The sequence below is a fragment of the Paraburkholderia edwinii genome, assembly GCF_019428685.1.
Lineage (GTDB): Bacteria > Pseudomonadota > Gammaproteobacteria > Burkholderiales > Burkholderiaceae > Paraburkholderia > Paraburkholderia edwinii.
Genome location: NZ_CP080096.1, coordinates 2,417,897 through 2,475,567 on the forward strand (window position 1 = coordinate 2,417,897; position 57,671 = coordinate 2,475,567).

The 57,671-nt window shown below is 64.0% G+C and carries 36 protein-coding genes and 1 pseudogene (2 of these 37 running past the window's edge); 11 read left to right on the forward strand and 26 right to left on the reverse strand.

Annotation, left to right across the window (positions count from 1 at the left end; genetic code table 11):
• Window positions 1-1,237, forward strand: the 3' portion of a protein-coding gene (locus tag KZJ38_RS32385) for a S53 family peptidase (protein ID WP_219801123.1). 326 nt of this gene lie to the left of the window's left edge; 1,237 of the gene's 1,563 nt are visible here — the last part of the coding sequence; the start codon falls outside the window, past its left edge; the stop codon is at window positions 1,235-1,237.
• Between the two features lie 88 nt (window positions 1,238-1,325).
• Here the strand turns inward: KZJ38_RS32385 and KZJ38_RS32390 are convergent, their stop codons facing one another.
• Together KZJ38_RS32390 and KZJ38_RS32395 are read right to left on the reverse strand one after the other, a co-directional pair.
• The gene (locus tag KZJ38_RS32390; protein ID WP_246641875.1) at window positions 1,326-2,210 is read right to left on the reverse strand and encodes a DUF2950 domain-containing protein; all 885 of its coding nucleotides are present in this window, start codon (window positions 2,208-2,210) and stop codon (window positions 1,326-1,328) included.
• A 146-nt stretch (window positions 2,211-2,356) separates the two neighbouring features.
• On the reverse strand, window positions 2,357-3,664 hold the full coding sequence (locus tag KZJ38_RS32395) for a DUF3300 domain-containing protein (RefSeq protein WP_219801125.1): 1,308 nt from the start codon (window positions 3,662-3,664) through the stop codon (window positions 2,357-2,359).
• Between the two features lie 222 nt (window positions 3,665-3,886).
• Between KZJ38_RS32395 and KZJ38_RS32400 the strand changes: the two genes are divergently transcribed.
• Window positions 3,887-4,474, forward strand: coding sequence for a BPSL1445 family SYLF domain-containing lipoprotein (locus KZJ38_RS32400; RefSeq protein ID WP_219801126.1), 588 nt, complete (start codon window positions 3,887-3,889; stop codon window positions 4,472-4,474).
• A 63-nt stretch (window positions 4,475-4,537) separates the two neighbouring features.
• Here KZJ38_RS32400 and KZJ38_RS32405 read toward each other — a convergent pair whose 3' ends face one another.
• The 17 genes and pseudogenes from KZJ38_RS32405 to KZJ38_RS32485 all read right to left on the reverse strand — a co-directional run bounded on the left by KZJ38_RS32405 (window position 4,538) and on the right by KZJ38_RS32485 (window position 29,896).
• Entirely contained in the window at window positions 4,538-5,980 is a 1,443-nt protein-coding gene (locus KZJ38_RS32405) for a TolC family protein (RefSeq protein ID WP_219801127.1), read from the reverse strand.
• Window positions 5,977-7,131 (reverse strand): HlyD family secretion protein, encoded by a 1,155-nt coding sequence (locus tag KZJ38_RS32410; RefSeq protein ID WP_219801128.1) that lies wholly within the window; start codon window positions 7,129-7,131, stop codon window positions 5,977-5,979. Before KZJ38_RS32410 ends, KZJ38_RS32405 begins: the two co-directional genes overlap by 4 nt.
• Window positions 7,132-7,143: 12 nt before the next feature.
• Window positions 7,144-7,518, reverse strand: coding sequence for a DUF3302 domain-containing protein (locus tag KZJ38_RS32415; RefSeq protein WP_219801129.1), 375 nt, complete (start codon window positions 7,516-7,518; stop codon window positions 7,144-7,146).
• A gap of 198 nt (window positions 7,519-7,716) precedes the next feature.
• A complete protein-coding gene (gene cydB / locus KZJ38_RS32420) occupies window positions 7,717-8,724 on the reverse strand; it encodes a cytochrome d ubiquinol oxidase subunit II (RefSeq protein WP_219801130.1) in 1,008 nt (335 codons plus the stop codon).
• Window positions 8,721-10,160 carry a cytochrome ubiquinol oxidase subunit I gene (locus tag KZJ38_RS32425; RefSeq protein WP_246641876.1) on the reverse strand — a complete coding sequence of 480 codons (1,440 nt, stop codon included), beginning with the start codon at window positions 10,158-10,160 and terminating at the stop codon, window positions 8,721-8,723. Before KZJ38_RS32425 ends, cydB begins: the two co-directional genes overlap by 4 nt.
• A gap of 221 nt (window positions 10,161-10,381) precedes the next feature.
• Window positions 10,382-11,380: a hypothetical protein gene (locus KZJ38_RS36785; protein ID WP_246641877.1), complete on the reverse strand. Its 999-nt coding sequence runs from the start codon at window positions 11,378-11,380 to the stop codon at window positions 10,382-10,384.
• On the reverse strand, window positions 11,380-11,772 hold the full coding sequence (locus KZJ38_RS32435; protein WP_219801131.1) for a type II secretion system protein: 393 nt from the start codon (window positions 11,770-11,772) through the stop codon (window positions 11,380-11,382). Before KZJ38_RS32435 ends, KZJ38_RS36785 begins: the two co-directional genes overlap by 1 nt.
• A 5-nt stretch (window positions 11,773-11,777) precedes the next feature.
• Window positions 11,778-12,245, reverse strand: a pseudogene (locus tag KZJ38_RS32440) (type II secretion system protein); the annotation flags it as partial.
• 230 nt (window positions 12,246-12,475) lie between these two features.
• Window positions 12,476-15,124: a secretin N-terminal domain-containing protein gene (locus KZJ38_RS32445; protein ID WP_246641878.1), complete on the reverse strand. Its 2,649-nt coding sequence runs from the start codon at window positions 15,122-15,124 to the stop codon at window positions 12,476-12,478.
• A 37-nt stretch (window positions 15,125-15,161) separates the two neighbouring features.
• Entirely contained in the window at window positions 15,162-15,719 is a 558-nt protein-coding gene (locus KZJ38_RS32450) for a hypothetical protein (RefSeq protein ID WP_219801132.1), read from the reverse strand.
• Window positions 15,716-16,333 (reverse strand): hypothetical protein, encoded by a 618-nt coding sequence (locus tag KZJ38_RS32455; protein ID WP_219801133.1) that lies wholly within the window; start codon window positions 16,331-16,333, stop codon window positions 15,716-15,718. The genes KZJ38_RS32450 and KZJ38_RS32455 overlap by 4 nt, the downstream gene beginning before the upstream one ends.
• Complete coding sequence (locus tag KZJ38_RS32460; protein ID WP_219801134.1) at window positions 16,330-16,881, reverse strand: PilN domain-containing protein; 552 nt, start codon at window positions 16,879-16,881, stop codon at window positions 16,330-16,332. The genes KZJ38_RS32455 and KZJ38_RS32460 overlap by 4 nt, the downstream gene beginning before the upstream one ends.
• A complete protein-coding gene (locus tag KZJ38_RS32465; protein ID WP_219801135.1) occupies window positions 16,878-17,930 on the reverse strand; it encodes a hypothetical protein in 1,053 nt (350 codons plus the stop codon). The genes KZJ38_RS32460 and KZJ38_RS32465 overlap by 4 nt, the downstream gene beginning before the upstream one ends.
• Window positions 17,923-19,575 carry a GspE/PulE family protein gene (locus KZJ38_RS32470; protein ID WP_219803760.1) on the reverse strand — a complete coding sequence of 551 codons (1,653 nt, stop codon included), beginning with the start codon at window positions 19,573-19,575 and terminating at the stop codon, window positions 17,923-17,925. The genes KZJ38_RS32465 and KZJ38_RS32470 overlap by 8 nt, the downstream gene beginning before the upstream one ends.
• Before the next feature lie 179 nt (window positions 19,576-19,754).
• Window positions 19,755-20,942 carry a type II secretion system F family protein gene (locus KZJ38_RS32475; protein WP_219801136.1) on the reverse strand — a complete coding sequence of 396 codons (1,188 nt, stop codon included), beginning with the start codon at window positions 20,940-20,942 and terminating at the stop codon, window positions 19,755-19,757.
• A 113-nt stretch (window positions 20,943-21,055) separates the two neighbouring features.
• Window positions 21,056-21,472, reverse strand: a complete 417-nt coding sequence (gene gspG / locus KZJ38_RS32480; RefSeq protein ID WP_219803761.1) for a type II secretion system major pseudopilin GspG — start codon at window positions 21,470-21,472, stop codon at window positions 21,056-21,058.
• 153 nt (window positions 21,473-21,625) lie between these two features.
• The gene (locus KZJ38_RS32485; RefSeq protein WP_219801137.1) at window positions 21,626-29,896 is read right to left on the reverse strand and encodes a discoidin domain-containing protein; all 8,271 of its coding nucleotides are present in this window, start codon (window positions 29,894-29,896) and stop codon (window positions 21,626-21,628) included.
• An 839-nt stretch (window positions 29,897-30,735) separates the two neighbouring features.
• Here KZJ38_RS32485 and KZJ38_RS32490 point away from each other — a divergent pair.
• On the forward strand, window positions 30,736-32,403 hold the full coding sequence (locus tag KZJ38_RS32490) for a M85 family metallopeptidase (protein ID WP_219801138.1): 1,668 nt from the start codon (window positions 30,736-30,738) through the stop codon (window positions 32,401-32,403).
• On the opposite strand, the gene KZJ38_RS32495 is transcribed toward KZJ38_RS32490, so the two are convergent.
• Complete coding sequence (locus KZJ38_RS32495) at window positions 32,404-42,462, reverse strand: autotransporter-associated beta strand repeat-containing protein (protein ID WP_219801139.1); 10,059 nt, start codon at window positions 42,460-42,462, stop codon at window positions 32,404-32,406.
• Window positions 42,463-43,027: 565 nt separating this feature from the next.
• On the opposite strand from KZJ38_RS32495, the gene KZJ38_RS32500 reads away from it, so the two are divergent.
• On the forward strand, window positions 43,028-43,357 hold the full coding sequence (locus KZJ38_RS32500) for a hypothetical protein (RefSeq protein ID WP_219801140.1): 330 nt from the start codon (window positions 43,028-43,030) through the stop codon (window positions 43,355-43,357).
• A 42-nt stretch (window positions 43,358-43,399) separates the two neighbouring features.
• Here the strand turns inward: KZJ38_RS32500 and KZJ38_RS32505 are convergent, their stop codons facing one another.
• The 4 genes from KZJ38_RS32505 to KZJ38_RS32520 all read right to left on the reverse strand — a co-directional run bounded on the left by KZJ38_RS32505 (window position 43,400) and on the right by KZJ38_RS32520 (window position 48,254).
• A complete protein-coding gene (locus KZJ38_RS32505; protein WP_219801141.1) occupies window positions 43,400-44,362 on the reverse strand; it encodes a Csu type fimbrial protein in 963 nt (320 codons plus the stop codon).
• Window positions 44,359-46,872, reverse strand: a complete 2,514-nt coding sequence (locus KZJ38_RS32510) for a fimbria/pilus outer membrane usher protein (protein ID WP_425518430.1) — start codon at window positions 46,870-46,872, stop codon at window positions 44,359-44,361. Before KZJ38_RS32510 ends, KZJ38_RS32505 begins: the two co-directional genes overlap by 4 nt.
• Before the next feature lie 124 nt (window positions 46,873-46,996).
• Entirely contained in the window at window positions 46,997-47,722 is a 726-nt protein-coding gene (locus tag KZJ38_RS32515) for a fimbrial biogenesis chaperone (protein ID WP_246641880.1), read from the reverse strand.
• 1 nt (window position 47,723) lies between these two features.
• Window positions 47,724-48,254: a Csu type fimbrial protein gene (locus KZJ38_RS32520; protein WP_219803764.1), complete on the reverse strand. Its 531-nt coding sequence runs from the start codon at window positions 48,252-48,254 to the stop codon at window positions 47,724-47,726.
• A gap of 525 nt (window positions 48,255-48,779) precedes the next feature.
• Here KZJ38_RS32520 and KZJ38_RS32525 point away from each other — a divergent pair.
• The 7 genes from KZJ38_RS32525 (at window position 48,780) to KZJ38_RS32555 (ending at window position 55,943) form a co-directional block, all read left to right on the forward strand.
• Entirely contained in the window at window positions 48,780-49,667 is an 888-nt protein-coding gene (locus tag KZJ38_RS32525) for an IclR family transcriptional regulator (protein WP_219801142.1), read from the forward strand.
• Window positions 49,668-49,669: 2 nt separating this feature from the next.
• Entirely contained in the window at window positions 49,670-50,983 is a 1,314-nt protein-coding gene (locus KZJ38_RS32530) for an MFS transporter (protein WP_246641881.1), read from the forward strand.
• Between the two features lie 36 nt (window positions 50,984-51,019).
• Window positions 51,020-52,045 carry an amidohydrolase family protein gene (locus KZJ38_RS32535; RefSeq protein ID WP_219801143.1) on the forward strand — a complete coding sequence of 342 codons (1,026 nt, stop codon included), beginning with the start codon at window positions 51,020-51,022 and terminating at the stop codon, window positions 52,043-52,045.
• 14 nt (window positions 52,046-52,059) lie between these two features.
• Entirely contained in the window at window positions 52,060-52,743 is a 684-nt protein-coding gene (ligK, locus tag KZJ38_RS32540) for a 4-carboxy-4-hydroxy-2-oxoadipate aldolase/oxaloacetate decarboxylase (RefSeq protein ID WP_219801144.1), read from the forward strand.
• A gap of 109 nt (window positions 52,744-52,852) precedes the next feature.
• Window positions 52,853-53,644, forward strand: coding sequence for a 2OG-Fe(II) oxygenase (locus tag KZJ38_RS32545; protein WP_246641882.1), 792 nt, complete (start codon window positions 52,853-52,855; stop codon window positions 53,642-53,644).
• A 257-nt stretch (window positions 53,645-53,901) separates the two neighbouring features.
• Complete coding sequence (locus KZJ38_RS32550) at window positions 53,902-55,143, forward strand: MFS transporter (protein WP_219801145.1); 1,242 nt, start codon at window positions 53,902-53,904, stop codon at window positions 55,141-55,143.
• A gap of 215 nt (window positions 55,144-55,358) precedes the next feature.
• The gene (locus KZJ38_RS32555; protein WP_219801146.1) at window positions 55,359-55,943 is read left to right on the forward strand and encodes a CGNR zinc finger domain-containing protein; all 585 of its coding nucleotides are present in this window, start codon (window positions 55,359-55,361) and stop codon (window positions 55,941-55,943) included.
• 67 nt (window positions 55,944-56,010) lie between these two features.
• On the opposite strand, the gene KZJ38_RS32560 is transcribed toward KZJ38_RS32555, so the two are convergent.
• Both KZJ38_RS32560 and KZJ38_RS32565 read right to left on the reverse strand, forming a co-directional pair.
• A complete protein-coding gene (locus KZJ38_RS32560) occupies window positions 56,011-56,604 on the reverse strand; it encodes a CGNR zinc finger domain-containing protein (protein ID WP_219801147.1) in 594 nt (197 codons plus the stop codon).
• Between the two features lie 828 nt (window positions 56,605-57,432).
• On the reverse strand, window positions 57,433-57,671 hold the 3' portion of the coding sequence (locus KZJ38_RS32565) for an SDR family oxidoreductase (protein WP_219801148.1). It continues 532 nt past the right edge of the window; 239 of the gene's 771 nt are visible here — the last part of the coding sequence; the start codon falls outside the window, past its right edge — the gene reads right to left on this strand; the stop codon is at window positions 57,433-57,435.

The window sequence follows — 57,671 nt, forward strand, 5'->3', positions numbered from 1 at the left end:
GAAGGCCTTCGACGTCAAGCTCGACGTCTACACGCATCCGAAATACGGCAGATATCGCGGGCGCACCGGTCCCGTGCATGTTCCCGACGAACTCGAAGGCATCGTGACGGCTGTGCTCGGTCTCGACAATCGTCCGCAGGCACGCCCTCACTTTCATGTGCGGGACGAGAAAGACGCGACGGGCGACGAGCCGCAGCCGATTGCATTCAACCCGTTGCAGCTCGCCTCTCACTACAAGTTTCCGCGCGGCGACGGCCGCGGGCAATGCATCGGCATTCTTGAACTGGGCGGCGGCTATCGCGAGAAGGACCTGCAGGCGTATTTCAGCCTGCTCGGCGTGCCGATGCCCGAAGTCGTAGCGGTCAGCGTCGGCGGCGCAACGAACGATCCGGACCATGACCCGCAAGGCGCCGACGTCGAAGTCGCGCTCGATATCGAGGTATGCGGCGCAGTCGCGCCCGCCGCGAAAATCGCGGTGTATTTCGCCAAAAACACCGATGCCGACTTTATCGAGGCGCTGACCACGGCGATCCACGACGACGTCAACCAGCCGAGCGTCATCTCCATTAGCTGGGGCGAAGCCGAAGCCGGCTCGACGCATCAGTTCACGACGCGCTTCAACGAGGCGCTGCAGATGGCCGCGTTGCTCGGCATCACGGTATTCGCCTCGGCTGGCGACGCCGGCTCGCACGATGCGGGACCCGACAAGCCCGACACGGTCGACTTTCCCGCATCGAGCCCGTTCGCGCTTGCCTGCGGCGGCACACGCATCGACGAACACGACGACGGCGCCGAAGCCGAGGTGGTGTGGAACGACGGCGCCAAGGGCGGCGCAACAGGCGGCGGCATCAGCACGCGCTTCGAGCGGCCCGTGTGGCAGGACGGGCTGTCCGTGTCCCGCACGAAGGGCGACGCGATCGCGCTAACCCATCGCGGCGTGCCCGATGTGGCCGGCGACGCATCGCCCGCTTCGGGCTACTTCGTCATCGTGGGCGGCCGCGTCGGTGTAGTCGGCGGCACGAGTGCGGTTGCGCCGCTCTGGGCAGGCCTCGTTGCGCGCATCAATGGCATCAAGGGCGCGCCGCTCGGCTTCGTCACGCCGCGGCTCTATCGGCAGGCGGGCGTCTGCAAGGACATCCGTCACGGCAATAACGGCGGCTTCGCGAGCGGCAAGGGCTGGGACGCGTGCACGGGTATCGGCGTGCCGAATGGCGATGCCATTGCGCGAGCGCTATAGCGTTCTGCGATCGCGGTCGCTCTTCGTCATCGCGTGATCGCCGTATCGGGCGTGGGCACCGTATCGCGCGGCGATATTGCATCGATCGTCAAGGCTGAACCGGCGACCACGAAGGATCCGGGTCGAACGACTTCAACGCAAGTGCCGTGCGCCCGGTGTTCGGACCGAGATCCTTCTGATACAGCTGCCCGTCCTGGTTGACGATAAACGTCATGACGCCCGTTGCTCCGTATTGCACTGGCCATGCAACCAGCGCGCAGCCTTTCTTCATCACGCCGTCCTGTACGTAGTTCTCCGCCCCGCCCTTCGCGTGCGAACCTTGACGCGTGAGAATCCGGTAGTGATAGCCGTAGTACCCGTTAGCGGAAATCGCCGACGTGCTTTGCTGCATCGCTGCGACGAGCGGACCCAGCGGGCTCTGCGGGCCGCCCGGCTGCGCGGGCCAATACAGACCGTCGCGCTGACCGGGCTCGCTAAGCAGACGCTGCGCGTAGTGCCCGGTCAGGTTGCGATAGTCATTCTGTGCACCGAGATAGGCGAGCGACGTCGACATCGCGGCGCGTTCGTTGCGGCCAACGCGGCGGATAGCGATCTCGCTTCGCGCCGCGGCAGGATCGAAGCGCCAGCCATGCGCGGTTTTCAGGAGCGGGATCGGCAGCGTCCAGCCGCTCGTGCCCACGGCGAGATGCGCGGTTTGCCGGCGCGCGCCTGATTTGCCCGATCCACCGGATTTGCCCGATGCGCCCGGCTCGGGATCCATCACGATCTGATGGCCTCGAGACCACGCGCCGAGAAAATCGTAGACATCGCCTTCACCGGTATCCTGCGCGGGAATGAGCCGCTGATAGTCGCGGCCGAGCACATGCTCGATCGCGGCGTGGCCACCGCCCGCGAGGGCATCCACCAGCGCCTGGGCTGCCGCTTCCGGTGTCGGATACACGGCTTGTGCGCATGCGCCCTGCATACCGGACATCAAGACGCCTGCCGCAAAAAGCGAGGCTGCGGCACGCAGCGCATGATGGCGTCGTATGCTTCGCGCGCGCGCGACGCTCAGCGCAGGGTGTTTGCGAATTCCGATCATTGAAGACACCTCCCCACGGTTCGTCCACCGTTCGTGCGCTATCGACGAAAGCGACCGCCCCCACCACCGAAACCTCCCCCGCCAAACCCTCCGCCGCCTCTGTCGAAGCCTCCTCCACCGCCTCGGTCGAAACCCCCGCCACCGCCGAACCGGTCGCCACCGAACCCTCCGCCGCCCGATCTGTCGTCGCCGCCGAACCCGTGACTTCCAAAGTTATCGGCCGCATAGGTGTTGCGGCTTTCCATGCCGCGCTGCGTATCGAGACGTTCGCTATTGCCGTCGCCCGCGCCGCGAAACGCATTGTCGCGATTCACGCTCTGCGCGCTGTTGCGCAAGTCGCTCGAACTGGCGCCGCCGCCGCGCTGCATATCCTGAAAACGCTGGCTCGCACTGCCCGACAGGTTCTGGCCGGTGCGGCTCTGCAGCGTTTGCATGGCCTGCTCGCGCGACGTGTCGTATCCGCGAAATGCGTTGTTCTGCGCGCTGCTGAAATTCGCGCTGCGGCTGCTGTAGTTGGCATTGCGGTTCCAGCTGGCCGTGCCGCTCGTTGTGCTGAGCCGGTTGTTGACGTTGATATTGTTGTAGCGATTCACGTTGACGTTGACGTTGCCGCTGTGCCAGTCGCAGCCGCCCCATAGCGCATTGGTGACGGCAATGCCGGCGCCGAAAGCGAGTCCCGTCGCGAAGCCGGTCGCGAGCGCATAGCCGGGCGGCGGCGGAATGTACATGGGCGGATACGCGGGATAAAGCCACGGCCCGTAGACGACGGTCGGGTTATAGGTCGGCACGTACACGACCTGTGGGTTCGCCGGCTGGATCTGGATCGTGTCCTGTTCGACGATCACCTTCTGCTGTTCGTTCGACTTGAGATTCCCGGCCTGCTGCGCCTGCTTGCGCAGCTGCTGCACGGAATTCATCACGTCGTTCGGCTGCGCAAGAAACGCGTCGCCTAACTGGCTCACCCATTCCGGCTTCGAGGCCATGGTCGCGAGGACTTGCGGAAACGCAACGAGCGACTGCACGCTCGGATCCCACGGTTTCGACGCGACCGCCTTCACGGCCTCGTCGCCTTTCTGCTGAGGGTTCTGCTTCGACCACTCCGCCGCGGCCTGCACTTCGTCGGGGAAGGTCGCGGCCATCAGCACCTGGGCTAGCAGCGCATCGGGATAGAGCGCGATAGGCGCGGTCAACGAATCGAGTTGCTGCTTCGAGAGTTTCACGGTTCCTTGCGCGCAGGCCGAAGTGGGCGCCACAAGGCCACCAGCAACACCGTAGACGAGCGATGCACCGATTAGCATCGCGAACAGAGCCAACACACCGCGCACATGATCCAGCGATAGCTTCATGATCAGGGCCTCCTGCGATGCGAATTGTTTCGCCTGGTTATTCCGACTTTATTTGCGACGCTTTAATAGAAATTAGATACGTTGTAGTCGTGTTCGAGTGCTGGGTGTTATAGCATATGGGAAGCCACCATGACGAAGCCGATTTGAAAGAGCGTGCATTCTCGAAATCGCTAACGGGAATAGCATCGATAAATTGTTCAACGCACCACCATGGAGGAAGCAATGAAAAGACGAATTTTTCTGCGTACTGCTGGTGCCACACTCGCTCTAACAGGCTTCGCATTATCTGGATGCACGACGACCGGATCGACACCTGCCACACCTGCCGGCAATGCGGACAAGCGTAAAGCGATCGATGCGAGCATCGACGGCACGATGTCGCGGCTCTACTCGACAGTCGGCGGCTCACGCGAACTGGTCGCCAAGGCGAATGGGGTGCTGGTCTTTCCATCGGTGCTCGAGGTCGGCTTTATCGTGGGCGGGCAGTATGGCGAAGGCGCATTACGCGTGAACGGCACCTCGGTCGGCTACTACAGCACGGTATCCGGCTCGTTCGGACTCGAGGCCGGCGCTCAATCGAAGGCGCTTATCTTCCTGTTCATGACGAAAGAGGCGCTCGATAAATTCCGCGGTTCAGACGGCTGGACGGCTGGCGTTGATTCGTCGGTCGCGCTCGTGAAGGTCGGCGCAAACGGCGTGATCGATGCGACCACGGCCACCCAGCCCGTCGATTGCATCGTGCTAACCAACACGGGCCTGATGGCCAACCTGTCGCTGCAGGGCACCAAGGTGTCGCGCCTGAATATCTGAAGACGGCGCGCCAGAACCCAGGCCCGGGAACGCAGCACGCGGCTCACGTATTCGTTGGAGAGCCTACCGGGTTTCGGTGTTTGCCGCCCCTGTTACTGTCGGCAACGCGGTCGACGGTGTCGCGTCGAAGCTCCCACCGAGCGCCAGATACAGGCGAATGCGGTTCCTGCGCTGCAGGCCCCATAACTTGATCAGGTCTGCCTGGGTCGTCAGTTCGGCCGTCTGCAAGTTCGACACCCACAACAGGTCCCTGCGGCCGGCCTTGTACTGTATCGTCGCGATGCGCACGGCCTGGGAGCGCGATTCCACGGCGCTCTTTTCCATCGGCAATCGCTTGGTCAGCAACTGTTCGTTCGCGAGCGAATCCTCGACCTCGCGGAATGCCACTAGCACGACGCTGCCGTAGTGCGCCACCGCCTGCGCCTGTTGCGCAGTCGCAATCTTGATCTGCGCCTGCAGCGCGCCGCCGGTGAAGATCGGGATCGACGCGCCGATCGACGCGGTCACGAGCCATGGGTTCAGGTCCAGTAGCGAGAAAAGCGCATCGCCGAGCCGGCCGCCTTCGAACGAAAACGAGAAGTCGGGCAGCAGCGTGAGCTTCGCCACTTCCTCCTGACGAAACGCGGCAAGCACCTGGCGCTCCGCGGCGACGAGGTCGGGCCGGCGTTCGAGCAGGCTGGCGGGCAGCCCTGCCGCCGGAGTCGGCGGCAGCAGCGGATAGTTCGTCTCAACTTCGATTTCGGTCGCGGGATAACGCCCAAGCAGCACTTCCAGCGCGCGGCGCGCGTCGCCGTACGATTGACGCGCGGCCTCTACCGAACTCTGCGCCGATTCGAGCTTGGCACGCGTGTCGGCGACGTCGAGATCGGAGTCCTTGCCCGCGGTGCGACGCGTCGTGACGAGGTCGAGCAGCTGCCCATAGATGTCGACCGCATGTTCGGCGAGCGCGAGCAGTTGCCTCGTTTCGATCGTGAGATACCAGGCCTGCGCCACCGTGGCCGCCAGCGACTGTCGTGCATAGGCGTAATCGAGCGCGGTCGCTTCATATCCCGCTTGCGCCGCGGCGCGTTTGGCGCGCAGCTTGCCCCACACGTCTATCTCCCACGCCACGGCGCCGTAGGCAACCGATGTGGTCGAGTCGTTACTGTGATCGAAGTCGTGCGTGGTCCGCCCGCCGCCTGTCACGCCGATCTGCGGCCATAGCTGGGAGCCCGCGACGACCACCGCCTGCTGCGCGATCGCCACCCTATCCGCCGCCTGACGCAAGTCGAGGTTGTTGGCGATCGCTTCGGCCACGATCGTGTCGAGCATCGGGTCGTCGAGCGACTTCAGCCAGTCGTCGGCAACGGGAACCGCACTTGCCTCCGACTTCCATGCGGGCGGAATCGTCGTGCTTTTCGGCAATGCATCGCTGACCACATCGCTGTGCTGCGGCGGTGGCGCCAGCGCACAAGCGCCGGCCAGCGCAGCAAGAAACACGACGACGAATGATCGCGCGCGCATCATAGCGAAAACGGATACAGCCAGTTGTACCAGGTATACGAGCGGATCGCGACCTTGCGCAGCATGTCGAAGGCGCTGCTCGAGCTCGTGTAGATCGCCGCGCGCCCCTGCGTACCGATCGGAAACTGCGTCTGATTCGGATCGTCCAGCGTGATCGCCACGGCGAACTGCCCTTGCGGCGCTTCGGCCGGTACCGCGTTGAAGGCCGGCAATGCGCCGCTCGGAAGCATTTGCCCCGCGCCGCTGCCCTCCCAGACCGCCGCGACCTTGCCGGGCCAGATCTGCCCCGGATAGAGATCGAGCGCCACTTCCACCGGCTGGCCGGGCTTCACGTACTTGAGGTTTTCCTGGAAGAACTGAGCAAGCACGTAGCGGTCGGCATCGCAGATAAACGATGCGATCGCGCCGAAGCGGATATCGCCCGACACCATGCCGGGCCGGACCTGCAGATTGATGATGTAACCGTCCTCCGGCGCCACCATCAGCGTGTTGTCGAGATAGAAGCGCGCCTGATCGAGTTCGGCCTCGATCGACGCCACCGCGGTATTGACGCCGCCGATTTCGGATTGGTACTTGAGTTTCGAGCGCTCTTCCTCAGCCTGCGCCTCCTTGATCGCCGCTGTGTTGGCCGCAACCTGCGCGCGCCATTTCTGTGCGTCTTCCTCGGGGCCCGCGCCGCGTTTGGCAAGACTGGCGGAGAGTTTTTCCTGGTACACGGCGTACTCGAGCTCGCTCTTCAACCTGACGATTTTTTCGGCCGTCACCTGAACGTCGGTCTTCATGATCGACACGTTCTGCTTGGCTTGTGCGAGCTGCGCCTCCAGCTGCTTGACCTTCGCTTCGTAGATGCGCTTATCGAACTGGAACAGCGGCGTGCCCTTCTTGACGTGGACATTCGGCTCCACCAGCACCGCGGTGACGAGCGTAGGCTCGGACAGGCGTGGCGTGAGCTGGATCGTGTGCTGGATGACGCGCGCCTCGTTCGAGGTCGGCGTGACGTAGCGCAGGCCGATCAGGAAGATCAGCATCAGGTGCAGTACGAAGAACGTGGAAAAGAAGCCCCACCCGATCGTGAACTTGAGCCACCGGAACTTGAAGAAGACCAGCCAGACAATTAAGCCATACGCAAACAGCATGACGAAACCGAGCAGCATGGCCTGTCTCCTTCAATTCTTGGTATTGCCATCCTCTGAACGCCGGGCGTTGGCTGGGAGTCCTTTAGAAACGGGCGGCTCCAGACCGCTCAGGCGGGCATGCTCCTCTTCGATCGCCCGCGCCTCTTCGCGCGGAAAGCGCCGGATATCGATGACGTCGGTCGGTTTGAAGGCCCAGATGAACGCCTGAATCCACGGCAATATCGTGGGCAGCAGTCCGGCCCAGCCCATCAGCTTCACCGCTTCGGCCTCGGGGTGGTGGCGCGCGATCGCGATACGCCCCGGCAAGCCTGCGATCCAGATGTAGGTGATAATGCCGGCGCCGCCGGCAAGGAATCCCGTGGCGAAGGTCACGTAATCCCAGAATCCGAGTTCGAATCCGAGCATGTCACTTTCCCTTTAAGACCCAAGGCCGGCATCATTGCTCTGTCTCGAAGACTATGCAGGCAGCCCATACGCGACTAGTGGACCATGGTCCAATTGAATCGAAACGTACGATGGCATATTCTTCGCAATCGTTTGGCTAATAGTTTTTATTGTCCGAATATTTAAATATTACAAACAGCTTTATTCAACGGATTAATCTTATTCGGATTCCTGTTTAATCTTTCCGCGAAACACCCAATACACACCGGCGGTATAGAGCGCAATCACCGGCAATACGATCACGCCGCCATAGAAAAAGAACTGCAGCGATGCCTCCGGCGCCGCGGCGCCGCCCACCGTGATGGTGTACGGCACCATGTAAGGCCAGAACATCACGCCGAGCGTCAGATACGACGCGAGGAAAAACAGCACAGTGAGCCCGAACGTCAGCCGGTCGCGCCGCGCTCGCGCGCTGAGCACGGCGCACCCCAATGCCGCGATCGCCGCAACGGGAAACACGAGTCCCCATAGACGATCGCGCAGGCGGCTGTGCCCCACGGCGTGCGTATCGACCGTCAGCGACACGACGAATGCGAGCGCGACGAGTACGAAGACGATCGCGGCGAGCCAGCCGATGCGGCGATACGCCCACTCCCGCAACGGCCCGTCGCTCTTGACCACGATCCAGCCGGCGCCGAGCAGCGCGTAGCCGAACACCAGCCCCAAACCCGTGAGCACCGGAAACGGATGCAGCCAGTCGAACGACGTGCCCGCAAACTGTCCGTTCTCAACCGGCATGCCGCGCATCAGCGCACCCACAGCGGCGCCCTGCGCGAAAGCGACCACCGTCGATCCAAGAAAGAAGCCCGTATCCCAGAGCCAGCGCGTGCGCACGCTTCGATAGCGAAACTCGAACGCGACGCCGCGAAAGATCAGGCCGATCAGCAACAACAGCAATGGCAGATAGAAGGCGGCCATGAAGACCGCGTAGACCACCGGGAAACTCGCGAACAGGCCCGCGCCGATCACGACGAGCCAGGTTTCGTTGCCGTCCCAGAACGGCGCGATCGTGCTCATGATCCTGGTGCGCTGGCTTGCATCGCGCGTGCAGCCGAACAGGATGCCCACGCCGAGGTCGAGGCCATCCAGTATCACGTAGACCATGATCGAGATGACGATCACGCCGGCCCAGAAAAGCGCCAGGTTGCTGGGCTGCAGTTCGCTCATGAGCCGGGCCTCGCATCGACGCCGGCCGCCGCCCCGCCTGCCGCGGGCTTACCGGTCGTGGTTTCCGAGCGCGCGGCGACAGCCAGTGGCCGGCTGGCCGTGACATGGGTCAGCGCCGCCTCTTCGACGCGCGGCCCATCGCGCAGCAGCTTGTAAATGTAGTAGATACCGAACGCAACGAAGAGCAGGTAGACCGCGACATAGACGACCAGCGAGGTCAGCACGTCGTTTGTCGTGAGCGACGGCGTGACGGCATCGCGCGTGCGCAGCAAGCCATAGACGACCCACGGCTGGCGACCGACTTCCGCCGTATACCAGCCGGTCAGGATCGCGATAAATCCGGTCGGAAACGAAAGAAAGGTGGCCCATAGAAACCAGCGCGACGATTCGAGCTTGCCGCGCCAGCGCAGGAGATTGCCGAGCCACGAGACGGCCAGCATGATGAGGCCCATGCCGACCATCAGCCGAAAGGCGAAGAAGGGAATCACGACGGGCGGGCGGTCTTCACGAGGGAACGATTCGAGCCCGACTTCGGCCGACGTGAAATTCCCCGATGCAATAAAACTGCCGAGCTTCGGCACGGTAATCGCATAGAGATTGCGCTCGTTCTCTTCATCGGGGATGGCGATCAGCACTTCGTCGGCCGGCTGCTGGTTTTTCCAGCGCGCTTCGATCGCGGCGAACTTGGCCGGCTGGTGCTCGAGCACATATTCGCCGGTCAGATGTCCGAAGAAAAGCTGCACGGGTATCGCCACGGCAACCAGCGCGAGGGCCCAGTGGAGCATGACGCGCCCTTCCTCGCGATGCACGCCGCGCAGCAGATACCAGGCGCCGGTGGCCGCGACGCACATTCCGCTCGTCAGAAACGCGGCGAGTAACATGTGCGGCCAACGCACCATTTGCACCGGGCCGAAGACGATCTTCATCCAGTCGTCCGGAACGATCTTGCCGTCCACCATCGTGTGGCCGAGCGGCACCTGCATCCAGCTGTTGTTGGCGAGAATCCAGAACGACGAAAACATCGTGCCGAGCGCCACCATGCAGCAGGAAAAGAAGTAGAACCATGGCCGTACGCGTTCGCGTCCGAGCAGCATGATGCCGAAAAATGTCGCCTCGAGCATGAAGGCCGTAAAGCCCTCGTAGCCCAGTAACGGGCCCTGGATCGAGCCCGTCTTGACCGCGAGCACACCCCAGTTGGTACCGAACTGGAAGGCCATGACAATGCCGGTGACGACGCCCATGCCGAAGGACACCGCGAAGATCGGCAGCCAGAAGTCGAACACCCTGCGGTACAGCCGGTTTCCCGTCACGAGCCGTGCGCCCTCGATGGTCGCAAGCCAGGCCGCAAGGCCGATCGTGAAGGCCGGGAAAATGATGTGAAAGCTGATTACGAACCCGAACTGGATGCGCGAGAGGATGACAGGATCGAGTTCCATGGTCACTTCCACTCAGAAGGGGCTCGTGGTGTGGTGTTCTGTCGCGCGCGGCTCTGAGCCCGGGTTCCGTGCTCATTTCCGCGCTGATTTCCGCGCGTATTTCCTCTCAGGCAGCAAAGCGGCCGCCGGCGACTCACACCATGCGTGATTGGCAGACTAGGCAAAGAGCCGGCGCGCCGGTATTGGACCAAGGTCCAATTCTGCAGACACATCGCCGCTGTTTACTGCGATGTGCCTCCGCCACCGAACGACGAACTGTTGAAGGACCCGCCGCCGGACGACTGTCTGCCCGGCGAAAAACCGCTCGACGATCCGCCGCCGAAGGGGCTGTTGCCGCCGAACCCGCCGCCATTCGACGAGCCGTTATTGAACGAGCCACCGCCAAACGCGCCGCCATTCGACGAACCATTGTTGAACGAGCCGCCACCGAACGAGCTGCCATTCGACGACCCATTGCCGAACGAGCCGCTACCGAACGAACCGTCGTTCGACGACATCCCACCAGGCTGCGAGGCGCCGAACGGCGCGCCGCCGCCATTCACCGTTCCCGGCGCGTCGCCATTCAGCACCGGTCCGTCCGGCGGCCGCTGCCCTTGCGTAAGCGTCGGAAAGCGCGCGACGAATATCCAGTCCGTATAGCTCTTCTTGTTCGCGAAGCCCTGAAATGCCGCTGGAAAATGCGAGATCTGGATCGGATGCGCATGCGATGCGCTATGAATGCCGACAATCGTCTGCCCATCGGGCGACATCACGAGCACCCAATCGGCCTTGCCCGTCATCGGGTCTTCGTAGACTTTACGCAGATGGCGCACGACATTCGGATAGCGCGGATCGCGCAACAACTCTTCGAGCCTGCGCGGCTGCGTCGGCTGGCCGACCGGCGTGGACGACGAATAGCTTTGCAGCGCCCGCTGGAATTCCGCGCCGACCGCGAGCAACTCTTTTTCCGCCATGCGACGCTGATAGATCGCGCCCAGTTCCGCCGAAGCGGCCGCTGCGATGCTGATGATCGCAAGCAGTATCAGCAGCGCGAGATACGTATAGCCGCCTTGCGCGGCACGGCGCCGCGGCGCGCGCGTGCACGTCGGCGCGCATGGATCAGTGCAAGCGCACGCACACGCGCGATCGCCGGCCCCACCGCAAGCGCATACGCACGCGCGATCGCCAGCGCCACCGCAAGCGCGATCACGTTGCCTCGTGCGGAAAAGCGCAGCGCGCATCACATCGCCCCGTAAGCCTTGCCCTCGACATCGGTGCCTTCCGCACCGCTTTTGATGTCATAGACATTGCCGGGAAACTGCTCGTCGGGCGCGATGATCTGCCAGGTCGCCGCGCTATCGGCCACCGGATCGAACGGCAGCGAACGCAGATAGTGCTTGTCGACGAGCTCCTGCAGCGAATCCGGATAACGTCCCTGGTCGCCGTAGAACTGATCGATCGCCACCCGCGTGACATGGAGGTTCTGCACGAGCACCTTCTCTTTCGACGAATCGATCGAATGAAAATACTCGGGCAGTGCGAGCGTCAGCATCAACGCGATAATCGCGAGCACGATCAGCAGTTCGATCAGCGTAAAGCCCGCGGCCGCTTTCGCACGCTTGGGCGCTTGCATCGGTATCACCATTTTCGATAAGGAATGCCATCGAGCCCGATGCCGTTCGACGTCGAATAGACGTCGTACACATCATCGCCCTCTTGCGGATCGTCGGCTTCGCTCGCATAGGCGCGCTTGCCCCAGGTCGCCGCGTCGGAAAGCTGCGGGTCGTTGTCGTTCATCGGGTCGCGCGGAATGCGCCGCAGAAAGTACATCTTGTGGGCCTTCGGGTCCTGCTGGTCCGGCACGCCTTGCACGAGCAGTTCCAGACTCGGCGGGTAGTCGGTCGTACCCGCCTCTTTCTGGATGCGCCCGTCCTTGCTCGCGGTGTGGTACGCGTCGATCGCTTCGCGTATGTCGTGTAGCGCCGAGCGCAGTTGCTGCTCGCGCTCCCGCTGGCGCATCACCTGCGCGACAGGCACGGTCATGCAGGCGAGCACGCCGAGAATCGCCAGCGTGACGAGCAGTTCGATCAGCGTGAAACCGCGCGCGCGGTTGCTTGAGTGGCGGCACGAGTGGTCACATGAATCGGCACGTGAGTAGCTGCGCGAATCGCTGCATGAGTCGCTGCCCGAATCGCTGCATGAGTGGCCGCACGAATCGCTGCGTAAGTGGCCGCACGAGTCGCTATACGAATGACCGCATGAGCCGCAGCGCGCGCTGAAGCAATGCGCGCGCCGCGAGCGCGCCGCCGCCATCGTTCGCCACGCGCGCGCCCGCATCATTTCGCGTTCACCGTCAGATCGTACGGTGTCGGCGGCAGTGCGGTCACCGGAATGCCGGTCAGGCCGAGCAGCGTGCCCGGTTGCACCTGAATCGTGGTCTGCGACGACGGCGCAATCGCGCGGAACGACAGCACGGCGTACGTGGCCGATGCCGTCGCGCCCGACCCGCCCGAGGCAGAATCGGACAGACTCAGCTGGCCCGCCTGCCCGACACGGCTCGAGAAGTTCGTCTGCGCGCCGCCCTGCTTCAGGAAGTCGCCTTCCGATACCCCCGTGAATTGCAGCTTCGTGCTGTCGTAGGTCACGTTCGCGGGTACGATCAACAGCGGCTGATCCGCCTGCATCGATACCGTCACCGTGACCGAATCTCCGACCTTCACCTGCTGCGGCCCCTGCACCGTCATCTGCGCGTTGCCCGTGCCCGGCGCGCCGCCCGCGACGATCGGCTCGCCGTCGCCGCCCACGAAGCCGCCGGCTCCGCCGCCGACCGTGCCGCTGCCCGCCCCGCCGTAGTTCGAGCCGAGTCCGTTCGTGCCGTTGGTGCCGTTGGTGCCATTCGCACCTGAATTGCCGAAGCCGGACGAGGGCGACTTCGTCGGCGACGCCGAGTTCGACGACGAACCGCTGCTCGCCGATAGCGACGAGTTGCTAATACCGTTCGACTGCATGAGGCCCTGCGAATTGGTCTCGGTGCCGGCCGTGAAATACGCCGAAGCCGCATCGGGGCGCTGGATATTGCGGATCAGATGCGGCGTGATCGCGAGCACGATTTCGGTATTCTTGTCGTCGTCAGTGGTCGCGCCGAACAGGCGGCCCAGCACCGGCAACTGGCCGAAGCCCGGAATCTTGTTGCCCGAGGTGCGCTCCTCACTGTCGATCAGGCCCGCCAGTACATCGGTTTCGCCGTTTTTCAGCTGCAGCACCGTGCTCGCCGTGCGTGTGCCGATTTCATAAGCGGTCGTTCCCGAGTTGCCGCCCGACACGACATTGAGCAGGCTGCTCACTTCGAGCGCGACCTTGATGCCGACCGAGTTGTCGAGATAGATGGCCGGCTCGACGTTCAGCGTCAGGCCGACGTCGATATAGTTGACCGACTGCGAGACAAAGCCGGTCGAGGTCGCTGTCGACGTGATGTTCGGCACGCGTTCGCCGATCAGGATCTTCGCCTTCTCGTGATTGCGCACGCGAATGCGCGGGTTCGTCAGCAGCTTCGCATTCGAATCGACGAGATTCGCCTGCGCCGTCGCCTGGATCTGCGACACGCCGAGCGTCTTCGAGGTCTGGTGGAACAGGTCGTTCAGCGACAGCGCCGGCGGATTGCTGCCGCCCGACGACGGGATGCCGAACGATCCGCTGTTGAACGGATTGCCAAAGCCGTTGCCCGTGTTGTTGCCTGAACCCGTATTCGAGATCACGCTGCCGACCGGCAGCGGCGTCACCGTGATCGAATCGGGCCAATCGATGCCGAGGTTTTGCGTACTATTGCGCTGCACTTCGAGCACTTCGACTTCGAGCATGACCTCGGGCTCCGCGACGTCTTCGAGCGCGACGAGCTTTTCGGCCATATGGATCACATCGGGCGTGTCGCGCACGATCACGAGGTTCAGCTTTTCGTCGACGACGATGTCGTGCGCTTTCAGGATCGTCTTGATCGTATTCGCGACCGTCTTCGCTTCGGCGTTCGACAGAAAGAACGTGCGCACCGCGAGTTCCTGGTAGTCCTTTTGCTTCGCCGGCGTGTTCGGATAGATCAGCACGGTGTTTTCATCGAGCACCTGCTGCGCGAGCTGGTTCGTCGCAAGCACGTAACGCACCGCGGCTTCGATCGTGCTGTTTCTAAGGAAAATCGACGTGTGCTGATCGGTATGCACGTCCTTGTCGAACAGGAAGTTCATATTGGCGCTGCGCGAGATCACGTCGAAGACCTGCTTGAGCGAGGCGTCCTTGAAATCGATGTGAATCGGCCGCCGGTACGCGGCGGCGAGCGCCGCTTCGATGCGCGTCGCGCCGGAATCGAGCGTGAGCCGGCGCTGCAATGCAAGCGCGCGCGGATTTTCAGGCGCCTCGGTGAGCACCTGCTCGACAAGACGCCGCGCGCCGGCGGCGTTCTGCTTCGCCGCCATCGCTTCGGCCTGATTGAGCAGCGTATCGAGTCGCGCGGCCCGATCGAGCGCGGCGAGCCCGGCCTGCGCGCGTTCGTTGTCAGGGTCCAGCGTCAGCGCATGCTGGTACGACTTGCGTGCGGCATCGCGCGCGCCGCTCGCCGCAAGACGGTCGCCCTGCTCGTTGTCGTGCGACAGCGTGTTGGCGCGCACCGCAAGCCAGGTCGCGCGATATTGCGCATCGTGCGGCTCCTGCGTCATCGCTTCCTGCATCTTCGCGAGGCCTTCGTCGACCTTGCCCTGCGCGACGAGATCTTCGCCCGCGCGATAGGCCTTCTCCGCCGCGCAACCGGCCAGCAGCACCGGCAACGCGATGGCAAGCGCAATGGGCGCGCACCCACGCCAAAGCGAGCGCAAAGACAGGCGCACCGACAGACGCAAAGACAGGCGCAACCCCGCGCGCCCCATGCGTGGCTTTTCGCTCGACGCGGTGCCGCCGCTCAGACCCCGACGTCCATGTTGTTCTAGTGATTGCGTACGCAACGACTTGCTTCCTATGAATGCTTTCTCTTATTGCACGTCAATCGGCGCTGCCGATATCGATGGTCTGGACCAGCTTGAGCGGCAGGTACGTCAACGTCAAAACAGGTGGCTTGATCGCGTCGACGCGATACGTCGCATCGATCACGGACTGGTCGTGCACGATCACGGTCTCGTCGCCGCGCGCGAGATACACCTCCCACGCACCGTTCGAGGCCTGTTTGCCGATATAGGTGAACGGCAGGTTCGGCGCCATCGGCGCAGACGGCAGCGGCGGCACCTCGGCGCCCGCCGGCGCGACCGACGGCAGCGCCGGCGCCCACGTCTGGCTGCCGAACAGCTCGTGATGTCCGCTGCCGGCCGAGCCGAACAGGTCCTTGCGCGAGCGCAGCGCGGCGATGCCGACGATCGATCCGTTGTCCGTACTTGCGGCTGTCGTTGCGTCTGCACCGCGGTCGGCCTGGCCCGCTGCGCGGTGAGCCGCCCCCGCGCGCGGCGCCGCTTCGACGACCTGGTCGGGCGAATCGTGATTACCGAAAATCAGCAGGCCGCCGCACGCGACGAATGCGACCGCGAGTACTGCGTGCAGAGGCTTCATCGTTGTGCCTCGCCCGCTGCGACCAGTGCGCTCGTGTTGGCAGCGCCCTTGCCCTGCGCCGCGGGACGCAGGAATACCGTGAAGCGCAGACTCGCCTCGACGGTCTGGTCGTTCGCGGAGCTGCGTTTGAAGCGCATGTCGTCGAGCGCCGCGTACGGCACCGTCATCAGCACCTTTTCGCAGAAGCTGCGCAGTTGCGCATAGCCGCCTTTGACGGGCAGCACGATCGTGTAGGTCTCGAAGCGCCCCGCGGCATCGCGCGCGGGCTTGTATTCTGTCTTGTCGAGCACGACGCCGGTCTCGCTCGCAGCGTCGAACAGATGCATCACCACTTGCTCGGTGTGGCCTGCGTCGCCGAGCGCCGCGTAGAACGCGTCGAGCCGCTGGGCCGCGAGTGCCTGCGGTGAAATCACGGGCGCGGGCGGCGGCGCCGAACGCGCGCGCGCCACGGCACGCGCTTCGTCGGCGATACGCGCTGTAAGGCCCGGCAGCAGCACGAACCACATCGCTGCCGCGCCGATCGCGAGCACACCGGCCGCGAGCGCATCGACGCTCGTGCGGCGCAGCGCCAGCTGCGTCCATAACAGCGCACGCGTCAGATTCGGCATTTTCATGACGCGCTCCTGCGCCACTGCGCTTCGATCTGGAAGCGGATCACGCCGTCCATCCGGTCTTTCGACATCTCGTGCCTGACGAGATCGACGCGCTCGAAGAGCGGCTGCTGCTGGAGCGCTTTCAGATAGTCGATCATCGCGTCGCTGCCAGTGCCTTCGGCTTCGATGCGGATCAGCGCACGGCTTGCGTCGGGCGTGACCGACAGCAACGCGACTTTCGGCGGCGTCGCGGCTTCGACGGCATCGAGAATGTCGTCCCATGGCAGGTTCAGGCGCGCGACCGCGGCGTTGACGGCCGCGCCCTGCTTCGCGTCGACCGGGCGGCTCGCGACGCTCGCGCGTGCACGTGCCGCCTGCGCGTTGTGCGAGGCGATGCGCTCCTGCTGACTTTCGAGTACGTCGAGGCGGCCGAGCAACTTGTGTGCGCGCAGGCCCGCGATCACGCACGCGATCAGTGCCGCCAGCGCGAGCAGGCGTATCAGCGGATGGCTGCGGTACAGCTGGCGGCGCGCACTGAGCGGCGCGAGATCGATATGCAGGCGTTTCATCGCGATGCACCGCCGCGGCTGCTTAACACGATTTGCGTGGCCAGTTGGGCGGCGGAAGATAACGTGGCGTACGCGCCTTGCGGCAATGCCGGCGATGCCTGCACCGCGGTGCATGCGCGCACTTCGATCATGGCCTTGCTCGGGCTCGCGTTCGAACCTGCGTCCAGGCTTGTGCCCGTGCTCGCGTTTGCGCCGCCGCTTCCCGATGTCGTCGCGATGCGCTGCGTTTGCTGCCAGGTCTGCGGCAAGCGGCCGTACACGTGCAGTACCTTCGGCGCCGGCACGTTGTCGAGCAGCGCCGTACGCGCGAGTTGCTCATTCAGCCACGCGAGCGGCGGCGTCTCGTCGCTCAGCTTTAACGTGCGCACCGCGGCAAGACGCGCGCGTCGTCCCGCGCCGCCGATCACGCCGAGCGTCAGCGCGCCGTCGTGCAGCGTCGCGAGCCATGCGTCGCCAGTCACGCGGCGGCGCCAGCGGTTCCATGCGCCGACGAAATTCGGCGAAGTCGAAACCAGGCAACTGCGTTGCGCACGCGCCGCGAGTTGCAGCGCAGTATGCAATCGCGCCGGCACCGCGCACGCGAGAAAAGGCTTTGTTGCATGCCAGTCTGCGACGAGGCGCCACGCGGCCAGCGATTCGCCGTAGAGCATCTGGAAACGCACTTCGGCCGCTGTGCGTAGATCCTGCACGCGCGTGCCGTTCGGTGGCGGCGTCACGATAAAGTAGCGCACGAGGTCGTCGCCGAAGCTCGCGTGGATCGGCAATCCGCTGCAGCCCGCTTCGTCGAGCGCGCCGGCGATCAGCGCGGCGAGGTCGTCCGCTGACGCAGCGCCTGACCCATTCGATGAGATACCGCGCAGCGAGCGTTCGGCAATGACCGGCGGCAACGTCGCGGCTTTGCGCGGCGCCGCGGCGCTCGCGCGCAGCGCCGCCACGCCATCGCGCGAGAACCCGATATGGCACACGCCGCGGCGCCACTTCAGCGAAACCCGCGGCAAACCGGGAAGCGAAACCGGCTTTGCCCCCAAACGCTTCCAAGCGTCACGCATTGAGAGTCACCCGTTTCACTTCGGACAGTGTCGTCTCGCCGCGCTTCACCTGCGCGAGCGCAACCTCGCGCAGATGGCGCGTGCCGTTGCGCCGCGCCACTTCCTTGATCAACCGGATCGGCTGCTTCTCGACGACCATATCGCGAATCTCGTCATCGAGAATCAGAATCTCGGCAATCGCGCGGCGGCCGCGATAACCGGTGCCGCGGCAATCGCCGCAGCCCGCGCCCTGGCGGAAATCGAAATCGGCGACGTCCGCGCGCGTGAGGCCGACGCGCGCGAGTTCCGCATCGGTCGGCGTATAAGGCGTCGCGCAATGCGAGCAGTTCACGCGCAAGAGGCGCTGCGCCCAGATGCCGTTCAACGCGGACACGAACGCATAGGGGTCGATGCCCATATGGCTGAAGCGGCCGAACACGTCGAACACGTTGTTCGCGTGCACGGTGGTCAGCACAAGGTGGCCCGTCAGCGCGGACTGCACCGCAATTTCAGCCGTCTCGCGGTCGCGGATTTCGCCGACCATGATCTTGTCCGGGTCGTGCCGCAGAATCGAGCGCAAGCCGCGCGCGAAAGTTAAGCCCTTCTTTTCGTTGACCGGAATCTGCAGAATGCCCGGCAACTGGTATTCGACCGGGTCTTCGATCGTGATGATCTTGTCGCGGCCGTTATGAATTTCGGTTAGCGCCGCGTAGAGCGTGGTCGTTTTGCCCGAGCCGGTCGGGCCCGTCACAAGCAGCATGCCGTACGGTTCTTCGGCAAGGCGACGCAGCGCTTCGAGCGATTCGCCGTCGTAGCCGAGCGCTTCGAGCGTCAGCGACCCGTACGCTTCGATCATCGCTCGCTTGTCGAGAATACGGATCACCGCATCTTCGCCGTGAATGCTCGGCATGATCGACACCCGCAAGTCGATATCGCGCCCGCCCGCCGCGACGCGGAAACTGCCGTCCTGCGGCACGCGGCGTTCGGCGATATCGAGTTCCGCGAGCACCTTCAGACGCGAAATGACCTGCTCCGCGGTTTCGACGCCGTGAATCGTCGCGGCCGCATCGAGCACGCCGTCGACGCGATATTTCAACGCGAGGCCCGTCGCCGTGCTTTCCATGTGGATATCGGATGCGCCGGCTTTGAGCGCATCGTAGAGCGTCGAGTTGACGAGCTTGACCGCGGGGCTCGCGGCCTCGCTGACGGTCTCGAACGACAGCACCTGCGCCGTGCGTCCATCGGCGCGCGCTTCGCCGCCGTCGGTCACGAGGCTGTCGACCGCGCGCGCCGATTCCTCCATGCGCGTGTGGTACGCCTGCAGATCGGACGGCAGTGTCACGCAGATCTCGATCGGGCCACCTGCCTGCGCGGCGAGCCACGTCTGCAGGTCAAGATCGAACGGGCTGGTGACGACGCCGATCAGCGCGCCGGCGTTGTTCCGCGCACTATCGCTCGCATTGTCGAGCGCATCTCCCGCCGCATTGTCCAAACGCCGCAGCAACGCGCAGCGCCGCTGCATCGCGCGCGACAGCGGCACGCGGTCGAACACGGGCTGCATCGCGAGCATCGCGGGCGTTTCGATCACCTGCATGGCGAGCTGCTGCGCGAGCGCCTGCAGCAATTCGCGCGGCTCGCTACCCGTCAGCGCTTCGAGCTCGACCATCAGATGGCGTTGCGTCGCCGATGCAGCCGCACGTGCGCGCGCGAGCAGTTCGGCATCGAGCTTTAGCGCGGGCTTCTCCGATAAAACCGGTTGCGTGGGCAACGGTTCGATCAATGCCTCCAACGTCTCCGAGGCATCCGGCGCTTCGGACACCAATGGCAATACATTCGCGGGCACGCTCACGACAAACTCTCCGCCAGATCGAAAATCGGCATGTACAGCAAAATAACGATGGTCCCCACTACCAGACCGATCGCGGACATCAGCAACGGTTCGAACAGCCGCGTAAAGCGGTCGATCCAGCGGCTGATCTCGCCGTCGTAGAACGCCGCCGATTTGGTCAGCATGTCGCCGAGTTCGCCCGAGCGTTCGCCCACGCGCAGCATGCGCAGCGAAATCGGCGTGGTCAGGCCTTCCTTGTCGAAGGCGCTCGACAGATTCGTGCCGGACTGTACGGCCAGGCGCGCTTGAGTCAACCGTTCGCGCAGGCCGGGCGAGATCGTGCCGCTTGCCGTTTCCATGGCCGGCACGATTGGAATGCCGCCTTCGAGCAGCATGCCGAGTGTCAGATACAAGCGTGACAATTGATAGATGCGCAAATGCGGCCCGATCACCGGAATGCGCGCCAGCAAGGTAGCCAGGCCCGCCTTCGCGATCGCCGCGCGCAGCACCGTGCCACCCATAAACGCGATGCCAACCGTCGCGGCCAGCAGCGTCAAGCCGTGCCCGGCCGCAAACTTGCCCCAGTCGAGCAATACCTGCGACATCCACGGCAGTGAGCGCCCCGTGCCTTCATAAATCGTGGCGAACCGCGGCACGACATACGCAATCAGAAACGCCGCCACGCCACCGCCGACAAACAGCAGAATGCTCGGATAGATCGCAGCACTGACCAGCTTGTTGCGCACGAGGTCGATGCGCGACTGATAGTCGATAAAGCGTTGCAGCGAGCGCGGCAAGTCGCTCGTGCCTTCCGCGGCGCGCACGATGCCGATATAAAGCGGCGGAAACACATCGGGCTGCTCGGCGAGCAGACTCGAAAAGCGCTTGCCTTCGCGCAACCCCGACAGCAGCCGTTCGAGCACACCGCGCAGGCGTCCGCTGCCTTCGCGCTCGAGCAGCGCTTCAAGCCCCTCGACGATCGACAACCCCGCCGTCAGCAGCGCGAGCAGTTCCTCGCTGAACAGCACAAGCGACAGCGCGCCGCGCGAGGACGCCGGACGTCGCAACGAGCGCCGCGGCACAAGCCGCGTCGCATGCAGTCCGCGCGCTTCGACCTGACGCCGCGCATCGTTCTCGTCGTGCGCATCGATGACGAGCGCGACGATCTGATTGTCGGGCGCAAGCGCTCTGACTTCGTATTGCATGGTGTATCGCCAGGGTTTACAGACGATGCCGGTGGCCCATTTCGGGCGCACCGGCATCGCACGTGATGATCAGTAGTCCGTGTATCTTTTCGTTGTTGCGTTTGCGTCTGCGTTTATTCGCTGGTGATCTGCGCGCTTTCTCCGTTCGTGCCCGACTGGCTGTCGGGTCCGTTCGAAATAATCGCGTAGTCGCTTTTCGCACCGGGAATCTTGTAGATGTACGGATGCCCCCACGGGTCCATCGGCACTTCCTTCTTCAGATACGGTCCCGCCCATTTATCCGCATTGGCCGGTTTCACCACCAGCGCGGTGAGCCCTTCCTGGCTAGTCGGATAACGGCCGACGTCGAGCCTGAAGTTGTCGACTGCCTTCGTGAACACGTCGATCTGCGCGCGCGCGACCGTCACCTGCGACTTGCCCAGTTGCGCGAAGTAGCGCGGCCCGACCAGCGCCGCGAGCATGCCGATGATCACGAGCACGACCAGCAATTCAAGCAGCGTGAAACCGCGCTGCCTGCGATGCCGTTTCATGCTCGGCGCCGCCAACGCTCGCGTATCAACTACCTGCGCGAATGCCTGCGTACCGCTTCCCTGCGTGCTACTCATACCGAACCGCCACATCGATCATCTCCTCGGTGCGCCCGCGGATGCGGGCGCCCTTATTTGCTCTTCACTTGTTGCCGCTTAGAAGCCAATCCCGAGCACCACATGCTCCGGCTGCGGCGCAACGATCGTCGAACTCGCATCGCTCACGTCGTCATAGGCGAAGCCGTAGGCTTGTCCGCTGATGCCGTGATCGTGGTAGAACCGCGCGTACTCGTTCGACGGCGAAGCTGCGTACCACGTGGACGGGTTCGCCCACTTGTTGACGTCTTCCGCCACGTGACGGTTGAGCGCCGCGCACAGTTGCGCCTCGATCGCAAGCTCCGTCGAATTACCGGTTGCCAGCGCGCCGCTACCCTGCAGGACGTCCTGCGTGGTCGGCTTGTTCACGACATACGTGCCGCCCACGAACGCGCCGTTGTTCAGATTCGTTTCGCTGAACACGAGCTGGCCGCCCTGCACCTTGCCGACAAACTGGCGGCTATTGCCGAACATGTTCAGCACGAGGCTATTCGACGAGTAGTACTGCCACACCTCGTTCACGTACGCGTCGAAGTAGTTGCCGTTCGCTTGCCCTGCCGCGAAGCTGCCCTTGGCCGGCGCCATGATGCGGAACTGCGACGACGGCTGCGGCTGGAACGCGCTCGACACTTCGTTTGCGTACGCGGCGAACAGATCCGCGCGATGCTGCGTAATACCGGTCTGCTGGTGGAACGTGTGATTCGAGCCGTACACGTCCTGCGTCATCGGGAAGCCGAACTCGTCGACCTGCGTCGTGTTGATCCACAGGCCGTTGTCGCCGTACGTGAACTCATACCAGTCGAACATCACGTTCAGGTTCGGGTCGGTCGGGTTCTGCGGATTCGGACCGGCGAAGCCGATGTTGTTGTTCGCGTCGTTCAGGATCTTCAGGAACACCGGGCTGCCGAGCGACACATAGATGCGGCCCGAGAACAGCTTCGGCAATTGCAGCGTCTTGCTCTGTGCGAGCGTGAACGCGTAGTTCGCATAGTTCTGTCCGTCCGGTCCCGTCAGGTGGTTCTGTGCATCGTTGTCCGACACCGCCGATGCGACGATCGTGCCGTCCGGCTTGAGCCACGCGAACTGGCCCGTCGCCGGGTCGCGCGCGATCACGAGCACATAGACCTTGTCGTCCGTGTACGCGCCGTTCGTGTTGTTCGCGAGATCGACCGACACGAAGCCCTGCTTCACCGTGTAGTTCGGGAACGCGCTATTTACCGTCAGCGTCGCGTCGTTCGACGTCACCGGACCGTTTGCACCAGTCACGACGACGCTATACACCGCGCCGCTGTCGCCGGCCGTCGTGACCGGCGTGTCGTACGTGCGGCTCGTCGCGTTCGCGATCGGCGTGCCGTTACGGCGCCACTGATACGTGACCGAACCCTTGTCCGACGGGATAACCGCGAAGTGGCCGTTCTGGCCCACCGGTACGGTCTGGCTCGCCGGCTGCTCGATAAAGGCCGCGACCGGTGCGCTCGTCGTGGCGCCGCTGTTGTACAGCTGGAACTCGAACAGCGAATCGCCATACTGCGTCGAACGCTGCGAGGCGTACATGCGCACATAGCGTGCGGTGACCGCCGGGAACGTCACATCTTCGAGACCGCCCTTGCTTTCGTTCTGCGTATAAGCCGGCGTCCAGGTCTTCTCGTCGTTCGACGTCTGGATCTGATACGCGAGTGCGTGCGAATTCTCCCAGATCAATACGGCGCGATCGAACGTCTGCTGCGTGCCGAGATCGACTTCGAGCCACTGCGGATCGGCGAAGCCCGAACCCCAGCGCGTGGTCGGATCGCCGTCCACCGCTGCCGTTGCCGGCAGGTTGCCGTTTTCGAGGCTGCTCGCCGTCGCCGTCTTGCGCAGTGCGAGGTTCACGCTGGCCGCTTGCGGCACGAAGTTCACGCTGATCGTGTGCGAACCGCTCACATTCGAGAACGTGTAGGTGGACTGCACACCCACTTCCTGGCCATCGACGAACATCTTGCCGACACCGTAGCCCGAATTCGGCACCGCCGTGAACGTCTGCGTGGCGCCTGCATCGATATTGACCGTGCCCGCCGGGCTCAGCGTACCGTTCGCGTCGCCGCTCGCGGTAATCGCCACCTTCGGCGTGGTCGCGTTGTTATAAACCTCGAATTCAAACAGCGAGTAACCATACTGCGACGCACGCTTCACACCTTGCATGCGCACGTAGCGCGCGGTCGTGGAAGGCACCGTCAAATCCTCGGTGCCGCCCTTGCCCGCGTTCTGCGTGAACACCGGGTTCCACGTCTTGCCGTCGTTCGACGCCTGCAGCTGATAAGCCGAGCCGTAGGCGTTTTCCCAGCGCAGCACAACGCGGTTGAACAGTTGCGCCTGACCCAGATCCACCTGCAGCCATGCGTTGTCGTTGAAATCCGACGACCAGCGCGAGTTCAGATCGCCGTCGACCGCGGCGGTCGCAGGGTAGCCGTCACCCTGCGTGCCGCTCGCCGTCGCCACCTTGCCGAGCGCGAGATTGCCGTTCGACGCTTGAACCGGGTTCGTGTTGTTGTTGCTACCGGTGTTGCCGCTGCCCGTGTTGCCGGTGCCGGTGTTACCCGTACCCGTGTTGCCCGTGCCCGAATCGGTGCCGCTGCCGGTATTGCCGCCCGTGCTACCACCGGTGCTGCCACCCGTGTTGCCACCAGCGTCGCCGGTCGTCGGCATGTTGAACACCTCGAACTCGAACAGCGAGTTGCCGTAGTCGCTGCTGCGCTTCGTGCTGTTCATCCGCACGTAGCGGGCCGTGACCGTCGTGAACGAAATGTCTTCGACACCGCCCTGACCTGCCTCCTGCGTGAACACCGGCGTCCAGTTGTCACCGTCGTTCGACGTCTGGATCTGGTACTCCACCGAGTGCGCGTTCTCCCAGAACAGCATGACGCGGTTGAACGTGCGCGGCGTACCGAAGTCCAGCCTGATCCACGACGGGTCGATAAAGGCCGACGACCAGCGCGTGTTCAGATTGCCGTCCACTGCATTCGACGCCGGATAGCCGTCGTTTTCGAGCCCGCTCGACTTCGCCGTCGCGCCGAGCGCGAGGTTCACCGCGCCCGCGCTCGGGCCAAACGTCACGTTCACGGTATGCGCCATCAGCACATCGTCGAACGTGTAGCTGCTAACAAGACCCACGTTCTGACCGTCGATCTGCACAGCCGTTACCGCGAAGCCGTCAGCCGGCGTGAACGTATAGGTCACCGGACCGCCCTGCAACACCTGCGTCGTGCCGGCCGGCGTAACCGTACCGCTGCCAGTCGAGGTTGCCGTGACTGCAAACTGCGGCGTATTCGCCGTGTTGTACACACCGAACTCGAACAGCGAGTAACCGAACTGCGTTGCGCGCTTCGTGCCGTGCATCCGCACGTAGCGAGCCGTGGTGGCCTTGAAGTGCACGTCTTCCGTGCCGCCCTTGCCGCCCGTTTCCGTGTACACCGGCGTCCAGCTCGAGTCGTCATCGCTGCCGTCGTTCGATACCTGGATCTGGTAGTCGACCGCGAACGAATCCTGCCAGCGCAACACCACACGATCGAAGGTCTGCGCCGAACCGAGATCGATCTTGATCCACGACGGGTCGACAAAGGCCGACGACCAGCGCGTGCCATCGTTGCCGTCGACCGCCTGCTGCGCAGCGTCGCCGTCGTTTTCGATGCCGCTCGCGGTGGCCTGCTTGCCCAGCGCGAGGTTGGCCGACGGTGCCGGCGGGGTGCCGCCGTTACCGCCGTTACCGCCATTGCCACCATTACCGCCGTTGCCGCCATTACCACCGTTACCACCGTTGCCGCCATTCGTGGCCGGCGTGACGGTCAGCGTCGCGTTGCTGCTCGGCGTGCTGCCGCCGCCATTGCTGACGATCACCGAGATCGTCGCGTTGTTATCGGTAGCGGCCGACGTCGGCGCCGTAATGAAGTACGGCACCGTCGTAATCGCCACGGCCTTGCCGTTCTCGAACCACTGGTAGCTGAACGGCCCCACGCTCGTCGGATCGATGCCAACCGTGAACTGCGCCGACGTGCCCTCGGCGGCCGACTGGCTAGCCGGCTGCGTGATGATCTTCGGCACCGCGATCGACGGACCCGCCACGCACAGCGATGCGCCCGGCGTGTTGTTCTTGATGCCGAACGTCGAGTTGCCCAGCGAGTCGACGATAAACGCATCGCCCGGCGTCGACGGCACGTCGGTCGTCGTCCACGTCGTCCACGGCAGCGGCATTGCGCACTGGTTCCAGTTCGCACGGGCAACCGTCAACGCTTCGGCCTGCGTCGGCAGACGCATGCCGATCGAGTTGCAGTACTCGGCCGCCAGATCCTGGGTGAACTGCGCGCCCTGCTGACGGAACGTCGTCGAGAACTGCTGCCACGTCTGACCGCTCACGTTGTCGCGCACGGTCGCCACGAACGGACCTTGGCCGAGCTGCGACAGATCCGACGGCGGCACATAGGTGCCCGCCTTCGCCGGAATCGGCGTGTAGCGCTCGGTGTTGCTCAGCGCATCGCACGCGGGGACGTCGTAGACGCCGAACTCAAACAGCGAATAACCGTAATCCGTGTGACGATGCTCGCCGAGCATGCGCACGTAACGCGCCGACGTGCTACGTACGGTAATCGTTTCGGTGCCGCCCACACCCGCGGGTTGCTTGTAGATCGACGTCCATTGCTTGTTGTCGCCCGTATCGTTCGACACCTCGATTTCATACTGATCGGCATACGCGTTTTCCCAGACGAGCTCGATCTGGTCAAACGTGCGCACCGCGCCGAAGTCGAGCTGGATCCACTCCGGGTCCACACCCGGCTCCGACGACCAGCGCGACGTGAGGCTGCCGTCGTTGGCCATCTTCGGTCCGAGACCGTCGTTCTGCACGCTGCTCGCCGTCGCCGTCGCACCGATCGCGAGGTTCGTCGCGCCGCCGCCGCTCACGCTCAGCGTGACGGGACCGAACGTCAAACTGGCCGCGGGGTTGCTGATGGTGACCGTGTAATTGCCGCTATCGGCATCGGTCGCCGACGTGATCACGAGATTCGGGCTGTTCGTGCCGACCACCGTGCCTTCATGCTTCCACTGATAGACCAGCGGCTGCGCGCCGCTCGCGACGACGGTGAACGTCACGTTCTGGCCGGTCGTCACGCTCTGGCTGTGCGGCGGAATCACGATGCCGGGCGGCGAGCCCTCGGCCACCGTCAGCACCGCGCTCTGCGACGGCTGCTGGCCCGCGCTGTTCTGGACAAGCACGCTGTACAGCGAGTTGTTATCCGCGAGCGTCGTGGGCGGCGTGATGTAGGTCGGGCGCGTCGCGCCAGCAATGGCGACGTTGTTCTTCATCCATTGATAGCTGAGCACCGGGGAGCCCGTCGCCACCACGTCGAATTCCGCGCTCAGACCGACCGTGACGGCTGCCGGCGCCGGCTGTGCCTTGATCTCCGGCTTCGACGGCTGCACCACAGTCAGCGTGGCCGCATTCGACGTCTGATTGGTGGTTCCGTTGCTGACGGCAACCGTATAGCTCGACTGGTCGTCGCTCGCCTGCAGCGTCGGTGTCGTATAGCTGAAGTTCGTCGCGCCCGAAATCGGCGTGTTGTTCTTCATCCACTGGAAGTGCAGCGGCGTCGAGCTCGCCGCGAGCACGTTGAAAGTCGCCGTCAGACCGACCGTCGACGTCTGGTTGGCCGGGTGGTTGATGATCTGCACGCCCGAATCCTGCGCCGCACCGATGATCAGGTCCTTGCCATCAAACGTTTGCGCGCTGCCCGTCGGCGCAACGTCGAAGCTGACCGTACCGCTGCCCAGGTTCGGCGAGGTCGCCGTCACGGTGACCGTGCCCGGCGTGAAGGTGCTCCTGACGACGATCTGCGTCAGGCCGCCTTCGGCATAGAGGCTCGCATCCTTCGGCGAGTGGAAATGCAGGGGTTTGCCATCCGTTACGTAGTGATCGCTGCCGCCGCGGTATTCGCCGGCCGCGCCGCTCACCGCGAACGTGATTTCCTGGCTCGCGTCCGGCACGACGTTGCCGTCCTTGTCGACCACGGCAACGTGAATGATCTCGGCGTCGGTACCGTTCGCCTTCATGACGAACTGCGTGCCGTCCGGCGCCACGAGTTGCGGTTCGGCCGTCAGCACGATGTGGTCGGCGGCGCCCGCCGTCACGAGCTTATCCTGCGTGACAACCTCCTGGTGATCGTTCAGACACTGGGCCACGAGCGTGCCCTGCTGAAATTGCACGTTATCCCAGTGCACCTGCCCCGGCAGCAGCGTGGTGCTCTGCGTCAGATTCGCGCTCGAATCCGAAGACGTCGGATTCGGCACCTGCGGCGTGCCGACCGGCTGGCCGTTCAGCACCAGGCTGACCGTCGGACAGTTACTGAACGCGTTGACGGTGACCAGGCCCGCGCGATTCCACGTATGCGCGAGTTTCACGACCGGCTTGCGGTCGAACGGCGTCCAGATTGCCTCGTACATGTAGTAAATCAGACGCGGCAGACGATTCTGGTCCATCATCGACGCGCCGTTGCCACGCACTTCTGAATTCAGCGTGCCGTCGACCTGGTCGACGATCTCGCCCGGGGTATCCGCGAGGTACCAGTGCGCGATACCCACCGACAGGGCCGCCACGCTCTTTACCCAGTTGTTCACATACGGCGCGGCAAACGCAAGCTCGAAGTCGTACTTCGCGCGGCCGACGCCGTTGCCCCAGTATTCGGAGCCGACCGACGGCGTATTCGGGAAGTTGTTCTTCACGCCGATGTCGCAGCCGTCGCCGCTACAGCCGAGCAGCCCGCCATTGTCGGGATTCGGTGTACGGTCGGCCTGCACGCGCGTGTTGATCGGATCCCACGTCTGCGCGATGCCTGCGAGTTGTTGCGCGAGCGATGTGACCATGCCACCGTTATTCGCTTCCCACGCGAGCACCGACGGGTGGTTGCGGTCATGAATGATCATGTCGCGGTGCAATTCTTTCTTCAGCTGGACGTCGCTCTGCGTCGTCAGACACCCGGTCGTCTGACCTTCATCGCAGATCGAACCGAAGCCGCCTTCGCCGTCACCGCTCGGCTGCAGCATCATGATGCCGTATTGGTCCGCGGCGTCGAGCCAGTCCGGCCCTTGTGCCGAGTGGCCTGGGCGATACAGTGCGCCGCCTGCCTGCGCGAGCAGGCTCAGATCGCGGAATTGCAGTTCGGGCGGCACGGCAGAGCCGAGCGCCGGGAAATCGTAACGGCCCGATGCGCCCCACAGGTAGCGCGCATGTCCGTTGAAAATCGGGAAATTCGTGTCCCACGTGAGCACGTGAATGCCGAGCGGCGTTTCCTTCGCATCGACCACCGTACCGTTCACGCTGACCACGTGGATCACGTGGTACAGGTACGGGCCGCCGTTCGCATCATTGTTCGGATACCAGAGCGTCGGGTTCTGAACCGTCATGACCTGCGTGAACGTCGTCGGGTTCAGACCCGGCGGCGCATTCGCAGGCACATTGTTGGTCTGCTCGTCGCTCGCGACGACCACGCCGTTCGCATCGACGATCTTCGTCGTCAGCGTCACGGGCTGGTCGGTCGAGTATTCGTTGAGCACGTTCGTCTGCACCTGAACCGTCGCCGACGCTGAGTTTGCGGCCGTCGTCGCGACGTAGGTGCCCCACGTCTGCAGCACCGAGAAGATGTTCTCGGGAATGTGCAGGCGGTCCGTGATGTGCATGATCACCGGGCGGAACATGCCGGAATCGCTCTGACCGAAGCGGAATGCGCCGCCGAAGCTCGGCGCCTGGAAGAACGCGTCGTTGCGCGCAGCCTTCACGGCGATCACGTTGTCCCCGCCGTTGAAATCGAGGTACGGCGTCGCGTCGACGATAAACGGGATGAAACCCATCACGTGCGTCGCATTCGGGTTGATCTGGCTGTTGCCCGGAATGAAGTGGCCGTTGATGTACACCTGCGCACCGACGTGCACGCCCTGGAACTCGATCAGCACCTTGCGGTTCTGATACGAGGAGTCGATCTTGAAGTGCTTGCGGTACCAGGTGATGTTCCCGGTCAGCTCGCCTTCGCCGCCGCCCGACTGCTCGTTGATGAACGTGTCGTCGTCGGAGGGCGATTGCGGCACGCCCTTGAACGCCCAACTCGAGTCGTCAAACGTTTGCGTCGAATAGAGAGCGTTGTCGCTGTCCTTGATGTACCGCCATGGTGTGTAGCCGAGATTGATGTCGACCCGGTTGGACGCCGGTACGACGACGCCCGCGACAGCGTGTGTCGCGGCGAATACCAGCAATAGCCAAAGAAGTGCAAGCCGGCCCGTGAGCCCCGATAAATGCCCAATGCGATCGCGCATCGTGATTCCCTTCTTCTGGTTTTACTACGCGTGGCTTTCTTTCGCCCTATTCGGCACAGCTCGCCGAAAGCGGACGTCGAAGTGATTGAGGTGCCATTGAGAGCGCTATTCCCCGGGGCGCTATGATCCGGCGTTCATTTAGCCGTAAAGAACTCGATGCGAAGTTGAGACGCGAAATGCGAAGTAATTTTTCGTGATGTCCGATTATCGGTACGCGTTATGCAGTAACCACGGGTGCAATGGAATTTTGAAATGAGCTGTGTGTTCGTGTACACAGCCAGTACTGGCGGGGCTTTCAGGCTTTTCGGCCGATGTGAGTCCGATGCTTATGCATGGCGCACAAACGGGCCTTGGTCTCCCCTACTCCATTGCTGGAATTGGGATGTAAATTACATTTCGTAATATTCTATTATGTTATTGTAATTTTATAGAAAGAAAAGTATTCATTCCGGCAGGCAGCCGAAGTCATCGATTTGTCACAATTCTGTTTGCCTTTGTTATGCAATGGTTAAGCGATGGAAATGCATCGCCTTTGGCCGACGCGTTGAATTACTTTCAACGCTTTTACGCAAGTCGATTAGCTGTCAGGCAAAGGGGCTTTTCAGAATTTCCATGCAAGCCGGCCGGAAATCGCGTTATTCGGGCAACGCGAGTTATCGCCGGAATGGCCAGGCCAGCTGGCGATAGAAGGCGCGCGAGCACCTGACAGATATGTCCATTACCTCGTGCATGCATATCGCATAACAATGGTGCCTGACGCAACCTTTCTGCGCCGCGGCGGCATGCCGCCATCTATTCCGTCAACACTAATCATTCGTCATCCTTAAATTAAATCCAGCATGTTGAACACAACACTAGGCCGCTGGTCTGCGGCAAGCCATTTCGGCACCGAATCGGACTCCTTCGCGCCGAACCAACCGACGCCGCCACCGGCCAAAAGCAAACCACCGGTCCGGAGCAAACCATCGGTCGGGAGCAGCAAGACGGCGGCGCCGACAACACCGACGCGTGTCAAACGCGACGATTCCGCACCCAAGCCATCGTCCGATGGCTTTGCGGACTACGTAACACGTCTCGGCAAGCAAACGCCGCTGACCGCCGAACAGATGCTCAAGTCTCGCGCCGACATCATGCATTCGGTCCTTGCTAGCCGGGACAGACTCGCGGACCGGCAGACGACCGACGCGATCGGCAACACACTGCTCGATGCCCTGACGCGGTCGCCGACGTTCCAGGCTCTCGTCAGTTATAACCTGCACCACGACGGCGAATTCCTTCAAGACCTCAGATACAGGAACGTGTACACGCGCGATTCCCAATATCAGGGCCAACGAAAGGAGATCAGCGACCTGAGGCTCTCCGATCTGCAATCGCCAGACCCGGCAGGGCGGCTGCCCATCGCTTCCATTCCCTCAACCGAGGCGGGTTATGGAGCCAACAACGTTCCCTATATCAGTGTCGGGGCCGCGCCGGATGCCGATCATCCTGCCTATCAACAATGGCAGGAGATTCTGATTCACGAGGTCGTTCACCACTTGACCGGCGCCGACGATCCCCCCGAAAACTTGCAGCAAGACCACCTCGGGCCGACGGAGAACCTTGCACAGGCCATAGGACGCGAGATGGGCTGGAATCTCCCGCAATTTAACGGCTACGCCGCTACGAATCGCATTGCGCACCTCGACCAGACCAATCGGACAGGCATCGTTGACGCCGCGCAGCGCCATGCCGGCCACGACCGTGGGTTTTTTGAGCGACTGGCAGATGTCAGCGGCAACATGAACGCCAGCGCGGATTTTCACGAACTCGATCCGCCAGGGGCCGCCGGTGGCGCTGCCCATAACGCGTCACTTGCGCCGGAAAATGGTATTACGGCGGAAGATCTCGCGCGATTGCGATTCCATGATGGAGAGGTGTCGTTTCTGCCCTTTGCTGAAAGCGCTCCCGCGGGCAAGCCCGATGGCTACCAGAGCGCGTATGCGGCGAGCAGCGCGCCCTGGGACACGCAGGCTCGCTTCTTTCAGTACGGCGAGCCGGTGGGCGGCAATCCGCACGTCAGGCAATTCGACTTCCCGGACGGCAGCAAGACCGTCATCACCGCGTATCAGCCGACACTGGCCTGGAGCGACCTGACCTCAGCCGAGAAGGTCGCGACGGAGGTCGGTACGACGGCGGCCGGCGCCGTCATCGGATACGTCGGCAGCGGCTTTAACCCGAATGGAGCGTACGTTGGGGGCGCCGCCGGCTTCGCCATCGGAAAAGCCATTGCAGACAAGTATCCCTACGATCGCATCTGGCAGGGCTACAAGATCCAGACCTTCAACAAAGGCGAGACGTCGCCATCCTACGAACAGTACATGTACGCATGGGACAATAGCCCACTCAGGGTGGGCTTACTGTCGAGACTGCCTGATGCAAGTCTGTATCCCGATTACGCGGACTCGCCCCCCGACCAATACTCTTCCTATTGGAAGTGGAAAACGGGTGACGCACCGGCACGCACCTGATCAGAATTTCCACGCAAACCGGCCGGAAATCGCGTTATCGTGCGAGCCGCCTCCGTACTGCCCGCTATACGCCACACCAAGCGTGACGTTCTTCGCGAGGTTCGCGTCGACGCCGAGTTCGACCACCGCGGTATCGCGCGCGATCGGCACGCCCGCAACGTCGAACGACGAGCCGCCGCTCACGAACGCCAGCGTCGAGGTCGGCTGCGTATTGCCGAACGCGTGCCGCCAGCCCGCCATCGCATGCGCGCTGAACGCGGCAAGCGGCAACGCGCCAAGGCGTGTCGCGACGCGCAAGCCCAGGGTCGAAAAGCCGATGTTGTCGGTTTCGCCGTTGCCGCGCAGCGCGCTGTCGCCGCCGTTTTCGGTAAAGCCGTCGGTATGCAGGTTCACATAGGCAAGACCCGCAAACGGCTCGATCGCGAAGCGGTTGAACGGCACCGCATAGCCGACCTCGCCGAATACCTGCGCGGTCTTCGCGTCGTAATCCGAACTATCGTGATCGCTGAAGCCGGTGAAGGACGGGTACCGGTCCATGCCGATATCGTTCCATGAATACGAGGCGCCGAGACGCACGCCAAGCGGTCCGTATTGCGCGCCGCCATACATCGCGATGTGGTAGCTGTCGACCGACGCCGATGAATTGAGATCGTTGTCCACCGAGCTGTGCGCGAAGCCGCCGGCCAGACCGACGCGCCACGTATCGTTGAGCGCCATGTCCGCGCCGCCGATAAACCCGGCCGTGCTGCGGTCGATACCCGAGGCGTTGCTGTTGCCGGCGAGCTTGCTGTTGGCGCCATAGGCCTGGGCCCAGACCACCGGCTGATACGGCCGGCTGTCGACGCATGCATCGCTCGAGCCGCCGTGCAACGCGCTGTTCGCATCTTTGGCGTTGTTGGGCAGCGCGCCTTGCGCGAGCCGACTGTCGCATAGCGCGGAGCCCGCCGACAACGCGGAGAGCGGCCCGCTGGTCGGCGCAAGTCCTTCGCGGATGCGGTCCGTCACGGCATCGCGCAGGTAGCGGCTGTCGAGCAGCAGCATGCTTTGCGTGCTCGCGTGCAATTCGCCGTCGAGCATGTCGAAGGCGTTGCGAGCGGTCGGCGCATCGGTCGACAGCACGGCGGGCAGCAGCGTGTCGCCGCCCGTGAACGGCACGGTGGCGAGCGCCGCGCCGACCGATGCCTGGTTCGGCGTATTCGCAACCGATGCGAGCGCCTGGCCGTTCGGCTGCAGCGTCACATACACGTGCGTCGCGTCATACGTGAGCGTCGGCGAGAGGAACGCGAGGTTCGTCGTCGTGCCCTCGAAGGCGCCGGACACGCCGCCCGCCGCGCTAACCACCGGGTAGGCAACCGACGGCGTATAGATGCCCTGCCCCGCCGCCACCTGCACCGTGCCGCCGCCGAGCGTCGCCGCGCCGCCGGCGTCGACCGAGCCGCTTTGCTGCGGCGAGACGCCGACCTGCAGCGTCGAGCCCGGGTCGAACGTGACGCCGCGGACGACATTGATACCCTGACCCGGCTGCGATGCGCTAGCGGTCGCGCCGCTGCGAACGATCAGGTCTCCAACCGTTCCTGTACCCGTCAGCGTCGCGCCGGTCTGCACGGTTACCGCGGAATTCGCGGCCGAACCGGTGACGGCGAGCGTGCCGGCCGCGACCGTGGTCGGGCCGCTGTACGTGTTCGTCCCGCTTAGCGTCAGCGTATCGCTGCCCGCTTTGGTCAGCGAACCGGCGCCGCTCAAGGTGCCACCGAACGTGCCGCCGCCGTCGACGGTCAGGTTCGCGCTGCCGAGGTTGATCGCCGCATTGGCAAGGCCGTTCAAGGCGCTCAGCGTCAGGTTCAGCGGCGGCTGACCCACCGTGCCGACGTTCAGCATGCCGCCGTTCATCGTCAGGCCGCCGGTGCCGAGCGCGCCGCTCGAGGCGAGCGTCAGCGTGCCGCTGTTGACGACCGTGCCGCCCGAGAACGTGTTGTTTCCCGCCAGCGTGAGATCGGCTGCGCCGTTCTTGATCAGGCCGCCCATGCCCGACACGATGCCCGACAGCGTGGTGTCCGCGCTGCCGACGATGGTTGCAGTTGCAACGAGATTGACCGGATTGGACAGGTTCACCGGCACGGCCGCATCGAGCGTCGCGGGCGCGGCGACGGTCAGCGCGCCGGTGCCGAGCGCCGCATCGTTGCCGATGATGAGCTTGCCGCCGGTCAGCGTCGTGCCGCCGCTGAATGTATTCGCGGACATCAGGAACTGCGTGCTCGCGCCGGCCTTCACGAGACCGCCGGTTCCCGAGATCGTGCCGTCGAATGTGCCGTCCGAGCCGCCGCCGAGCGTCAGCGTATTCGCGCCGAGCGTCACGTTGGTGCCCGCCGTGCCCGATAGCGAACCGATAGTCGGCGTGGCGGGTGTGCCGCCCGTGCCGGTCGCGCCGCTGATGTCGAGTGCCGTGCCCGCGTTCGCGAGATTCACGTTGGTCGCGGCCGATAGCGTGCCCGCGCCGGCCAGCGCGAGCGTGCCGGCATCGACGGTGGTCGCGCCGGTGTACGTGCTTGCGCCGGTCAGTGTTTCGGTGCCGGCGCCAACCTTCGTGATGCCGCCGCCCGCGCCGGCGATGCTGCCGGCGAACGTGCCGTCGGTCGCCGCGCCGACGGTCAGCGTGTTCGCGCCGAGGTTGACCGTGCCGCCGCCCGTCAGCGTGCCGAAGGTCTGCTGGCCGCTGCCCGCCGACAGATCGAAGGTCGCGCCGTTCGCAATATCGACGATGCCGCTTGCGGCGAGGCTCGCGTTCGCGCCAAGCGCGAGCGTGCCCGCGTTGATGGTGGTGCCGCCCGTATAAGTGTTCGCGCCATTCAGCGTCAGCGTGGCGGCGCCGTCCTTCGTCAAGCCGCCTGTGCCGGACAGCGCGCCGTTCAGTGTGAGGTCGTTCGAGCCTTGCACTGTGAGGCCCGCGTTCAGTGCGATATTGTTGGCCAGCGCAGCCGCGGTGCTGCTGTCGAGCGTCGCCGCGCCGTTCACCGTCAGCGCGCCGGTACCGAGCGCCGTATTGCTGCCGACGATCAGTCCTCCTGCGTTCAACGTCGTGCCGCCGCTATAGGTATTGTTGCCGCTCAATGTCTCGACGCCCGTGCCGTTCTTGACGAGACCACCGGTGCCCGTCACGTTCCCCGCGAGCGTCTGGTTCGTCGCATCGCCGAACGCAAGCGTGTTGTTGCCGAGCGCAATCGCGCTGCCCGCGACGCCCGCCAAGGCGCCGACCGTCTGATTACCCGCCGCGGCGCTGATATCGAATGCCGCGCCCGCGCCGGCGAGATTGAGCGCGCTGCCCGACGCAAGGCTACCGACGCCCGACAACGCAAGCGTGCCGGCGTCGATGGTCGTACCGCCCGTGTAGGTGTTCGCGCCCGTCAGCGTTTCAGTGCCGGCGCCCGCCTTGACGATACCGCCCGTGCCGCCGATCGAACCGGCGAAGGTCTGGTTCGTCGCGTCGCCGAAGGTCAGCGTGTTCGCGCCGAGCGTCACGTCGCCGCCGCTGCCGGCCAGCGCGCCGATCGTCTGGTTCGCGCCCGATGCGCTGATATCGAAGCCGGTGCCCGGGCCGTTCAGGGTCACCGCGCCGCTTGACGCGAGGCTGCCGCCCGCGCCGAGCGCAAGCGTGCCCGCATCAATCGTCGTGCCGCCGGTGAAGGTGTTCGCGCCCGTCAGCGTTTCGGTGCCGGTGCCGACCTTGACGAGACTGCCGCTGCCGCCGATCGAGCCGCTGAACGTGCCGTCGGTCGCATCGCCGAGCGTCAGCTCGTTCGCGCCGAGGTTGATCGTGCCGCCGCCCGTCAGCGTGCCGAAGGTCTGCTGGCCGTTGCCGGCCGAGAGGTCGAAGGTCGCGCCCGTGGCGACGTTCACGATGCCGCTTGCGGCAAGGCTGGCGTTGGCGCCGAGCGCGAGCGTGCCGGCATTGACCTGCGTGCCGCCCGTGTAGGTGTTGGTGCCGTTCAAGGTCAGTGTCGCGGCGCCGTCCTTGGTCAGGCCGCCGGTGCCCGAGATCGCGCCGTTCATGGTGAGATCGTTCGAGCCCAATACCGTGAGCCCGGCATTCAGCACGACGTCATTGCCGAGCGCGACCGCGGTGCTGCTATCGAGTGTGGATGAACCGTCGACGCTCAGCGTGCCCGTACCGAGCGCCGCGTTGCTGCCGACAATCAATCCTCCCGCGTTCAACGTCGTGCCGCCGCTATAGGTGTTGTTGCCGCTCAACGTCTCGACGCCCGTGCCGTTCTTGATGAGACCGCCGGTGCCCGTCACGTTCCCCGCGAGCGTCTGGTTCGTCGCATCGCCGAACGTGAGCGAGTTGCCGCCGAGCGCGACCGTGCTGCCCGCCGCGCTCGACAGCGCGCCAACCGTCTGGCTCGCGGCCGCCCCGCTGATATCGAGTGCCGCGCCCGCGCCGGCCACGTTGACCGCGCCGCCGGCCGCGAGACTGCCGTTGCCCGCGATCGCGAGCGTGCCCGCGTTGATCGTCGTGCCGCCCGTGTAGGTGTTCGCGCCTGATAGCGTTTGTGTTCCGCTGCCCTGTTTGACGAGGCCGCCGGTTCCGTCGATCGTTCCGCCGAACGTGGTGTTCGCGGCATCGCCGAGCGTCAGCGTATTCGCGCCGAGCGTCACGTTCGTGCCCGCGACGCCGCTTAATGCGCCGATCGTCGGCGCGGCGGTCGCAGCGCTGACATCGAGGCCCGCGCCTGCGTTCGCGAGATTCACATCGGTCGATGACGACAGACTGCCCGCGCCCGACAACGCAAGCGTGCCCGCGTCGACAGTCGTCGAACCGGTGAACGTGTTCGCGCTGGTCAGCGTTTGCGTGCCGCTGCCCTGCTTGACGATGCCGCCCGTGCCGCTGATCGTGCCGCCGAACGTCTGATCGGCCGCCGTGCCGAACGTCAGCGTGTTGGCGCCGAGCACCACGTTGCCTGCCGCGCCGGACAGATCGCCGATCGTCTGGATACCTGACGATGCGCCGCTGATGTCGAAGGTTGAGGTCGGCCCAGTCAGCGTCACGGCGCCCGTCGACGCGAGACTGCCGCCGGCGACGATCGCGAGCGTGCCGTTCGCGATCGTCGTGCCGCCCGTGAAGGTGTTCGCGCCCGTCAATGTTTCGATGCCGGCGCCGTCCTTGACGATGCCGCCCGTGCCGCCGATCGCGCCCGCGAAGGTCTGGTCGGTCGCATCGCCGAACGTCAGCGTATTCGCGCCGAGCGTCACCGTGCCGCCGACGCCGCTCAACGCGCCGATCGTCTGGTCCGCGCCCGATGCGCTGATATCGAAGCCCGAAGCGAGTCCGTTCAGCGCGACCGCGCCGTTCGAGGCCAGCGTGCCGCCCGCGCCGAGCGCGAGCGTACCGGCGTCGATCGCGGTGCCGCCCGTGAAGGTGTTCGTGCCGGTCAGCGTCTCGGTGCCGGTGCCGACTTTGACGAGACTGCCGCTGCCGCCGATCGAGCCGCTGAAGGTGCCGTTGTTTGTATCGCCGAGCGTCAGCACATTGGCGCCGAGATTGATCGTGCCGCCGCCCGTCAGCGTGCCGAAACTCTGCTGGCCGTTGCCCGCCGAGAGGTCGAAGATCGCGCCGGTCGCGACGTCGACGATGCCGCTTGCCGCGAGGCTCGCATTGGCGCCGAGTGCGAGCGTGCCCGCGTTGACCTGCGTGCCGCCCGTGTAGGTATTGGTGCCGTTCAGCGTCAGTGTGGCGGCGCCGTTTTTCGTGAGGCCGCCGGTGCCCGAGAGCGCGCCGTTCAAGGTCAGATCGTTCGAGCCGAGTACCGTGAGGCCCGCATTGAGCACGACGTTATTCACGAGCGCGGCGGCCGTGCTGCTATCGAGCGTGGCCGCGCCGCCGACCGTCAGCGTGCCCGTACCAAGCGCCGAATTGCTGCCGACGATCAGTCCTCCTGCGTTCAACGTCGTGCCGCCGCTATAGCTGTTGTTGCCCGCCAGCGTTTCGACGCCTGCCCCCTGTTTGACGAGACCGCCCGTGCCGGTAATGTCGCTCGCGAGCGTCTGGTTCGTCGCATCGCCGAAGCTCAATGTGTTCGCGCCGAGCGCAAGCGTGCTACCGCCCACGCCCGACAAGGCGCCGATCGTCTGATTCGCGCTCGCCGCACTGATGTCGAAGCCGGCGCCGACGCCCGCAAGTGTCACCCCGCCGCCGGCCGCGAGACTGCCGCCCGCGCCGAGCGCAAGCGTGCCCGCGTTGATCGTCGTGCCGCCGGTATACGCGTTCGCGCCGCTCAACGTTTCGGTACCGCTGCCCGCTTTGATCAAACCGCCGGTGCCGCCGATCGTCCCCGCGAACGTGCCGTTTGCCGCGTCGCCCAACGTCAGCGTATTCGCGCCAAGCGTGACGCTCGTACCGGCCGCGCCGTTGAGCGCGCCGATCGCCGGCGCCGTCGTCGTGCCGCTCACATCGAGCGTGGCGCCCGGGTTTGACAGCGTCACATCGGTCGACGACGACAGGTTGCCGACGCCCGTTAGCGCGAGCGTGCCTGCGTTGACGTTAACCGGCCCGGTGAACGTATTCGCGCCGGCGAGCGTCAGCGTGGCCGCGCCGTTCTTCGTCAAACCGCCCGCACCTGACAGCGCGCCGTTCAACGTCACGTTGTTCGAACCGAGCACCGTGAGGCCCGCGTTCAACGCGATGTTGTTCGCGAGCGCGATCGCGCTGCTCGCGTCGAGCGTCGCATTACCGCCGACCGTCAGCGCGCCCGTGCCCAGCGACGCGTTGTTGCCGAGAACCAGCCCGCCCGCGTTGAGCGTCGTGCCGCCGCTATAGCTGTTCGCACCGGCGAGCGTTTCGACGCCGGCCCCCTGTTTGACGAGGCCACCCGTGCCGCTAATCGTGCCCGAGAAGGTCTGATTGGTGCCGTCGCCGAACGTCAGTGTGTTGCCGCCCAGAGCGACCGTGCCACCCGCGACGCCCGACAGCGCGCCGACGGTCTGGTTCGCGCCCGATGTGCTGATATCGAAGCCCGCGCCGGCGCCGGCCAGCGCCACGCCGCCACCAGCCGCGAGGCTGCCGCCTGCGCCGAGCGCGAGCGTGCCCGCATTGATCGTCGTGCCGCCCGTGTAGGTGTTCACGCCCGTCAGCGTTTGGGTGCCGCTGCCCGCTTTGATCAAACCGCCGGTGCCGCCGATGGTGCCCGCGTAGGCCGCGTTCGCCGCGCTGCCGATGGTGAGCGACTGCGCGCCGAGCGATACCGCGCTGCCCGCTACGCCGGTCAGCGTGCCGATCGTGCGGTTACCGGTCGCACCGCTGATATCGAAGCCGGCGCCAGCGTTCGCGAGGTTCAGGTTGGTGGCCGACGCGAGCGCGCCGCTGCCGGCTAGCGCGAGCGTGCCCGCATTGATCGTGGTTGCGCCGGTGAACGCGTTCGCGCCGGTCAGCGTTTCAGTGCCGGTGCCCTGCTTGACGATGCCGCCCGTGCCGCTGATGCTGCCCGCGAAGGTCTGGTTCGTCGCATTGCCGAAGGTCAGCGTGTTCGCGCCGAGCGACACGCTGCCGCCGGTTCCCGCGAGCGCGCCGATGGTCTGATTCGCGCCCGACGCGCTGATGTCGAAGGTCGCGCCCGCGCCGCCCAAAGTGACGTTGCCGGCCGACGCGAGGCTCGCGCCCGCGCCGAGCGACAGCGTGCCCGCGTTGACCGTCGTGCCGCCCGTATACGTGTTCACGCCCGTCAGCGTCGCCACACCGGTGCCCTGCTTGACGAGCCCGCCGGTGCCACTCACCACGCCGTTGAATACGCGATTGGTCGTATCGCCGAACGTCAGCGAATTCGCGCCGAGCGCGATCGAACTGCCGGCGGCGCCGATCAGCGCGCCGATCGTGCGCGCGCCGTTCGCGCCGCTCAGGTCGAGCGTGCTGCCCGTGTTCGTCAGGTTCACCGCGCCGGTCGTCGCAAGCGCGCCGTTGCCCGATAGCGCGAGTGTGCCGGCGCCGATCGTCGTGCCGCCCGTGTAGGTGTTCGCGCCGCTGAAGGCCTGGGTGCCCGTGCCGAGTTTCGTGATGCCGCCCGTGCCGGAGATCGCGCCGGCAAACGTCTGATTCGTGCTGTCGCCGGCGCTCAGCGAATTGGCGCCGAGCAACACGCTGCTGCCGGCCACACCCGACAGTCCGGCGAGCGTGCGCGCGCCGCTGGCGGCGCTGATATCGAGCGCCGCGCCCGTGCCTGACAGATTCACCGCGCCGGTCGTCGCGAGCGTGCCGCTGCCCGACAACGCGAGTGTGCCCGCGCCGATCGTCGTGCCGCCGGTGAACGTGTTCGCGCCGCTCAATGTTTCCGTGCCCGTGCCCTGCTTGACGATGCCGCCCGTGCCGCTGATCGTGCCCGCGAAGGTCTGGTTCGTCGCATTGCCGAACGTCAGCGAGCGAGCGCCGAGCAGCACGTTCCCGGTGCTGCCCGCGAGCGCACCGATCGTCTGGTTCGCGCTCGCGCCGCTGATATCGAGCGTCGTGCCCGCGGCAAGCGTCACGGCGCCCGTCGGCGCGAGCACGCCGCCCACGCCGACCGCAAGCGTGCCGGCATTGAGCAACGTGCCGCCGCTATATGAATTGATGCCCGTCAGCGTGACCGTGGCCGCGCCGTTTTTCGCGAGCGTGCCGGCCCCGCCGATTGCGCCGCTCAAGGTCGTCGCGTTCGAGCCGCCGAGCGTGAGCGTATTGCCGCTGCCGATATTGACCGCGTTCGCCAGCGTGAGGCCCGCGGTGTTCGTATCGAGCGCCGCGGCGCCGCCGACGTTGACCGCGCCGGTGCCAAGGGCTGCGTTGTTGCCCGCGATCAGCGTGCCGGCGTTGAGGTTCGTGCCGCCGCTATAGGTGTTCACGCCCGTCAGCGTCAATGCACCCGCGCCGGAATTCGTCAGCGTGCCGCTGCCGGTCGCGACACCGGACAGCGTCAACGGGTTCGCGCTCTGCACGATCAGCCCGCCGGTGCCGAACAGCAACGCATTGTTGAGATTGAGCCCGGCCACCGAGGTTTGCAGCGCGCCGCCGGTTGCCGTGATCGTGCCGGTGCCGAGCGCCACCGCGTTGTCGATACTGACCACCGAACCGCTCGCGAGTGTCGCGTCGCCGGCGGTGGACGCGCCCGACAGCGCCCACGTGCCGCTATCGACGGCCAGATGCTGGAAGTTGATGTAGTTGGAATTCGATAGCGAGCCGGTTGCCGGGCCGCCCGCCGCCTGTTGCAGATGCAGTGTGTTGTTGCCGCCCGCGCCGCCGTCGACGATACCGGCTGCCGCAAAGCCGATCGATAGGCCGACCACGCCGAGAATATTGCCGCTGACGCCGGCGCCGGGCACCACCGACGAGCCGGTGCGCGCGTTGAAGGTATTGGTCGCGCCCGCGCCCAGCGACACGCTGCCGACGATCTGGCCGGCATTGGTGAACGTGTTGCCGAGACCCGTCGTGCCGGGCGCCTGGAACGCGATGCGCCCGCTGACCGTGCCGGTGCTGGTATTCGTGAAGTTGACCTGGCCGCCGCCGTACACGGCAACCGTCGGCATATCGCCGACACCGACGGTCCCGCTGACCAGCGCGGTCGAGCCCATCAGCCCTGAGTTCGTGATGGTGCTCACGCCACCCGTGCCGTTCTGCACGACAAGCGCGAGTCCGGTCAGCCCGGCCAGATTGACGCCGAGCACACCGCTCGTGCCCTTCATCGTGCCGCTGTTATTGATGTTGACGGTACTGGCCGCCGCATTGCCGATCACCGCGCCGCTCGACAGGATGCTGATCGTACCGAGCAGTGACGGGTCGATCGTGCCCGCGTTGTTCAGCGTCACGTTGTTGCCGCTCAGCGACAGTGCCGTTCCCCCGACGCCGAGCAGCACGCCGAGCGTACTCGTCGAATCGGCATTGACGGTCAGGCCGCTGGCGGTACTCGAGAAACTCGGTGCGAGAGGATTGGCGGCTCCGGTGCAGGTAACGGTCGCGCCGGCTATGGTACATACAGCGTTTGCGTCGCGAATACCGGCAAAACCCGACAGCACCAGCGCGGCGATTAATGCCGCGATTTTCCGCATAATCCATTCTTTTTTACCGGTCATGTCTTTCACGGCGCCCTCTGTCTTAAAGGTTCTTATTGCTTGCGATTCGGCTTGAGATTCAGCTTGCGATTCGAATCGGATAAAGACGGATTTCAACGGCAAACAGAATCTCCTGTCTCCCCCGGTAAAGGCAGACACGGTTGCGCCCGACGCGGGCACCAGGCGGCGGCAAAGCCCGGCCGGCGGCGGCGTCAGAAGACGCTGTCAGTAAATGAGGAATTCGGTGTAGTACTAGTTAATGCTCAAGCCATTTTTCAATAAACTTTACGATAACATTCGTCAGCATATACAACTGTGGCTTTACCGCAAGAGATAAATCCCCAGTTTTATCGAACGTTGTTAAACGGCATATCGGATCAAGTAAATATTTTCCACTCTTATAAATAAGCTGGTACGAATGACTTAATCGTCGATGGTGTTTTCAATTGAATGGCCGGTAATAGCGTCACTGGAGATGCGGCGCGGATCGTTTGACTCAGGACTACCGCAGATCGCGCTGCGGGCCTAGAATTCCGCCTGTATCGAAAACTGCGTCGACCTCATGCGTGCTTCCCTTGCCTCAGTTGCCACCGGCTTTGCCCTCGCCGTTGCCGGCGCCTTGCCGTTCGCGGCGTTACCCGTGCCCACGCAGTGCGCCGAACTCGCGTCGATTGCAGTGAGTCTCGTGATTCCGCAAACCTGCGTGATTGCATCGGAACCTCGCGTATCCGAACCCGGCCTCGCTCAAGGCGTATCGCGGCCTGTCGTTACTTGCATGCACAACGAACCGTACGGCATCGCGCAAATGCCGCTCGACCCGACCGATGCCGCCTCCACGTTGCAGCTCGCGGCGCCCGGCACGCGTGCCGCGGTCTGGACCGTCGGCTTCTAGGCACGCTACGCACTGCGCGCCGCTCGCTAACGACCCGAGCACTCAAAAACTGATCGTCGCGGTAATCGTGTCGCTATAGCTGCCCGGCGCCGGCGTCGACTGCGCGGGCACCTGTCCGTACACCGTGATGACCTGCTGATTGCCGCTGCCGCTGCCGGTCGCCATCGACGTGCCTGCGGTGCCGTCGCCCCATGTGGTCAGGCGCGTGGAGTCGAGATACAACTGATAGTTGACCGCTCCGCCGCCGCCCGAGCGCTGCATCTGGCGCGCGGCGACGTTGCCGCTCGAGCCGCCGTTCAACGCAATGCGAAAGGCGTCGCCATTCGTGCAGCGCGTGGTGATCGAACCGTTCGCATTGAGCGCAGCCTTCAGCACACCGGCCGGCGCAAAGCCGACATTGGTCGCCGTGATCGTGCAGTCGTTGATCACGTTCGCGCTCACGGTGAACGGGAACGAGCCGTTGCTCGTCGTCAGCGTCGGACAGGTTGGCCCAAGCAGCAGATAGAACGAGTAGTTAAGCGAAGTGTTCGCGGCCGTGACATTGCGCGTGTAAGTGGTGCTCGCGTTGTTGACGGTCGGCACGGTCGGCTGGTTCGCGGCGATCTGGCCGTAGACGGTTATGCTGGTCGTGAGCGTCGTGCCCGAGGGTTTGTTCATCGTCACCGAGATCGGCGTCCCGCCTGCGGTGGCGGATCCCCATTGAACGGTGCGGCCCGCATCGACGTACAGGTCGTAAAGCAGCTGGTTCGAGCCGTTGAGGAGCGAGCGCGGGCTCGGCGCGCTGAAATTCAGACATACGAGCACGCTCGGTGTCAGCGTCACGTCGGACCATGTGCACGTGATGTTGATCGTGCCGGTTGCCGCCACCGCGCCGAGACGGATCGGACTGACCGTGCCGAACACGAGGCCGGATGGACTCGCGCTGCAGGTTTCCGCTTGCGCATTTCCCGAGCACAACACGAGCGCAGCGAAGCACGCGAAGGCGATTAGCCAGCGGCGCGTCATGGAGTGCCTCCGCGCGCGGCCGGTCTTGCGGCGCGCGATGTTGCTTCGGTTGCTTCGGTTGCCTGGGTTGCCTGGGTCGCTTGGGTCGCTCCGGTTGCTTCGTTCGTATGCCGTGCCGTGTCATCGGCATGTGCGCCGCCGGCCGCCTTGTGCACCTCGCAAACGAACGGACCGAGCGTCGGCAGCGAGCCGTCGCGCGGACGCATGTAGGCGAATTCGACCGTGCAATGTCCTGCACTGCTATCGATCTCGAGATGGTTGTCGGCCTGCAGTCCATCGACGAAGGTCAACCCGTCGTAGCCGACAATCGTGTCCCTGCCGCTTTCGACGTGATGCACGCGCGCGCCGGCCGGCAATACCGTGCCGTCAGGCAGCCGCAGCACAACCGAGGCGGCGCTGTAGCGCGTCACGCCAAAGCGCGCGAGCACGCCCGACTGGGCTTGCGGCACGAGATCCAGCGCCGTGTTGGCGATGCGCGCATCGGCCGGCAGCTTCATCGCATCGATGCCGACCTGGTTGTGCTGGTACGAGTTAAGGTCCGGAATCAGCAAGTGACCGCCGCCGTCGGTCATGCCGATGACGCGGTTCTCGTGCAGCACCGGAATGCCCGATACGCCGTCGGTCGAGACCAGTGCGAAGCCGTCGTCGATACGGCGCGACGGTTCGACCGCGCCATCCATCAGGACGACTGCGCCGTTCAGATCGAGCGATGCGCTCGTGCGTCCGTCGATGTTCTGGCCGACCGCGGTCGCTTGCCCGTAGCGTCCGAGATACTGCAGCTGCGCCTGGCGGAACGGCACCGCGCCCGCGCCGCCGGCCTGCACGCCCCAGCCCCAGCCACCGTTGTAATCGGGCGGCCGCAACGCGGTAACGTTGTAGCTCGACTCGCCGTTCTGCCGGCCGACCGTCGCGTTGACCGACGTGTTGTGGCCGAGCCCGATGCTCACGCTCACGAACACGCCGCGCGAATCGTGCTGGCTGAAATCCTGGTACGCGCTCGCGTTGATCGACGCGAGGTTGCCGAGGCTCACCATCCACGAAACGGAACCGATCTTCGACACCGGCGCACTGGGCATGCGAAAGCCGATGTAACTCAAGGCAAACGTCTGGCTGCCGAACACCGGCACCGACACGGTGACGCGATCGGTCGCGGTGGGCACCGGCGTGCCGTCGCGCGCGGCGAGATCGCCGTAGTTGCCGAAGGCGCGGATCGTCTGCGCATCGAAGGAAAAACGCGGCGTGATGTACTGATAGCCGAGGCTCGTCTGCACGCCGCCGAGGCGCCCCGCGCTCACGGCCAGCGCGCCGCTCAGCACGCCGCCCATGCCGAGCCGCACGAGCGCGCCGCCGCCCGCGTCGACGAGGCCGCCGGTCGCTTCGGCGTGCGCCTCGAGCGTCAGCATGTCGGTGACGCCGTGACGCATCGATGCGCTGACGGCCGGCGTCGTGTTGTAGCTGAACGATTCGATGCCGTAGTCGCGGCGCAGGAAACCCGCTTCGAACGAATAGCTCGACAGTCCCGCCGCGAGCAGCCGAGTATCGACATACAGCGGCACCGACGTCGACACCGTGCGGCCAAGCGCATCGCGCGTGACGACGGTAGCCTGTCCGGCGCCCGTGATGCCCGGCACGTCGTTGACGACGAACGGTCCGCTCGGCACGTTGCCGCTGAATTGCCGCACGCTGTTGATATACAGATCCACCGACGACGGCACGACGGCCGTGCCGAACAACGACGGCACCGGGAACGTCACGAGGTCCGGACGCAGCGCGAAGTTGCTGCGCCACTGGAAACCGGCCATACGGATCGAACGCGACCATTCGAGCGACGACGAGATCGTGTCGCCGATCTGTGTGGTCGTCAGCGTCGCCGGATTCGATTTGCTCCACGACGTGTCGTAGCGCGTGTAGCGCTCGTCGCCGGTGTACAGATACGCGACGCCCGTGTTGCTGAATACGCCGTGCGGATCGAAGTAGCGTTCTTCGGAATACAGCGCGAGCTGCGCGGACGTGTCCGACTGGAAGAACGCGTCGTAGTTGAACAGAAAGCCGCGCGAGGACGCCGCAGCCGGTGTCGGCGCGATCTCGCGCGAATCGAAGCGGTATGGCGTGCGAAGCGTGTCGGGCGCCGAGAGATCGATGGACTGTTGTGCGGCGTCGTATTCGTAGTGCAGGCCCGGAATCGCGTCGAGCCGCACTTCGTCGTTCGCGCCATAGCCGAGCTTGCCGATCGAGAAACCGAGCTGCTCGAGGTCGTGCGCCGACACGCTCAATTGTCCGTTCTGCTCGCGCAGATGCACGATCGACGACGTGCGTTGTCCGTTCACGGTCACTTCGAGATAGAGGTCGCGTGAGGCCGTGTCACGCGCGGTGGTTGGATGCTGCGTGTCATGCGGTTGTGCCAGTGCGTTTGGTATATCCGGTGTGCCCGGCGCGTTTGACAGGGTCGATGCGCCGGGCGCATCGGCCGCCGCGCGGACGCTCATCGTGCATCCCGCCGCCAGCGCCATCGCACAGATCGATTGGGCGAGACGTCCCGGGTGTCGTCGGTTGTTCATGCGTGGTATCGCGACCTGTCATGCCTCCCCTCCGTTGTGCCGCCGCGCGCTACGCCGTCGCGCCCTCGCTGCTGCGCTAGCCTCCCCGGTCGACGATCACCGGCGCCTGCGCCGGCTGCGTATTGATCGACGCGCGCACCTTGACCGCGCCGCCCACGTCCGCGTCGGCTGGCAGCGGCACCTGCCACTGACGGCTGCGGCCCGCGAGCGCATAGCCGAGCAGCCCATCGTTGATCTCGTAGACCCGGCCCGACGGCACAATGAGTTGCACCGTCGCGATCTGCGCGCGCCGCGTGCCTGCGTTGTCGACGCGCAGCAACCAGCTCTGGCCGCTCTTCATGAGCCGCCACGACAACTGCGGCTCGCCGGCGGGACCTGGTGGCTCGACGAATACCGGCACCGAATAGCGCAGGCGGATCGTCACGCCGTTTGTCGTCGCTGTGCCCGGCGGCGGCAACTCGTCGATCAGCAAGCGGTAGTTCTGCTCGCCGACGCCGCGCGGCGCGGCATGCACGAGGCGCACGAGCTGATCCGCGTGCGCCGGTATTTCGATCAGCGGCGGGCTCGCGAGCATGTCCTGGGTCGGCGTCAGCGCGTCGTCGCCCTGCTGCTGGTCCCAGCGAAACACGCGCACCTGCCCGTAGAGCGGCGTATCGCCGGGGTTGCTCAGCGTGATGCCGGTCGCGACCGTGTCGGCGCTCATCTCGACCGTGACGGGTGCGATTTGCAGCGTGGCCGCGTAGGCGGCGAACGGAATCGCGGTGAATACAAGCGCTGCGATGCAAAAGCGACACGCGCGCACGTTAGAAGTACACCGTTGCGGTCACGGTCGATTGATAGGTATCGGGTCGCGGTGTCGCCTGGGCCGGCACCTGGCCGAAGACCGTGATCGATTGCGCGGAGCCGCTGCCCGTGCCGGCGACGGTATTCGTGCCTTGCGTGTTGCCCCAGATCACCGTACGCCCGGCGTCCTGGTAAAGCTGGAAGCCGACGGTGGTCGTAGTGTTGCCGGTCGCGGTGCCGGCCAGCAGCCGGTTCGTGACCGACGACCCCGTTACATTGCCCGCGTCGAGGCCGACGTTATAAGGCGTCGTATTCGTGCAGGTTACGGCCACCGTGGTTTGCTGGTTAATGGCGGTGCCGAGAACGCCATTCGTGCCGAAAGCCAATGGATTCGCTGAAATCGAGCAATTAGCCTGCAATGTCAGCGTAACCGTGAAAGTGGCGGTTGCAGTACCGTTTGAATATACAGCGGCGCGCGCATCCCGTTCCGATGCGCCATTAACGAGGCATGCAACGACTAGCGCGAAAACAGCGCGTGACAGTTGCTTCATCATTCTTTTCTCTCCCGCGTGGCAAACAGAATGCATGCGGCGCGATCGACCGATGTTACGTCGCGATGTTAGTCGTGGTGTCACGTAGCAGCCTTACGCCCGCGATGCACCGCGCTGGCCGATACGTTCCGGGAACCCCCGAATCGACTTTATATGGTTCGGATCACCGATGGCAAATGTTTTTTTAATGCCTTCATGCATTATGTGTAATTGGTTATGCAATCCGGGTTATATCAAAATTGATTGGCAATTATTTACTGATTTTCAGCATGTCATGTGCAAAGCGGAAATTAATACATAAACAGTAAACCGGCATACTGTCTTGGGCAGCATTTAGCATTCCCTGGCGCGCTGCATTAATCGCGAATCTCGCGAATCGCCAATCGTTCGCGATGGCCGGCCTCCTGTTCCACTGAAACCGCACGGCACGCGTTTGACACCGGTCAAACGCGTGGTTTAGCATTGTTCCATCCAATGAATTTGTGTTCTATCTGATAGAACACATGAAATAAACGGGAGACCGCCATGGCTCGCAGCAGCGAGACCGCGCGCACGCCGCAGGGCGTGACGGCCAGCGGCATCGATGTGCTCGATCGCGCGGCGTCGATTCTCTTCGCGTTCCGGCGCGACGACGAACCGCTGACGCTCACTCAACTGTCGGAGCGCACAGGGCTCTACAAAAGCACGCTATCGCGGCTCGCGCAGGCGCTCTGTCATCACAATCTGCTGAACCGTCGCGACGACGGACGCTACTGGATCGGTCCGTCGATCATGCATCTGGGCGCGGTCTACGAGGCCGGCTTCGACCTGCGCGACGTGCTGCTGCCCATCATGAAAGCGCTCAACGTCGAGAGCGGCGAGGCGGTGTCGTTTCATGTGCGCGAGCGCGACCATCGCGTGTGCCTCTATCGCATTGCATCGCGCCATTCGATTCGCGCCGAAGTGCATCCGGGCGATGTGCAGTCGCTCGATCGCGGCGCCGGCGGCCGCGTGCTGCTCGCGTTTTCCGGCGAGTCCGGCGCGCTGTACGACGAGGTGCGCAGGCGCCATGTGTATCTGTCGATCGGCGAGCGCGACCCGGAAACGGCCGGTATTTCCGCGCCCGTGTTTCGCGTCGGGCAGGAACTGGTCGGCGCGCTCGGCATCGTCGGGCCGATCACGCGGATGGGCATCGACGAGATGGAGCGTTATCGCCCACGCCTTTTGCAGTTTGCGGCGCAGGCCACGGTTGCGCTCGGCGGCGACCCTGCGCCTTTGCTGGCCGCCGCCGCTACGCCGGCCACCGGAACTGCGCGGTCTGCTGCGTCCGGCGCTGCCTCGCCACACACGGGCGCCGATGCGCGCAAGCCGCGCGCGCGCCCCTCATCGAAGACAAGGCCTTCCCCTGCAAGCGGGAAAGCCGCGGGAGAATAAGCATGCTGAGCTGGTACAAGGATCTGACGAAGCCCGAAAAGCGCACATATTGGGCGTGCTTCAGCGGCTGGGGCCTCGACGCGATGGACACGCAGATGTACGCGCTCGCCATCCCGACGCTGATCGCGCTGTGGGGCATGACGCGCGGCGAGGCGGGCCTGCTCGGCACCACCGTGCTGATCATGGCGTCGCTCGGCGGCTGGATCGCAGGCATTCTGGCGGACCGCTATGGCCGCGTGCGCGTGCTGCAAATCACCATTCTGTGGTTCTCGCTGTTTACGCTCCTCTCGGCGTTTACGAATTCGTTCGAGCAACTGATGATTACGCGCGGCCTGCAAGGGCTCGGCTTCGGCGGCGAATGGGCCGTCGGCGCGGTGCTGATCAGCGAGACAATCCGCCCGCAGGTGCGCGGCCGCGCGGTCGGCTCGCTGCAGGCGGGCTGGGCCATCGGCTATGGCATCGCCGTCCTGCTTTCCACGCTGCTGTTCACCTCGCTCGCGCCGTCGCTGGCGTGGCGCGTACTGTTCGCGGTCGGCATCGTGCCGACGCTGCTCGTGTTGTGGATTCGCCGCCATATCGAAGAAGCGCCCGTGTTCGCGCAGAACCGCCGCGAACACGCGGCCGACCGCCCGAGCATCTGGGCCGTGTTCGAAGGGCCCACGCGCATGACCACCTTCAAGGCTATCCTGCTGACGTTCGGCATCTACGGCGGCAACTACGTGATGATCACGTGGCTGCCCGCGTATCTGAAGCTCGTGCTGCATCTGTCGATCACGAACATCGGCGGCTATCTGGCGATCAACATCCTCGGCTCGTTCGCCGGCGCGTTTCTCAATGGCTGGATGGCCGACCGTTTTGGGCGCCGCCGCACGTTTATCGTGATCGCGTGTCTGCAGGCCGTTGCGGTTGCAACCTATACGCTCGCACCGATCACGCTGCCTGTCACGCTCGTGCTCGGCTTCGTGCTCGGCACGCTGCAGTCGGGCACGGCGGCGGGCACCGGCGCCTATATCGCCGAGCTGTTTCCGACGCGTATCCGCGGCTCGGCGCAGGGGCTTTGCGGCAATGCGGGACGCGCGATCGGCGCGATCATGCCGACCATGGTCGGCATATTGAGCGCGAAGCTCGAGCTCGGCGCGGCCATGGGACTGTGCGCATGCGTGTCATATCTGCTGGTGGTGACCGCTGCGCTGATGCTGCCGGAAACGCGCGGACGCGACCTCACGCAGGTCAGCGACGACACGGCGCCGCCCGAAGATCACGTCACTCACGCGAGCCGAACGGCGAACCGCACGGACAATGCGGTGTCGCGCTAAAGCCCCTGTTTCAGGTGTTTATTCAAGGTTAGACGCATGATTATCGATATACACGGGCATTACACGACCGCGCCTAAAGCACTGGAAGTGTGGCGCAACCGCCAGATTGCCGCGCTCGGCAATCCTGCTGACATGCCGAAGCCGTCGGAACTGCATATCAGCGACGACGAACTGCGCGAATCGATCGAGACGAACCAGTTGCGCCTGATGCGCGAACGCGGACTGGACCTGACCGTGTTCAGCCCGCGCGCGAGTTTTATGGCGCATCACATCGGCGACTTTGCGGTGTCGAGCACATGGGCTGCGATCTGCAACGAACTGTGCTATCGCGTCAGCCACCTGTTTCCCGCGCATTTCATTCCCGCCGCGATGCTGCCGCAAAGCCCCGGTGTCGATGCGGCAACGTGCATTCCCGAACTCGTCAAATGCGTCGAGCAGTACGGCAATGTCGCGATCAATCTGAACCCCGACCCTTCCGGCGGACACTGGACGAGCCCGCCGCTCTCCGATCGCTACTGGTACCCGATCTACGAGAAGATGGTCGAGTACGACATTCCCGCGATGATTCATGTGAGCACGAGCTGCAACGCATGCTTCCATACCACGGGGGCGCACTACCTGAACGCGGACACGACGGCGTTCATGCAGTGCCTGACCTCGGACCTGTTCCGCGATTTCCCGACGCTGCGCTTCGTGATTCCGCATGGCGGCGGCGCGGTGCCCTACCATTGGGGCCGTTTTCGCGGGCTCGCGCAGGAGATGAAGAAGCCGCCGTTGCAGGAGCATCTGCTGAACAATATCTTCTTCGACACATGTGTCTATCATCAGCCCGGCATCGATCTGCTTACGCGCGTGATTCCCGTCGACAACATTCTGTTCGCGAGCGAAATGATCGGCGCGGTGCGCGGCATCGATCCGCAGACGCATCACTACTTCGACGATACGAAGCGCTATGTCGAAGCCGCGGATGTGAACCCCGAAGAACGCCACCTGATTTATGAGGGCAATGCGCGGCGCGTCTATCCGCGCCTGAATGCCGCTCTTCTCGCTCAAGGCCGCTAAACAGGACACTCACCATGTACGAAATCGGAGTCGTTTATCGCAACATAGCGCGCGCGGACAGCCGCGTCGCGGACGCTCTCGGCGCACTCGGCAGCGCCACCGTGCACGAAGCGATGGGCCGCACGGGCCTCATGAAGCCGTATATGCGCCCGATCTATACGGGGGCGCACGCATGGGGCACGGCGGTCACGGTGCTGCTGCATCCCGGCGATAACTGGATGCTGCATGTCGCCGCCGAACAGATCCAGCCCGGCGATTTCGTCGTGGCGGCCGTCACGGCCGATTGCACCGACGGCTACTTCGGCGACCTGCTCGCGACGAGCTTCAAGGCGCGCGGCGCGCGCGGACTGATCATCGATGCGGGCGTGCGCGACGTGACCGTGCTGACCGAGATGGGCTTTCCCGTGTGGAGCAAGGCAATTTCGGCCAAAGGCACGATCAAGGCGACGCTCGGTTCCGTCAATGTGCCGGTGGTATGCGCGGGCGCGCTGGTGAACCCCGGCGACGTGATCGTTGCCGATCAGGACGGTGTGGTGGCCGTGCCGTACGCCAACGCGCTGCAGACGCTCGAAAAAGCGAGCGCGCGGGAAGCGAACGAAGCGGAAAAGCGCGCGAAGCTCGCATCAGGCGTGCTTGGTCTCGATATGTACCAGATGCGCGAGCCGCTCAAAACACTTGGCCTGCGGTATATCGACTGAACCGCTTGCATCGAATTGGAGCGCAAGAGCCGGAGTGTGCGCACCTCATCGCATCGGTAAACTAGGCTTTCAACAGTGAAAGTCTGGACAACGATTCGGAAGGTGCCATATGAACATCGCCATGCAGGGCACGCGGCGCGGCGCTAGCGCCGCGGATGACGTCGCGGTTGACGTCGCTGCTCACGCTTCAGGCCGGCCCATCGGCGCACGTGTTGCGTCGCTCGACTGGCCGCGCATTGAAGACGAACTCGACAACTTCGGCTGCGCAACTGCCGCCGGCCTGCTCGACCCGCAAGAGTGCGATCGGCTCGCGCAGCTTTACACGCAAGACGATATCTTCCGTTCGCGCGTCGTGATGGAGCGGCATGGCTTCGGGCGCGGCGAATACAAATACTTCGCGTACCCGCTGCCCGACATCATCGGCACATTGCGCGGCGCGCTCTACCCTCACCTCGTCAGCGTCGCGAATCGCTGGAACAAGGCACTGCGTATCGACGTGCGCTATCCGTCGTCGCATCGAGAGTTTATCAAGCGCTGCCACGACGCCCGACAGACGCGACCGACGCCGCTGCTGCTTCAATACGAGGCGGGCGATTACAACTGTTTGCACCAGGATCTCTACGGCGAGCATGTTTTTCCGATTCAGGTCGCGATCCTGTTGTCGGAACCCGGCAAGGACTTTACCGGCGGCGAATTCGTGATGACCGAACAGCGTCCGCGCATGCAGTCGCGCGCGGAGGTCGTACCGCTTAACAAGGGCGATGCCGTGATTTTTACCGTCAATAGCCGGCCCGTGCAGGGTACGCGTGGCATTTACCGCGTGAATTTGCGTCATGGTGTTAGCCGCCTGCGTGCGGGGCATCGGCACACGGTTGGCGTGATTTTTCACGACGCGCTGTGACGGGAGGGGCGGCGTGCCTTCCTGTCACGCCTCTTCCCGTCCTCGCATTTCCTCTCACAAAAGGGCGTGCAGATTTTCTGGTTACCTGAAGGAATGTGACCGACAATACGATTGATCACAACCATTGATCATGGCGCTTTGGGAGTCAGTCTGGGAATAGAACAGGGTCTTCGCCCGTTCGGCACTTAATACACGGCTAACGTGTTTTAACTGGAGCACCGCGTATGTCGAATGCTCCGCTCAGTCCCAGGAACAGAATGGCTCATGTTACGAAAACACCGGCGTTCGATCGCCGGGTATGGTTACTGGCCCTTGCCTTTTTCGCAATCGGCACGGATTTCAATGTTGTTTCGGGTATCCTGCCGTCGCTTGCGCGAAGTCTCGATGTCAGCGTGCCGGCGGCGGGCCAGGTCGTCAGCACTTACGCGCTGTTTTACGCAGTATGCGCGCCGGTGCTCGCCGGGCTAACCGCACATATCCCGCGCAAACCGCTCATCGTCATATCGCTGACCGCGTTTGCACTGGCCAACGCGGCGTCCGCCCTGTCTCCAAACTACGCATTCCTGATCGGCACGCGTATCGTCGCGGCCTTCGCCGCGAGCGTGTTCTCGCCCGCGGCTTACGGTCTTGCCGCGACGCTTGCAAGAGCGGATCGGCGAGGTGCCGCATTGTCAGCGGCCCTATCGGGCATCACGATCTCGCTCGTAGTCGGCGTGCCGATCGGCGCCTACATCGGTAACCGCTTCGGCTGGCCGGCTACCTTCTGGTTCGTCACCGCGCTCACGCTGATCGGCGCAGCGGGACTCGCCATGCGCCTGCCGCACGTCGACACACCCGCTACAGCGCAAGCGCCAGGCCTTGCCGCACGCTTTGCGCCTCTAGCCAATCGCGAGGTGCTGCTTGGCATGGCGCCTTCGCTTGTCTGGTATGTGGCAATGTTTGCGCTTTTCACCTATCTCGGCGCCGCCATGACCGAGCGGGGCATGACGAAGGAAGAGCTTAGCGTGATATATGGTGCGTTCGGCGTGGGCTGCCTGTTCGGCAATCATATCGGCGGAAAGCTAAGCGACTGGTTCGGATCGCAGCGCATCGTCGCGATTGCGCTCGTCCTGCAGATTGCGAACCTTGTCTGGTTAGGCCTCGCCGGGTCGTCGCTCATCGCAAACGCCTGTTCGGTGGCGATTTACGGCATGAACATGTGGTTTCTGTTTCCCGCACAACAAAGCCGGCTGCTTTCGATCGCGCCACAACATGGGCCGCTGGTCCTCGCTTTGAACAATTCGACGATGTATCTCGGTGGAGCGATCGGATCGGCAGCGAGCGCGCTGCTAATTCGACACGGTATTGCGACCGCGCAATTGCCCTGGGTGTCGTGTGCGTTGTTCTTTGCGGGACTGGTGCTCTTTGCGTTGTGTTCGTGGGCGTTGAGGCGCGATGCGCTGCGCGGCCGACAACCCGCGGGCGGTGGCAAATCGCCGAACCAATCGGTGCGCAACTAGCACCGATATACAGCTACCCGCATGACCGGGTGCCGGCCATCCGACGCCGGCGCCCTTCCACCCGTCTGTTTCCCCACGACACGGCTCGCTCGCGTTCCCCGCCCTTTCCCAAACGCCTTCGTCGCTCACTGGTGTAGAGCGCGATTTCGTGTAACTTGTCATCTCAAAATTTAGCAGTTACGCTTTGCGAATAGTCTGCTACTGGAGAACCCGTTATGCCAGCCGAATCCGCAACACTATCCGACGACACCGTGCTCGATTTCCTCAACACGTCTGCATCCGACGAGACGCGTTCCAACGAGTATTTCAAGAGCGATCAGCACGTTCTCCAGTGGATGCAGGCAAATCGCCTCATCACTTCGGCGACGCTGCCGTCATTCACGGAAGGCACGCTGGTCAACGCCGCGCGCTCGCTTAGAGAGGCGATCAGAAAAACGCTGTTCCAGCGGAAAGCAGGCCTGAGAGTGAACGTCGGATTGCTCAACGCGTTTTTAATGCAGGGTCACTACCGGCTTAATCTGGTCAGACAATCGAACGGCCAGGTGCGCCTTATGCACGAATACGGACATTCGACGCCGGAGCAATTTCTCGCGCAAATCGCCAACGCGGCGGCCGAGATGCTGGCAGCCGGCGACTTCACGTTAATCAGGAAATGTGAGTCCGATACCTGCTCGCTATGGTTTTACGACCGAACCAAGGCTCACCGGCGCCGCTGGTGCAGCATGGCCAGATGCGGAAATCGCCGCAAGGTGGCGGCGTATCGCGCGCGCCGCAAAGGCGACGATGGCGGGATGGCGTGATCCGATTGCAGGCTCTATAGCAGGGAGGCGGCATGCCCGCCCCTGCACGTGCCCCGCACCGGCCCGCTCATTCCTGTTCGACAAGGCCGCCGCAAAGCAGCCGCGTGCGAAAACGGGCTGCCTTCTGGCGGTTCCCGCATATCGTCATGTTGCACCAGCGCCGCCGGTGCGATTTCGTTCTGTCGTAGAACCACAATGGACAGTCTGGCGATTCGCACTGGCGAACCAGCAGAAAATCGCCGCGAACCAGCAGCTCCGCGGCCGCGATCGCGACAGGCACCAGCACCTGCGTCGGCGTCTGCGCAGGGAACCGGTATAGCGCATTCAAATTGCCTGCCTCGTCCTCCACAAGCTCCATCTGATAGCTGCCGGCGCCCAATACCCAGTTGAGCAGCCCGGTGTCCACAAGCTGGCCCAGCTTGCGCTGCAACACCAGCTGACGCACGTTTTCCCGCAATTGCCGCGCCTCGGTCGCAAGGCCGCGATAAATGCCGTCCTCGCGCATGACGACCATCTCGAGCAAACCGGTTCGCTCGAGCCAGGCAAGCACATCTTCGTCGGATTGAAACAGATCCAGCAACTGCCCGTTACGCGGCACAACGGTATTCAGGAATTCGAGCACCGCGTCCTGTGCGCGCACTGATGCCAATGGCGAAGCCATTGAATCCTCCACAAAAATGAACCGTGACTGTAACTGTTAACACAGTATTTGACAAGTTACGCTCATAATGAATCAACACCCGTGCGCATGATTTTTTTAGCATAGGTCTACGGTACATCTCAACAGAAAGATTCAAATTGGTTTTTAAGGTATGAGCGCGCGCTCATACCTTCTGCTCATACCTCGCCGTGCGTTAAGCGATAAATCAACGACTTTCTTAAGAGACCAAAGAGATGACAGTGATTCGCGAATCAAATAGGATGACAGCAGATCGAATGTGATCCAGCGGAATAGAGAGGAAAGAGATAGAGCAGACATGGCGGGGCGCACGAATCGGCCCGGAGAACAGTATCCCTCGCATGCCGCGTCTTCATCGCTGCGCAACAGCAGCGAGAACGGCATGCGATTTCAAAAGCTATTTCGATGCGACACAGTCGTGACTGCGATTCACTACGGCCTGATCGAGCCGAGCTGCTTGAGCAGCGTCAGATTGCCCTCGAGGTGCCGCGTAGCGCAGCGACGCACGTTCGACCGATTTCGTTTGCGCTGAGTGATCGGACAGTTCGAGATGATGCGAAGTCGGCAGTGTTTCTATGGCCGCATGCGCGCTTCCTGTCGCGCCGACCGCGCCAACCACGCCTATTGCTGCCGCGGCGAGCGACAACGGTAATGCCTTTGCTAGTGTCTCAATCCGTTTCATAGCTGGTGTTCTCACAGTACTGGCTTCGGATTCCGAACGCGAACGCACGTGCATCCGCGATTCGACCGCTTCGACCGTTTCGACAGCTAAACTTCGACGCGCTTCGACGCGCTTCGTCGTCGGTGCTTTCAAAGACCCTTCACCTCGCCACCGTCCATCCGCAACGCCGCGCCGATCAACCATTCGCCTGCCGGAGACAGAATGAAGGCCATCAGTTCGGCAATATCGTCCGGTTTGCCGTAGCGAGTGATGCCCGCCAGCGCCGGAAACTTCTCGAGCGCCTCTTCCACCGTCATATCGTGAGAAGCCGCGTACTTCTCCATATACGAGCGGCGCCGATCGGTCATCACAGGGCCCGGAAGCACGC

What these genes read in the sequence shown, in the direction of transcription:
- KZJ38_RS32560 (WP_219801147.1), bottom strand. Translation starts at nt 56,604, where the DNA reads ATGGCTTCGCCATTGGCATCAGTGCGCGCACAGGACGCGGTGCTCGAA.
- KZJ38_RS32435 (WP_219801131.1), bottom strand. Translation starts at nt 11,772, where the DNA reads ATGCAAGCGCCCAAGCGTGCGAAAGCGGCCGCGGGCTTTACGCTGATC.
- KZJ38_RS36785 (WP_246641877.1), bottom strand. Translation starts at nt 11,380, where the DNA reads ATGCGCGCTGCGCTTTTCCGCACGAGGCAACGTGATCGCGCTTGCGGT.
- KZJ38_RS32495 (WP_219801139.1), bottom strand. Translation starts at nt 42,462, where the DNA reads ATGCGGAAAATCGCGGCATTAATCGCCGCGCTGGTGCTGTCGGGTTTT.
- gspG (WP_219803761.1), bottom strand. Translation starts at nt 21,472, where the DNA reads ATGAAACGGCATCGCAGGCAGCGCGGTTTCACGCTGCTTGAATTGCTG.
- KZJ38_RS32465 (WP_219801135.1), bottom strand. Translation starts at nt 17,930, where the DNA reads ATGCGTGACGCTTGGAAGCGTTTGGGGGCAAAGCCGGTTTCGCTTCCC.
- KZJ38_RS32390 (WP_246641875.1), bottom strand. Translation starts at nt 2,210, where the DNA reads ATGTCCGGTATGCAGGGCGCATGCGCACAAGCCGTGTATCCGACACCG.
- KZJ38_RS32475 (WP_219801136.1), bottom strand. Translation starts at nt 20,942, where the DNA reads ATGCAATACGAAGTCAGAGCGCTTGCGCCCGACAATCAGATCGTCGCG.
- KZJ38_RS32555 (WP_219801146.1), top strand. Translation starts at nt 55,359, where the DNA reads ATGCCAGCCGAATCCGCAACACTATCCGACGACACCGTGCTCGATTTC.
- cydB (WP_219801130.1), bottom strand. Translation starts at nt 8,724, where the DNA reads ATGAGCGAACTGCAGCCCAGCAACCTGGCGCTTTTCTGGGCCGGCGTG.
- KZJ38_RS32460 (WP_219801134.1), bottom strand. Translation starts at nt 16,881, where the DNA reads ATGAAACGCCTGCATATCGATCTCGCGCCGCTCAGTGCGCGCCGCCAG.
- KZJ38_RS32450 (WP_219801132.1), bottom strand. Translation starts at nt 15,719, where the DNA reads ATGAAGCCTCTGCACGCAGTACTCGCGGTCGCATTCGTCGCGTGCGGC.
- KZJ38_RS32405 (WP_219801127.1), bottom strand. Translation starts at nt 5,980, where the DNA reads ATGATGCGCGCGCGATCATTCGTCGTCGTGTTTCTTGCTGCGCTGGCC.
- KZJ38_RS32425 (WP_246641876.1), bottom strand. Translation starts at nt 10,160, where the DNA reads ATGGAACTCGATCCTGTCATCCTCTCGCGCATCCAGTTCGGGTTCGTA.
- KZJ38_RS32545 (WP_246641882.1), top strand. Translation starts at nt 52,853, where the DNA reads ATGAACATCGCCATGCAGGGCACGCGGCGCGGCGCTAGCGCCGCGGAT.
- KZJ38_RS32415 (WP_219801129.1), bottom strand. Translation starts at nt 7,518, where the DNA reads ATGCTCGGATTCGAACTCGGATTCTGGGATTACGTGACCTTCGCCACG.
- KZJ38_RS32410 (WP_219801128.1), bottom strand. Translation starts at nt 7,131, where the DNA reads ATGCTGCTCGGTTTCGTCATGCTGTTTGCGTATGGCTTAATTGTCTGG.
- KZJ38_RS32485 (WP_219801137.1), bottom strand. Translation starts at nt 29,896, where the DNA reads ATGCGCGATCGCATTGGGCATTTATCGGGGCTCACGGGCCGGCTTGCA.
- KZJ38_RS32490 (WP_219801138.1), top strand. Translation starts at nt 30,736, where the DNA reads ATGTTGAACACAACACTAGGCCGCTGGTCTGCGGCAAGCCATTTCGGC.
- KZJ38_RS32510 (WP_425518430.1), bottom strand. Translation starts at nt 46,872, where the DNA reads ATGGCGCTGGCGGCGGGATGCACGATGAGCGTCCGCGCGGCGGCCGAT.
- KZJ38_RS32530 (WP_246641881.1), top strand. Translation starts at nt 49,670, where the DNA reads ATGCTGAGCTGGTACAAGGATCTGACGAAGCCCGAAAAGCGCACATAT.
- KZJ38_RS32500 (WP_219801140.1), top strand. Translation starts at nt 43,028, where the DNA reads ATGCGTGCTTCCCTTGCCTCAGTTGCCACCGGCTTTGCCCTCGCCGTT.
- KZJ38_RS32535 (WP_219801143.1), top strand. Translation starts at nt 51,020, where the DNA reads ATGATTATCGATATACACGGGCATTACACGACCGCGCCTAAAGCACTG.
- KZJ38_RS32520 (WP_219803764.1), bottom strand. Translation starts at nt 48,254, where the DNA reads ATGAAGCAACTGTCACGCGCTGTTTTCGCGCTAGTCGTTGCATGCCTC.
- KZJ38_RS32525 (WP_219801142.1), top strand. Translation starts at nt 48,780, where the DNA reads ATGGCTCGCAGCAGCGAGACCGCGCGCACGCCGCAGGGCGTGACGGCC.
- KZJ38_RS32455 (WP_219801133.1), bottom strand. Translation starts at nt 16,333, where the DNA reads ATGAAAATGCCGAATCTGACGCGTGCGCTGTTATGGACGCAGCTGGCG.
- KZJ38_RS32470 (WP_219803760.1), bottom strand. Translation starts at nt 19,575, where the DNA reads ATGGTCGAGCTCGAAGCGCTGACGGGTAGCGAGCCGCGCGAATTGCTG.
- KZJ38_RS32395 (WP_219801125.1), bottom strand. Translation starts at nt 3,664, where the DNA reads ATGAAGCTATCGCTGGATCATGTGCGCGGTGTGTTGGCTCTGTTCGCG.
- KZJ38_RS32400 (WP_219801126.1), top strand. Translation starts at nt 3,887, where the DNA reads ATGAAAAGACGAATTTTTCTGCGTACTGCTGGTGCCACACTCGCTCTA.
- ligK (WP_219801144.1), top strand. Translation starts at nt 52,060, where the DNA reads ATGTACGAAATCGGAGTCGTTTATCGCAACATAGCGCGCGCGGACAGC.
- KZJ38_RS32550 (WP_219801145.1), top strand. Translation starts at nt 53,902, where the DNA reads ATGGCTCATGTTACGAAAACACCGGCGTTCGATCGCCGGGTATGGTTA.
- KZJ38_RS32505 (WP_219801141.1), bottom strand. Translation starts at nt 44,362, where the DNA reads ATGACGCGCCGCTGGCTAATCGCCTTCGCGTGCTTCGCTGCGCTCGTG.